A 57,671-nucleotide genomic window follows, 5' to 3' on the forward strand; every position below is an offset into this window, starting at 1 on the left:
AATTTGAGCGGGAGACCAGGTTCGAACTGGCGACATTCAGCTTGGAAGGCTGACGCTCTACCAACTGAGCTACTCCCGCAGTAAAGCGGTTGCAAATATAATACTGCTTTTGTTATTTACAAAGACTTTTTTGTAAAAAAATGAAAAAAAAAGCACACTTTTTATAAGTGTCAGATAATGAGTTAAGTATTTTTTTTAGAAGAACACTTATTTAAAAAAGAAGTTAATTCAATATTAGCACTTGGGCCATAAGCAGCTAAAATAGTGCCTTTTGTTCCGTCGTGCATTGTTAATATATAAAGAATACTTAAATCAGCAGGGTTAGAATAACCTTCATACCTATACTCTTCATCAATAGTAACGTCTTTAACGGTATATTCTTTTTTAGTATCTACGTCAATTAATTTATTATTAATAAGATGATAACTAGCAGTGTATCCTTTGTTTTTATAATATTCAATTTTATTTATTTCATGTTTAGAATTGTTATTCATAGTGTATGAGTATTAAAGTTACATTCAAAAGTATAGAATCAAAAAGAACAAGATTAACTTATATGAGTTAAATATTAATCTATTTAAGTTAATTTATAAAACCATATGAAACTAATTTTGTAATAAATTAATAAACTAAATTAATGACTGTGTTAGCAAAACATAAAAGGCAATTATTATTTATTTACTCCTGTGAATCCAGTTTTAGTAAAGAAATGTTAGCTTATGCTTCTGCCGTAGATAAAAAGCTACAGATTATAAATATTTGTAAAGAAAAAATTTCAGATACAATATGGTTAGAAATAGCTGCTATGTTAAATGTAACATTAGGAGAGTTGTTTTCACCTAAGCACTCAAATGCTGAGAATGTAGGAGATGTAACGAGCTTTGATGAGACAGACTGGTTGAAATTAATAAATAGCAAACCTAGTTTGTTACAGGTTCCTATTGTTGTTAATGCAGATAAAGCTTTGAGAATTAAAGAAAAAACTGATATGATGAATGTGTTAGATAATTAGAAAATAATTTTAGGGAGTAAGCCGAAAACCCTTTAAGAGAGTAGGTATAAATTTAAACTGAATAATTATGAAAATATCAAAATTAATTTTAGCAACATTATTAACAGCAGTTGTAATGGTTTCTTGTGAAAACAAAAAAGAAAAAAAAGAACAGGTAAAAGAAAAAATGGATGAAGTGGAAGCGAGCGTAGAAGAAGGAATGGATGAAATTGAAGAGAGTTTTTCTGACCTAGGTGATTATACTTTTGAAAAGAAAAGTGAGGTGACAAAATCAATTAACAAAGGAATAGATAAATTAGATGCTGAGATTGATAAATTAGAGAAAAATGTAAGTGATAGTTATAATGATGCAAGTGAAAGTGTAAAGAAAGAGCGTCAAGAATTGTTAGCTTCTTTAAAAAATAAAAGAACAAAACTTAAAGCAAGCATGGAAAAATTAAAGAATAGTTCTGAAGATACTTGGGATGATGTGAAAAAAGGGTTTGAGAAAGCTTATGATGATGTAGAGAATGCTTTTGATAAATTAGCTGATGAATTAAATAGTTAATATACATTTTACAAATGATCCATCCTAAAAAAGCAGTTCACAACGAACTGCTTTTTTTATTTGTGATAATTATAAAAACTTTTTAAATGGTTACAGATTTTTTCAAATTTACATCCCAGTAGTATGCACTGTTTATAATAACTTTAAGGATAATAATGGTGTGAAGGTTGTTATTTTTTAAGTCTTGTTGTGAGAGTAACTTATCTATAATTCCTTTTGATTCGTAATGAATGCCCTTACCTCTGATTGATAAATATTGTTTGTCTGTGTTATTAGTAAAAGTTAAGAGTAAGTCATTATCTTTTTCAATGTTTTTATAGTGTTCAGATTCTTTATCTGATAAAAACCACAAAGCTCCATCATTGTCAATTGTTTTAACAGTCATAGGGCAAATCGAAGGGTTTGGTTTACTTAACGAACTAATTAACATGCATGTTGGGGTGTTTATTAGGATAGACTGAATTCTTTCAATAGCATTTTTATCTACTAAATCATTTTTTTTCATCTGTCTAATCTTTATAAAATTATTATGTACAAAGTTGAGGAAAGTATAGTTTTTTTTTAACTCAAAAAGAAAAAAAAAGAGCTTATATAATATTATGTTAAGTGTTTTTTAGTAGATACTTTATTAATTTAAATTGTTTTTTAAGTTCATTTTAACTTTACATTAAAAAATAAAAAGTAAAATAATCATTTAAGAGGCTTTGTAAAAGTTTAAAAAAAACTACTTTTGATTGTTTGGAGGGAAGAGTAGTATTTAATAATGTAAATTGACATGAAAATTTATTTAAAATTTGATGCTAACACAGCTTTAAAATCTTTTTTAACGTATCATTTAAAAGAGTTAAGCTTGCCCTTTTATGTAACAAGCTCTCAAGAAGTAGTTTTTGAAAAGGAACTTTCTTTAAATGAAAAAGAAAAAATAAAAGAATTATTAGCTCCTTTTAAAATAGATATTACTAACGATGAAAAGTTAGATGTTGTTCAGCGAATAAAAATAATTATTGATGAGATGTTGAAAGATGAAGCAGCAGCAAGGATGAATGCTTCTGATTATTTGTCTGATAAGTTAAATTATTCGTATGCTTATTTATCTAACTTGTTTTCTGAATCAAACCACACCTCAATAGAAAACTACATAATTTTAAGAAAAGTAGATGTAGTTAAAGAATTATTGTTAAATAGTAATTTAACATTAACTGAAATAGCCTATAGATTAAACTATAGTAGTGTCGCTCATTTGTCAGGGCAGTTTAAAAAAGTAACTGGACTTACCACTTCTACTTTTAAACGTATAGTGGAAAAACGTAACCAATAATCAGGTATTAGTTAATTATGGCTAAAGATAAATTAAAAATTATTTTAACAGACGATGATATAGATGATCGTATGTTTTTTGAAGATGCTATTGAGGAGATAAATATTGCCTCAGAGCTAAAAACATTTAACCATGGACAAGATTTAATGAGTTATTTGTGTAATGATTGTAAAGAGCTTCCTAATTTAATTTTTTTAGACTTGAATATGCCTATTAAAAATGGTATGGAATGCTTAATAGATATTCGTAAAACTCCAAAATTACAAAGTATAATAGTAGCTATATACTCAACATCTTCTTCAGAAGAAGATATTGAAGAGGCGTTTGTTAATGGAGCTAATATATACATAAACAAACCTACATCTTTTAAAGAATTAAAGAAAGTTATAAAAAAAGTGCTGCAAATTAATTGGCAGTACCAAACTTCAAATTTAAATAAAGATAACTTTTTATTAAGAATTTAGCTATGTTTGAAAATAGTTTTACTCAATCAAATAAAGCTTATGTTGTTACTTCATCTATAGCTATAGGTATGTTACTTGTAGTCTTTATAGTGTCTTATGTTTTTTTTCAAGACTTTCAAAATGCTACAGACTCTTCAAAAATTAATTATGATGAATATATAAAGCTAGAGGAGCTTTCAAAAAAATATAAATTAATGCAAACCGAGCATTTAGAAGCGGCTATTTTAAGAAGAAAATTAGACCCAGATAAATGGTATACTATAAATAACGATATATATATAAGTATTCAAGGTTTGTTATTTGATTTTAGAAATAAGCCTAAACAGTTAGAGCGTATTAATAAAATAGCGGAAGAACAAAATAAACTATTTGGTAATTTAGTAGAGTTAGATACTACCTTTAGTTCTTTAAGAAATAGTATAAAAAAGAAGAAAATTTTAGGAATAAACTCTTCTTTACATAAAATAGACTCTATAAAAAAACATATTTTAGAACAACAGAAAGAAGATATTTCTAAACTAGTAACTTATCGTGAAGAGAAGAATGAATCAGTTATTAGGATGATGGTTATATCGTCTGCTTTTGCATTACTTTTATTATTGTTTTCTTTATATAGATTGTTTGTGAGTCGTAAGTTGTACTTTAAAACAAACTCACTTTTAAAAAGTATTTTAAATGCTTCTACTGATATAGTTAGAGTTTATACTCCTGTTTATGATAATAATAAAGAGGTAATAGACTTTAAAATTGAATATGCAAGTAGTGCGAAAGAAATATATGGTTACAATAGTAAAGAACTGTTGGGTAGGCTGGTTACTGAAGTTTATCCTGAGTTAAAAGTATCAGGAGAATTACAAAAATTAATAGATTCCTTTTCCTTACAGAAATCAATAGAAGAAGTTTCTGAAATTGATGTAGATGAAGAAAAAACAACATATTTAAGACGTTTTTTCCCTTCTCAAGATGATATAAAAGTGATTATATCAGATATATCAAAATCAAGAAAATATGAGAAAGACTTATCTAAATTAAATCATGAATTAAAATTAAGTAATGATTTATTAAAAGAAGCAGAGAAAATAGCTGAGATGGGGAGTTATATATGGTTTATGAAAGTAGACCATACTATTTTGTCAGATAATGTTTATAGGATTTTAGGATATAAACCACAAGAGTTCGCTTCTTCTTCTGTAAAGTTTAGGGAGTTTGTACATCCAGATGATTTAGAGCTTTATGATAAGAATATAAACGAAGCTTATCAAAAAGAGCAGGCGGTTGAATTTATTTTTAGAGTAATAACGAAAGAAAATGTAATAAAACATTTGTATACAAACGGAGCATTTAATGAACATGACAACAAAATAACGATGATTGGGATAATTCAAGATGTAACTAAACAGGTAGAAACAGAATTGCAGTTGCAACAAAAAAATGCTGAATTAGTACATCAAAACGTAGAGTTAGAATCTTTTAATCGTATTGCAAGTCATGATTTACAAGAACCATTAAGAAAAGTACAAATGTACCTGTCAAGGCTCACAAATGATGATGAGTTATCAGAAAAAAACAAACAGTATATTGAAAGGGCTAATAGCGCTAGTTTAAGAATGCGTACATTAATAAATAATTTATTGTCTTTTTCTAGAATAAATAGAAAAGAAGACGATTTGTCATTAGTAAATTTAAATAATGTACTACAAGATGTAATAGATGACTTGTCATTAACTATAGAAGAAGCTAATGCTGTTTTAGAGTATACAGAATTGCCTGCTGTAAAAGGGATAGAATTTCAGTTAAATCAGTTATTTAACAATTTAATATCTAATGCAATTAAGTATCGTAATAAAGAAAAGGATCTAAAAGTAACCATAACTTCTAAAAAAATTGAAGCTATTGATATTGATGAGCCTTTCGTAAAAAATCATCAAACATATTATTTAATTAAAGTAATAGATAATGGTATAGGTTTTGACAATAATATGAGAGATAAAATCTTTGAAATGTTCCAACGTTTACATCTAAAGCATGAATATTCTGGAACAGGTATAGGATTAGCTATTTGTAAAAAAATTGTATTAAAACATCAAGGATACATTCAAGCTACAGGAATAAAAGGTAGTGGTGCTGTATTTACAATATATTTACCAGCATAGTTTAAGTTTTTAATGAATTCTAAAGATTATATAACACAAAGTAAAAATTATATAACACACGGTTTTTAGATACACTGCATCTTTGTAGTATAATTTAAAAACAAGAAAAACATGAAGAATTTAATCAAATTATTAAGCATTTTAGGAGTAGTTTTATTAACGGTTACAGCATGTAGTGAAAGTGATGATCCAAAAGATAATGATTTATTTGTAGGTACATATGAAGGAAGTGTTTCTTATGATAATGGAGAAAACTCAATTTCGGCAGAAAATGGAAGTGTTACAGTAGCTAAAACAGGAGATACATACAATTTTATTTTTTCTGACGACATACCATCAATTAGTGGTTTAGAAATAGAAAAAGGTGAAAATAAGTTTGAGTTAGATTGGGATGAGGCTAGTCTTATTGTAATAGATGAAAGTTCTTTAAATATAAAGATGGCCAAAGATGGGAAGTCGTGGAGTGCAAACTGTAAACGATAATAAATTATAAATAATGATAAAAAAAGATCTCTACATAGAGATCTTTTTTTTGTTAAAAACAATCTTAACATCAATGATTACACGTGTTTTAATTGTTTCTAAAAATTATATAAAACAAAGCAAAAATTATGTAACGAAGAATGCGTGTATTGGTTGCATTTTTGTAATGTAATTAATAACGAAATATAATGAAGACTAGAGTATATGATAAGCAAGGGTTAAATGCTAAAGTAGGTAAGATAGTAGCTAAAACAGAATATTTACAAAACTTAGCTTCACAAGCAAAAACACCAAAAAAGAAAAAATGTTAGAATAAAGAAAAACTAATTTATTAACCTAAAAAGAGTAGACATGAAAACACTTCACATAAATAGCAGTTCAATAGTAAAAACGTTTGGTCAATTGAAAGAGCAATTATCAGCTTCATATAAAAAATGTTTCAAAGAGCATTGCTTAACCTTTGATAATGAAATTGGTTATGGTGAAGTGAGAGGTGTTTTACTAAAAAATAACATTTCATATTTAGAGTTTAATGTTACTTTTAATGAAGATATAGCCCTAAATATAAATACAAATATTAGTAAAGCAGTAAATATAGCTTATTGTAGTAAAGGTAAAATAGCGCATCAGTTTACTAAGAAAAACAAAAAAACAACATTAGAGCCGTTTCAGATAGGTTTTATGTCAAACATAACATCGTCTAAAAATACCATTTACTTTAAAAAAGAAACAAATGTAATTGTTACTCTTATAACAGCTTACGAATTAACAGCTTCAGTTAAAAAAAATACAGTTCATCAAGAGTTGTTTGAAACTTTTGTAAAAAATAAAAAAGAAAATAATGTTTTTATTAGTTCTCATAATTTAAAAATAGCAGAAAAAATAGAGCAAGTAACGAAGATAAAAGAAGATGGGGTAATGCGTAGTTTACTAATTGAAGGTATAGTACATATGGTTTTAGCTCTAGAAATACAACAGTACAAAAGAGATTTGAAGAATTCTAAACAACCTACAGGGAGTTTAACGTTAAGAGAAATGCAAGAGATAAAAGAAATTTCTACGTACATAAAAAATTATCCAGAAAGAGCAACTACTATAGAAGATTTATGTAAAAAAACAGGAGTAACTTCCTCAAAGCTTCAAGAAGGATTTAAATTAATGCATAATACAACTGTGAATGATTTTATAAGGACAGAAAGAGTAAAAAAATCAGAAGAATTAATAAAAAATAGTGATTTAAACATATCACAAATAGTTTATTCTGTAGGATTTTCTAGTAGAAGTTACTTTTGTAAGATATTTAAACAAAAATACAATTGCACTCCTACAGAATACAAATCTAGAATTAAGTTAGCTGCAACAGCATAATATATTTCATTTTTTTTGACAAAAAGAGGCTACATGTAGCCTCTTTTTGTTTTTATACTCAAACTTTTAAGTGAACTATCTTTTATTTTAAAAGATAGTTCATGTTGGGGGTTAATAAATAATAAATAGAATATCGATTATACTGTGTTTAAAATTTATAGATTATTAAGAATAAAGAAACTTGACCCAAATAATAAAGATTAAAATAATAGTACCCCATGAAAGGATATAGAAAAAGAATTGGAAAAAATTAAATAATTTGTCTTTATCAGCTAGAGTTGTTTTATGTTTTTTATGGAAGTTTCTTGATCTATTTATAAGAAAACTTGAACCTTTTCTGATAAAAAAGAAAGAGAATATTAAGAATAATGTATCTATTAAAACTTTATACATGTGAGCAAAATTATTAAAAATAGAGAAAAATAAAATTGTAGTATAAATTATAAAAAAGAACCCACTCAAAATATTGAGTGGGAAAATTGCTATGAAAAAGAACTTAAGACGTCTCTTAAGTATTACAAAGATATTTAGAATTTAATGAATAATAGAATAAAAAGAATAATACTTTTAAAAAATAAGAAATTGTAATTTTTGTGGCTTTAATAAAAGTTTTTATCATCTCGTAAAACTTTTAAAAAATGGAAACCATAAATTTCAAAACCTTCGTTGTAATAAAATTTATGAGACTTCCTATTAGCAGTGTACGTGTTTAATTCAACTGCCTCGCACCCTTTAGATTTAGTGTAATTGTATATCCACTTGAAAAGCTGTTTTCCAACACTTTTACCTCTATAAGTTTCATGTATAACTACATGATCTGGCTCTACACTTTTACCAATATAGTGCCTAGTACTATACCAAAGCCCGCAAATACCTATAAGCTTGTTGTTGTCATAAACACCTATACATTCGTAGTTAGGGTATGCTACCATTTCTATCACTCTGTTTTTTAAAATATCATGTGGTGTTGTGGTGTTAACTTTATGTAAAAGAGGAAGGATAATAAGAATATCTTCTTTACTAATGAGGTTAAATTTTATATTCATTCTGTATTTTTGGATTAAAGAAATTTTAGATGATAAAAATAAAAAATATATCAGCTCAAGAAACTTATAATATTAGATTAACGGTTTTGCGTAATAATATAGATTTACCTTATAAGTTTAAAGAAGATGAGTATGGAAGTACATTTCATTTAGGAGCTTTTTACAAAACTAAGTTGGTAGGTGTAGCTTCTTTTATTCAAAATAAAACAGAAGCTATTAAAGGATTGCAATATCAATTAAGAGGAATGGCTACTTTGCCAGAAGTTAGAGGTATGGGGGCGGGAAAGTTGCTACTAGAAGAGGCAAAAAGCATTTTAAAAACTAAAAGCATAGACGTTCTGTGGTGTAATGCAAGAGAAGAAGCAGTAGGGTTTTATGAAAATTTAGATTTCGTAATTATAGGTGAGAAGTTTAAGGTGCAAAAGGTAGGTGTTCATTTTAAAATGTACAGTAAAGTATAAATAAAAAAAAAACCCAAATCAAAAGATTTGGGTTTTGTAGCGAGGAGCAGATTTGAACTGCCGACCTCAGGGTTATGAATCCTGCGCTCTAACCAACTGAGCTACCTCGCCTGATTGCGGGTGCAAATATAATTACTTTTTGGTTTTAAGCAACAAACATTTAAATTTTTTTTTTAAAAATAATTATCTATATTGGCACTCAAACAAAAAAATAAATGAGCAAAGTTAAATTTGAATTAGAGTTTCCTATTCATGCATCTCCAAGTATGTTATATCAATACTTCGCAACACCAGCAGGATTAGAAGAGTGGTTTGCAGATAGAGTTAATTCACGAGGAAAACTGATTACCTTTATTTGGGATGATTCTGAAGAAGAAGCAAAAATAATAACAAAAAAAGCAGATGAACGTATTAAGTTTAAATGGACTGAAAGTGAGGGTGATGATAGTTATTTTGAATTCAGAATTCAAGTAGACCCATTAACAAAAGATGTTGCTGTAATTGTTACAGATTTTGCAGATGATGAAGATGATGTAGAGGAAGCAAAAATGCTTTGGCAAAACCAAATAGAAGAGTTAAAACATACAATAGGAGCTTAACATATTATAATTAATAAGTATTTAAAAAAACTCGGCAATTTTGTCGAGTTTTTTATGGCTAATATTTACCTAAATTGTAAGTTTGCAATTAAAATTTTAGGAAATGGTAAACTTTAATGGAACTTTGGTTTCTGATAACGAAGTGCAAATTTCAACAAAGAATAGGGCTTTTAAGTATGGCGATGCTATTTTTGAAACAATTAAAGTATTAAATGGTAAAGTTGTTTTTGTAGAAGATCACTACTTTAGATTAATGGCATCAATGAGAATGCTTCGTATGAAGATACCTATGAGGTTTACCCTTGAGTTTTTACAAGAAGAAATCCTTAAAGTAACAAAACAATTACCTGAATTTTCTACTTATAGGGTACGATTAACTGTTTTTAGAAAAGATGGTGGCTTATATGCACCCGTTACAAATGAAATAGATTATATTATTGAAGGAGCTCCAATAGAAAATGTAGAGAAAGAGACTTATAGAATGGATGTTTTTAAAGATTTTTATAACTATTCAGGATTGCTTTCAACAATAAAAACAACAAATAGAATGTTAAATACATTAGCAGCCGTTTTTGCAGAAGAAAACGATTTAGATAACTGTATTTTACTAAATGAGCGTAAGGGAGTCGTTGAAACTATTAATGGAAACATCTTTGTAGTAAAAGGAAACACAATAAAAACTCCTGCCTTAACTGAAGGCTGTATCAAAGGAATTATTAGAAAAAAAGTAATTGAAATTATTGAGAAACACGGAGAATACACAATAGATGAAACAACTATTTCTCCTTTTGAGATTCAAAAAGCAGACGAGGTTTTTATAACCAATGCTATTGTAGGAATTCAGCCAGTTACCAATTATCGTAAAAAAGAGTTTTCAACAGTGATAACTAATAAAATTAAAAGTAGCTTAAAACTAGCCATAGTAACTAGCTAAGGTTAGTTCATTTGAATGTCGCTAGGAGCGTTAGCCCAAATTTTATATTTGCCTCCTCTTTGTAGTAACTTGTTTTTCCAAAAGTCTCTATCGTTCGCAGTTAAAATATTTTCATAGTCATTCTCTGCTATAAACCAAGAGTTCATTAATAGTTCCTCTTCCAATTGGTTTGCTCCCCAACCAGAATAACCTAAAAAGAAACGAATATCAGTAGATTTTAATTGTTTATTATTTAATAACTCTTTTAACAGGTCAAAATTTCCTCCCCAATAAATACCGTTTGCGACCTCAATACTGTTAGGTAGTAAATGTGGAGCTTTGTGGATAAAATATAAATTATCCTGTTCTACAGGTCCACCTTGGTAGACTGTAAAGTCACAGTCTATTTCAGAAACTAAATCGCTAAGTACATAGTCTAAAGGTCTGTTTAAAATAAAACCCACAGAGCTTTTTTCATTATGTTCAGTAAGTAATACAATAGTTCTTTTAAAAGAGCTATCATTTAAAATTGCTGGTTCAGCAATTAATAACCTACCTTTTTTCGGCTTAAATGCAACCATATTTTTATAGTTTATAAACACTAAGGTAAATAAAATTTTAATAAAACTTTAACAAAAGTGTTAAAAAACCATAAAAAAATAAGGGCTACATTCTTTCTAAAACATTAATGACTTCATTTTTTTTACGAACTGAAACAGGAACAGTTGTTTTGTTTTTTAAAACTAAATATCCTCCATCAGATTTTATGAATTCCTTAATGAATTGAATATTAATTAGATGACTTTGGTGAACTCGTAAAAAATCGTATTCCTTCAACATGTCAGCAAAGTGCTTTAAGGTTTTTCCAACTAATATTTTTTGTCCATCATTCATAAAAAACTCTGTGTAATTATTATCGGACTGACAACGAACAATATCGTCTAAATTTACCACCATAATTTTGTCAGAAGTGTTTAATGAGATCTTTTTAGGACGTTGATTTGGTTTTGAAATGGATTGCTGTAGTACTGTTAGCTGTTCTTTATCGGGTTTAATTTGATTTTTTGCTTTATTAATTGCACTTGCTAAATCTTCGTTTGAATATGGTTTTAATACATAATCAATAGCAGCAAATTTAAAAGCTTTAATGGCATACTCGTCGCTTGCAGTAACAAAAATAATTTTTGAGGATAGGTTTGGATGAATTTCTAAAACATCAAAACCAGTACCGTCTCCCAGCATAATATCTAAAAATAAAATATCTGGTTGTTGCTTTCGTAAAACTTTTGAAGCTTCAACCACACTTTTAGCAGTACCAATAATTTCAATTTCTGGATGAAATTGAATGAGATCGTTTTGTAACATTTCTAAAGCTGTTGACATATCGTCTACTAAAATTGCAGAAAGTTTTTTCATGTTTTAAAAATCAGTTTTTAAAGGAATTTCAAATAGTACCTTAGTTCCTGTTACTTTTCCTTCATTATATAATTCAATAATGGAAAAAGCTCCCTTTTTTGACAGGTTTCGAATTCGTTCTTGCGTAACTTTTAAAGCTACGGATTTATGTGAGCTAACTTTTTTAAGTTCTTTTGATTGATGAACACCAATACCGTTATCTATTATTTCACAATGTAAAAGATCATTTTTTATAGAAAAACTGATCGTAATTTTTCCATTTTCTACAAAAGAGATTCCGTGTTTTATACTGTTTTCAACAAAAGGTTGTATTAGCATTGGTGGAATTAGAATTTCTTCAGGTTCAATAGAAAGATTTGTGGTTATTGAATATTCAAAGGTATTTGAGTTTATTTGCTGTTCTAGCTCAATATAATTTTTTAGTGTGGTAATTTCTTCAGCTAAGCTAATTTCTTCTTGTCTAGAATTGTGTAAAACACCACGTAAAAGTGTAGCAAATTTACTAATGGTTGTATTTAATTCAACTGATTTCCCTGAGTTACCCAATGCCTTAATTCCATTTAAAACATTAAAAATAAAATGCGGATTCATTTGAAGTTGTAAGGCTTTTTGCTCTAGAGATATCAAATGATTTTCCAGTTCTAACTTTGCAACTTTAGCTTTATTTTTAGCTTGAATTCTTCTGATATATGACCAAACAATGAGTGTTAAAATTATGCAGGTTACTCCAATGATAGACCAAATAAACCAACTTTTTTTATAGATAGGAGTATCAATATAAAAATTAAACTCAATAGGAGTGCTTTCTATTTTTCCAATTCTTGATTGAGCTGAAAATGTATAGTTTCCTGGAGAAAGATAAGCTAAGTCAATAGCGCTTTTAGTACTCCAAGGACTGGTTTGATTGTTGAGCGTATAGCGATACTCCAATTTATTAGAGTTACTAATATTTATTGTTTTGTAATAAAAAGAGATATGGTTTTTATCTGCAGGGAGTTTTAGAGTTTTAGCGTAGTTATTGATGTTAATGCTATCTATAGGAGTAAAAACTACCTCAATATTTTCAAAAGAAATGGAAGGCTTTTTTTGTATTGGTTTGTCACTTTTAATAAAGTAAACTCCTTTATCTTTTGTAGAAACCCAAGTGTTATTTTCGTTGTCTTGAAAGGTACTGGTAATTTTATTGGTAGTTAAGCTGTTATATTTATTAATATTTTTAACGAAATTAAAATTAGCATCTAGTACTTCAATACCATTATCCTCAGAGATAATCCAAAATTGATTATTAATTTTTTTAATTTCAATAACATTTTGTGCAGTGATGCTTTGTGTTTCTACTTCGTTATTTTTAATGAATTTAAGCCCTTTGTTATAAGTGGTAGCAATTATCGTTTTTTCGTTAATTAAAAGAGAAGTGTAATTATTTACATCAATTCTTTTTAAAACTTTAGGATTGATAAGCTTATCAAGCTTCCACAAAGATTTATTAGTAGCTATCCAGTAAAATTTTCCATCAAATAACATATCGTTAATCTGATTTAAATCAATTTGAAAGTTGGTACGAAGAGGAGAGAGATAGTTTTCACGAACTCTAACAATCCCTTTATTAGTACCTAAAAAAGTACGGTTTTTAACGGTTAAAATGCAGTTAACATTGTTGCCTTCAAAATTAGTAAATCCATGATGTTTTTTTATACTTAAACCTTTGTCAGTACCTATAAAAAGAGTATTTCCTTTTGAAGAAATGATATTAACGTTGTTGGAAATAAGTCCGTTTTTTGTAGTAAAAGTAGTAAACTCATTTCCGTTAAATTGAATTAGTCCGTTGTTAGAAGCTAACCATACATAACCAGTTTTATCTTGAGCGCCACTATTTATATGTAGACTAGGTAACCCATTATTTTTTGTATAGGTTTTTAAAGGTTGGTTTTGGGCAGAAACATTTATCAGACCACAGATAAAACAGCAAAGTAGTAAAAAAACAAAATTTTGTACTGAGTGTTTTTGAGTACTCAATACAAAATTGTTTCTCATAGCTGTTTTTGTAATATGATATTGGGTTTTCATCATAACAAAAGTACTTAAATAAAACGTCATTACGAAGGGAAGGAGGTTGAAGTAATTACTTTTATTATGAGGTTTTCCTAGGTTCGTAATGACGTTTGTTCAACAATTATTAGTTATTTCATAGCGTATAAACGCTTATTATTAGTATCTGGTTTTACATGTTCTAACTCTCCATAAGGTTTCGTTAAAGGTTTTAAAACACATAGAGCAGAAGATTTACCTTTTATAATTAACTGACTGTTTTTTACAGTATAGGTCCATCTAAATTTCTCTACAGGAATATTTGTTTTTTCAACTTCTTTCATTAAAGCTTCTTCGCTTGCAATAAAATCCATAATTTCTTCTTGCATTACAAAGTGAGGAATTTCGTTATCAGAGTTATGGTAATCTAACTCTAGATTTACAGGAATGGTATACTGAATAGTATAAGGCTCTCCCACATAACGCTCTCTTTCATTATTTAAAGCGTCGTACCAAGCAATTTCTTTTTCTTCTGGATATTTTTTAGCGATCTCTTTTGATAAATCTACTTTACCAGGAGAGTTTGCTGTTGGATAAAATACATAGTACGGTTGAGCTAAATAATGGTTAGAAAACTCTCCTCCAAAAACATTGTAGTATGGTGATGCAACTACTTGAGGAATTTTGTTTTCAGTTATAAAAGCACTTTTTAAAGTGTTTATTAAATCAGTGTTTTCTGCCAATTGATTGGTATGAAAAATAATTCTAGTGTCATCAGTAATAGCTTCACTTTTTACAGAAGGTAATGCACCTTTAGTAATTGTTTTTTGTAACGTTTCAGCAGTTACTTTATCTCCATTAACTACAGTTTCTAAGTTCATTGCTCTAAAAGGGTTGTTGTTATTTACGATATGAACTTCTCCGTAAGGATTTTCAGTAGTGTTGTTGTTCATCCAAGAAATAATTTCTTCTACTGAATATTTGCCATTAATTATTTCGTAGTTTTTTTCTTTGAAATATACTCTGGCACTATCGTAAAAATGGCTGTTTCCTTTGTCATTTCCTGTAATAAATACTATGGGTTTTCTGTATTCCACAGCTAGTTTTTCAATAGTTTCCTCTGTGGTAGCAATGTTTCCCTGTTCTTGATTTTTGTTGTCATTTTTTGTGTTATCACAACTAGAAAATACTCCGATTAGTAGTAGTAATCCCATTACTGTACCTACTTTTAAAATGTTTTGTTTCATAGTTTTTTGTTTTAAGGTTAATATAGTTACTGTTATTGTTGTAGAATGATGGTTACATCCTTTCCTAAATTTATACTAGTTGATAGTTTGTTTAAGATGTTAGGAAGGTTTCGGTCGTTAATCCACTGACCGTTTTCTTGTTTTTCAACGGAAGCGATTAATCCGCTTGTGTTTATTTGTAATTTTAAACTTGTGTATTTTTCTAAATACATTTTTAATACTGATGAATAATTGTTGTTTGACCACATAATTGTTGTTTTTATATGATCAAAATTACCACAGAAGTACAGGTAGATTTGGAGTAAATTAGAATTCGTAGTAGATAAATTAGAATTCGTTGATTTTTATAGGAAAGGCAATTAAATGTAGAAAAAATATACCCAATTATCCAGTAGTAACCTGATAATTGGGTAATTTAAATATCTTGGTTGTATTCCAACAGAGAAGCTGTTTTTTATCTATTAATAACAATCTGTTTTAATTTGATTCTTCTTTTTAAAGTAGTCTAAAGATGTGTTTAGTTTAGTTGAAGTTATTTGTTCTAATACCTTCTCAACGCCTTTTAGCATTTTGATAGAACCACAAATCATGATAGTTCCTCCGTTTTTTAAAACAGTAGTAATTGTAGTTTCTTTTTTTAGTAATAAATCTTGCACATATTCTTTTTCTTTTTCCTGAGAATAAGCAATATGAATGTTATTTTTCTCTATGTTTTTTAACAAAGGAGCGTACATTCTTAGCGACTCTTTAGTTCTACCACCCCAGAATAGATGCGCTTTTGTGCCGTTTTTATGTTGCAGCATTCCTAAAAAAGGGGCGATACCTGTTCCGTTAGCAATTAAGACTACTTCTTTCTTCTTTTTAGGAAAATAGAAGTCTTTATTTTGTTGAATGCTTGCTTGAATTATTTCGTTTCCCTCTAGTTGATAAAGTAAGTTAGAGCACACTCCAAGGTCATGTTTTTTAATACTTAATACAATATCATTATCTATTTTTCCAACAGAATATAAACGTTCAATATTGTCTTCTTTAGGAGTTATAGCTAACAAGTCACCAGAGTTAAAACGAAGTTTTTTTGTTGGCTGTAAACGGATTAAAAAAGAATCGTCGTTGTTTAGATCAGTTTTAGAAACTGTGGTGAAAGTTTGTTGTTTTTTATGCTTTTTTACCTCTTGTGTTAGTTCAAACTGTATGTTAGTTTTTTTACTCCATAAATGTCCCCAAGTTTTAAAATCTTGAAAAGACTGGTTGTTAATTTTATAAACAGGTAACAGAGGTGTAAACTCTGGGAGTTGTTGTAGTTTACTATTTATATCAATAGCAAATTGGCAAAAATGAGGATATGCTCTTGAACCAAAACCAATGACAGAATAGTTTATTGGGTTTTGTGTAACTATTTGCTGAACTAGTTGTAAAAATTTAGAAGCGTTAGAAGGAGCTTCACCTTCTCCGTAAGTTGAAGTTAATATAATTAGGTGTTTCGCTTTTTTATACGAAGCATAATTGTTTAAAATATCGATGAAAACGGTTTTACCGTTTTTAATTAAAGCATTGTATAAAGATGAGGCAAAAGAGTAAGTATTGTTTGTTTCTGAGCCTACTAATATGATAATTTCAGCATTGTCTTTCTTAGTTTTATTTTTAGGTAACGATCTTTTTTGTGTTCTGCTGAAAGTCATTGCAAAGCCTGAATAGATAAAAAACAGGATAGATATTGAAGAAAGTAACAATATAATTGACCATACAATAGTTCCGTTTCCTGTATGTAATAACAAACTCCAATTTAAAAGTATGCTGGTTAACGAAAGATTTTCTTTACTAATGATGGTTCCTGTATATTGATGAATGATTAGTTCACTATCGGTTAGTTTCACAAAAAAGTAATCCTCCTCATCTTCAGAAAAAGGGAACTCAACACTTTTTACTTCATTCAAAGTAGTGTTTTTAAATACTGGAAATTCAAGAAGTGTTATTTTTTCTTTTGAAGAAGCTAAAGAAAAATCATAAGAGTGATTAATTTTTTCCACAGGTAAAACAGAAAACCTATCTAACGATAAATATACACCTGTTAATGTGATGATAATGATAGGGATAAGCGTGTAGCGACCAATAATAATATGGTAATACTGTTCAAAATTTTCCTTTACAATTTTAGAAAAAAGCTTTTTAAAGCCTCCTTGTCGTTTAGTAATTAGAATGAGTCCTGTGATAGCAATTAAGCAAAGTAAAAAAGAAATAAAGCCAACAATAAATCTTCCTGTAGACTTCAAAAATAAAGATCTGTGTAAGCTCGTGGCAAACTGAAAAATTGGTTTCTTTTTTTCGATATCACCTAATTTTTCACCTGTGTTTGGGTTTACATAAAATGTGTCACTTTTTCCTTCTTTGGTAACTACCGAAGCTGATACAAAATCATTCTCATCAATAGTGATAGAAATTACTTCGTCATATTGTTTTTGCAGTACAGAAATTGTTTGAGCAAGTGTAATTTCTTTTGTGTTAGAAATACTATAGTCTGAAAGCTGTTTTGAAATAGGTTCAAAAGCTAAAATAATACCTGTTAATGAAGCAACAAGTAAAAAAAGAAAAGAAGATATAGCCAATGTTAAGTGGCTATATCTCCATATAGAAGTGGTCATTTTTGTTAGCTATTTCTATTGATAAAATTACTGAGGCATTAAACGGATGTAACGAATAAATCCATTTCCTTCAAATTTACCTTTAAGGTTGTTGGTAGTTAATTCAAACTCTACATCGTCTTTGTAGTATTCTTGATCTTCTACAGCCGATTCAAATCTGATTTTATATCCTTTATCAATTTTATCGTTGTCAATTTTTAATACGGTAATCGCTCTGTTACCTCCACTAATTGTTGCTCCTGTGATAGCGTCAATATCTGTACGAACCTTACCTTGGAATTTCCACCACTCGGTAATGTCAGAGTACCACTCTTCATCATCACCTTGAACGTATAATGTTTGTTCGTATTTTCCATTAGGGTTTAATAATGAAATAGCAATATATGCACCTTCACCAGTATAATTTTTCATCTGAATCATACATTTATATGTGGCACTATCATTTATGTTAAAAGCCATTATTGTGAATACAGTAATAAAAAGAGCTATGATTTTTTTCATTTTTTATTGATTTATTTTAATACCAAATCGTGTGTAATTGTATTTACACACGACTTGGTACATAAGTTTATTTTAAAAAGTTAATATCTATATTTTTCCTGTTTAAAATTTCATTTTCCTTAGCTAAATCGTGTACCGTTTCATCAAAATCAGTAGTAATTGATTTTTTAGCTCCAATGCTTAATAAATATTTAATTACATCAGTATTATTAGCTTGCATAACAGCTAAATGTAGTGGGGTTAAACCTTCATTGTTTTTTGCATTCACATCAATTTTTAAAGTGTTGATTTTTTTAAGTAAATCGATGTTGTTTTTTTCTACAGCAATATGAAACAATGTATTTTTATTGGCTTGAAGTTGTGTTAAGTTTAATCCGTTATTGGCTAAAAGACTCATTTTTTCATTAAAATCGTTCACTTTTTTAGGATGATAACTTTTAACTAAATAATAAGCTAAAGAGTTTCCTTTATCATCTTTTATTTGAATATCAGCCTCGTTTTTTACTAAATAATCTACCACAGCTTCTGAGTTGTATTCAACAGCATACGTAAGTGCTGAATGTCCTTTTTTATTAGTGTGATTAATATTCTTTGTTTTTTCTGATAATAACTGAACAATTTCTAAAGAGTTTCTACTAGCTGCGATAATTAAAGGAGTGTTACCGTTATCGTCAATTTGATTAGCATTTACACCTTTATCAAGGAAGTAGTTAAAGGTATTTAAATCTTTGTTACCACGAGCTAAATTATGAAGCGGTGTTTTTCCATCATTATTAGTTATGTTTGGTTTGATACCTAAACTTTCTAAATATTTAAAAAACTCCAAAGAATTATAACCGCTACGAGAACCTTGAGTAGCTAATAACATAGCATTACCTCCTTTTTTATTTAGGTTTTTATAAGGCAATCCTTTTTTTATTAAAAGAGTTAAAATTTCTTTATTACCTTTTTTAGCAGCGTAGTTAAAAGCACCATTACCATCTTTGTCAACATTATGTACGCTCAACCCTTTTGAAGTAAGGTAGTCCACAAACGATAAATCTTTTAAGCTTGGTAGTACTAATAATAAAGCATTAGCCCCGTGCTCGTCAACATCTGTTTTTATATCAATTCCGTTTTGAATACAAAGTTCATAAATTTCTTTATTTGTTTGCCCTGCATTCGCCGCAAAAGTTAACGGAGATAATTGATGAGAGTCTTTTAAATCCATACGAGCATTATTGGCTATCAAATGCTTCATAATTTCAACATTGTTTTTATAGGCAGCCCAAAAAACATAAGTTCTTTTATCGTGTGTTATCTTGTTAACATCATTTCCTTTTTTAGTAAGTAAATGTTTGATTACTTTATTTGGAGCACTGGCTAAGATAGCGTAGGTAACAGCATCAAACCCATTTGGGTTTAATGCTGTTGCGCTATTTCCTTCTTTTATTTTTTCTTCAACGAGTTGAATAGTAGGTTTTTCTTGCCAAAAAGATCTTTCAAAAAATATATTTTTTGTTTGCGCTTGAATTGTACTCATAAAAAGTACAAAGGCAAATATTATATGTTGTTTTTTCATAATAAATTAAAATTTATAACGTAATGTTGAACCAAAACTAGCAGGCTCTATTCTGTTAATATAACTTGTACGGTAGGCGTTGTAGCCTATTTCGTCAAAGATATTATTTCCAAATACATCAATACTTAATTTCTCATTAAATTTGTAAGAAGCCTGTACATTAACTGTAGTGTACGATTTTAAATCGAATGGTTTTGTATCAGGAGTAACCCCTGTATGCGTATAGTTTCTAGACCACACATTGTGCGGACGTTCTCCTAAGTAATAAGCCCCGGCACCGATAGATAAACCATTTAAAGATTTTTTAAATGCATAACGTGCCCAAAAATTTGCCGTATGTTTTGGAGTGTTAATAGGTCTTGAGTTATAGTAATATGATGCATGATCCTTGTATTTAGCATCTAAATAAGAATATCCTCCTATAACTTCTAAATTAGGAAGGATACGACCTATTAATTCTACTTCTACACCATTTCTCACATCATCACCTCCTTGTGTATAATAACCTAAACTATTACCAGCATTGTCATAAACAGGTAAGTTTAAATTTTTACTTGAGGTATAAAATGTAGTAACATTAAAACGTAAAGCATTATTAAACCAAGTAGATTTTATCCCTGTTTCTATTTGATCCCAACGTTCTGTACCTAATTCGTTACCGTCAACATCCGTATAAAAAGAAGTTCTAGGATCTGAGCTGCTAGCATATGAACCAAAAATGATAATATTTTCATTAGGCTTTAAATTAAACCCTAATAACGGATTAAAGGCATCATCACTTTTAGATTCATCTAAAGGTCTACCTATAAAGCTACCTCTAGTTCTTTTCATAGAAGTATAACGTAACCCTAAGAAAACATCAGCCCAATTAGTAAGGCTTATTTTATCTTGTACCGTAATTCCATATGACTCTGTTCTAGATCCTGAATCTCTTGCAGGGTTTCGTGTAATGTTAACTCCGTTAGGAAGTGTATTATCTATAGGCTGTAACACATCTATAATATCTGCGTATTTATTGTTAGAAGCATATTGTGTAGCATAGGCTATATTATCAAATTCAGAAGTTCTAAAGTCTGCACCAATTTGAAAAGTATGTTTTAAGAAGCCTGTTTCTATATCTTTTCCTACCAAATCTAATTGTAATACACTATTATTATCTTTTCTTCCAGAAGCATAATACTCTCTATAACGTTGGTTGTCTGGTAAAACAGGTAAACCATTTCTAAGGTCTCCTTGAAAAGCGTAAGAAGTTTCAGTATCTATATCTAAATCAGAAACAAAATATCCTGCTTTTATGCTTATTTTGTCAGTTAGTTTTCTATCTGCTCTAATGGCATAGGTTAGGTTTTTGGTAGTAACATTATCAGAATCATATCCCATAAAGTTATTGTTAGGTAATTTATAAATGTTGTTTACATCATAAGTTCCTAAGTTAAGAGTTCCTTGATCTGGAGTTCTACTATCATGCATGTAATCCATTTCTAATGTAATGGTAGTTTTCTCATCTGGCCTCCAAGCGTATGATGGGTTCACATAAAAACGTTCAGAACCAACATGGTCTCTAAAACTGTCTGCTTTGTCATAAGAACCAGCAATTCTAAAGGCATGTTTTTTATTGGCATCAATAGGTCCATAAACGTCAAAAGTAGGACGTAATTTCCCGAAACTACCTGCTCTAAAAGTAACTTCTCCACCTGTGTAAAATTTAGGAGTTTTAGTCACTACATTAATAACACCACCAGCAGAACCTAAATCACCACCTAAACCTTGGCTAATAGCAGATATTCCTTTCAATACTTGAATGTTGTCAACACCAGCCATATCGGTAATAATTCCAGTTCCTCTAAAATCTGAGTTTATACGAACTCCATTTTTTAATAAAGGAATTCCTCTAAAACCTCTTAAAGACATACTTTCTTTGGTGTTTCCGTAGGTGGCAAAGGTATATACACCAGCTACGTTTTTGGTAACATCGCTTAGAGTTAAAGCGTTTTGTTGATCGATAAGTTTATGTGATAAGACTGAAATACTTTGTAATTGCTCATTAGGAGCTAAAGGTAGTCTAGTAAGTGTTTCTAGTTTTTCAGCTCTTTTATCTCTTGCTCCAAAAAGTTCAACTTCATCAAGTTGAGTGTCTGATTTTAAAATAAAAACTAAATTTTTAATGTCTCCTTTTACCACTATTTTTTGTGATGATTGATTGAATCCTACAGCGCTTACAATAAGCTTATGATTAGAGTTTGGAACATTTGTTATAGTAAAACGACCATTTTCATTGGTTTCAGTTCCTAATTTAGTTCCTTTGATAAATACATTCGCATAAGGAATAGTTTCATTGTTTTCTGATTTTACAACTCCTTGTAGGGTTGCTTGACTATACATTGTTTGAATACAACTACATAAAAGTAGTACGGTTGCAATAATTCTCATTTTTTTTTCCTCTTTGAGAGATTTGTTTTAAAATATTTAATTTTTCGTTTAGGTATAACTATAAAATGCTTTGAAACGTTTTTATTTTTTTACAAAAGATTCTATTGTTTCATTTATTTGTTGTTTTTCAGATACTTTTTCGGAGAATAAATGCTTGTATAAAGGTTTATTGTTTACTTTAGTTTCTAAAGAGAGGTTAGTGTTTCTTCCATAAACTTCATCCCATTTAGATCTAATTTTTTGCCATTTCGCACTGTTTTTTTTCCACCAGTCTTGAGCAGCTTTACATTTATTATCATCTACTTTTACGTAGGTGTTGTACCCTTTTTCATGAGCTATAACAATATCTTTTTTACCTTCTTCTCTTATGATTTTCCTGTTATCTTGATCATGTAACCAACCATAGTTTGTGATTTCATGACGGTTACCTCTTTCAGTTACATTATAATCGCTTCTTTTGGTATATTCTCTTCTTGGTAAAGGAGCATCTGTAGTATTTTCCCAGTAACTTTTTCCGTCTACATGTACCCAAGTACCAGAGCCTTCGTATCGTGGACTATCGTCTACTTGATATACTTTTTGTGTCCACTGTTTTTTTACTTCTGATTTTGGTTTGTTTTTATAAAGCCAATTGTTATTTCCATTGAACATATAAAAATCAGTGTTTTCGTACAACCAATCTTGTCTCCAATGTTTTACAATATGAGGATTTGCAGGATTTCCTACCTGTAGTAAGTGTTGAATTGAAATTTTATCATTTTCGTCAACAATTAAACCTGCCCACTCTAAAGCTTTATCTGTTTTTGTTTTGGAAGGTTTGTATAGAGAGTCTTTACTAAAGTTAAATGTTTCAGCAAAGTTGAAAGTAACTTCATAACAACCACACATTTTTTTTATAGCTGCTCTATCTTTTTTCTTCTTGTTTTGAGCGTTAATTGTAAGTGCAGATAGTATTAATAAACCACCTAAAAATATTTTTTTCATCGTGAGTTTTGTTTGAATTTATTTTTTGACAAAAATATAACTTTTATTTAGATTGGTTAAAAATAAAGAATATATTTGCAGAAAATTATTAAGAATGTTTCTAAATAACAAAGTGGTTTTTTTATTGATGCTTTTAGCATGTCAAGTCTTTTCTCAAGAAAAAGAAGAGGTAAGACGTGATAGTACTCATTATAATAAATTGGAAGAGGTTGTTGTAACAGGGCAGTATAATCCTAAATCGATAAAAAAATCGGTATATAATGTAACTATCATAGATAAAAAACAAATAGAAAGTCAAGCAGCTAATAATTTAGCGGATGTATTAAACTTTAAACTAAACTTAACAGTTATACCAAATTCTCAGTCAGGTAAATCAACTATTTCAATGTTTGGTTTAGATTCTCAATACTTTAATATTTTGATAGATAACGTTCCGTTAGTTAGTGATAACGGAATTGGAAATAACATTGATTTAACTCAAATAAATTTAGATGATGTTGAGCGTATAGAATTGGTTGAAGGAGCCATGGGAGTAGAGTACGGAGCTAATTCGGTATCGGGAGTAATTAATATTATAACAAAAAAATCATCTCAAAATAAATGGAACATTCAAGCGGCAATACAAGAAGAAACTGTAAGTAATGAGTATGCTTTATTTAATGAGGGTAAACATATACAGAGTGTTAATGTGGCTCATAATTTTTCTGAAAACTGGTTTGGTAGAGTGAGTTTTAATAGAACAGATTTTACAGGTTTTTTAGATGATAGAAAAGGGAGGGATTATTATAAGAATGATTTACTAAGAGGTTATAGTTGGTTGCCGAAAGAGCAGATAAATGCCACTGGTTTTTTGAATTATAAAAAAGATCAACTTAATTTGAGTTATAAATTCAATTACTACAATGATAATGTAAATTTTTATAATCCAAAAGTTGATGACAATATTGATGTAGACTCACAAACTAGTAATCCGTTTGCGTTAGATCGTGTTTTCAAAACAGAGAGATTTGTAAATAATATTAATTTAAATGGGGTTTTAGCATCGGGGAGCCCTTATTCCTTCTCAGCTTCTTATCAAACACAAAAACGACGTTTAAATAAGTTTACTTATTTTATTTTATCTGGAAATAAAACAAATGAGGAAGATAAAGTATATCAATCAAGCAATGTTTTCTTTTCAAAAGGTACTATTTCAAACTTTATAAAAAGTAATCGTCATAATTTTCAGTTAGGTTATGAAGCTCGTTATATAGAAGGATTCGATACGCAGGCCTCTGGTGAGGTTACTCAACAAGATAAAACACGTACTCAGGGTAACTATGCTTTATTTGGTTCTTCTGAAGTAAAATTTTCAGATGCCTTAATGGTTCGTCCTGGCTTAAGGTATGAATACAATTCTTTATTTCATTCTAAATTACAAAGCTCCTTAAGTGCTCGTTATTTATTTAAAAATGGATTTGAACTTAGAGGTAATATAGGTACTTCGTATAGAACTCCAAGTTTTCAAGAGCTATATTATTATTTTGTTGACTCTAATCATGACGTAAGAGGAAATGAAAATTTAAATCCAGAAAGTGGATATTCTGCTTCAATTAATTTAAAGAAAAGAAGTTGGTTTGACGATTCTAATATAGCATTGTTAAATAGTTTAAAAATAGACTATTTAAATCTGGAAGATAAAATAGATTTAGCAATTGTTAATTCGTCACCTCTACAATATCAATACATAAACGTTGATGCTTATAAACTATGGGGAGTCTCTTCAAGAAATACAATAAAAGCAAATAACTGGTCTTTTAATTTAGGAGCTAATTTACAAGGAATAGCTCAGGTAGCTAACAATGAAATAAATGCACAAAATGACTTTTTGTATTCCTTTCAATTAACTACGAGTGCTAGCTATAAAATAAAAAAATGGGATACAATAATAACTTTATTATTAAAGCATAACGGAGAACAACAAAATTATATAGCTTCAGGTACAGATGAAAATAAAAACTCAACTTTCACAAAAACAACTACGCAAGCTTATAATTGGTTGGATGCTTCTGTGCAAAAATCATTTTTAAACAAAAAACTACAAGCTACAATAGGAGCCAGAAATTTATTTGATGTTACCAGTGTTAATGTAAGTAACGCAGCTACAACAGGCGCACATTCAACAAACAATAATTCTCTATTGTTAGGCTATGGTCGTTCATACTATTTAAAACTATTATATAATATTAAATTTTAAAATTAATAACAATGAAAAACAAATTTTTCACACTCATATTATTAACAACTATGTACTCTTTCATTAGTTGTGGAAGTGATAATGATTTACCATCTGAACCAATAAAAGTGGTAATAGAAGGAGCAGAAGTAAGTCCAGGAGTAGGTGGGCCTAATCAACCAAATCAAGTATATATTGACTTAAGTACGAATACAACAACAGAGATAAAGAGAGACTCTTGGGATTTAGGATTTTATTCTGGAAGTGAGTTTAGAGTTGTTATTAATGGTTCAATATCTATGGCGGCTGCTAAATTATCTACAACAGATATAGATGCTGTTAGCTCTTCAACCCAAGAAGTAAAAGATTTACAGCCTTTAGTAAGAACGAATACATATACTGATGAAAGTGCTCCTTTTGTTGATCATCCTAGTGGAGATATAACAAAAACGGCAATTGCTGAAATTGAAGTAACAGAGGCTAATAATAAAGTATATTTAGTAAACCTTGGTTATGAAGTAGCAACAGATAAACCAGCTATAGGTAGCTACTCTGCAAATGGAGATGAAAGAGGTTGGAAAAAAATTAGAGTTTTAAAAGAAGGAGATGCTTATGTTTTACAGTATGCAGATTTAGATGCTACTACGCATAAAGAAATTGTAATAACAAAAACAGAAGGGTATCACTTTACATTCTTTAGCTTTAATACAGGAGCTAAAGTAAATGTTGAGCCAATGAAAGAAAACTGGGACTTAAACTTTACAATTTTTACAAACTTATTACCTGGTTATGGTCCGTATGTATTTCCAGATTTTGTAGTAAATAATATAAAATCAAATGTTAAAGGATATATGATAGATACAGAAGAAGAAAGTTATACATATAATGATTTTACCTTAACAGATGTAAAAGTAGAAAATTTTGGTAATACTCAAACAGCTATCGGTAGTAGTTGGAGAGCAGGAGGAGGTCCTAGTTCTTTACCTTCTCGTAAAGACAATGTTTTTTATGTAATAGAAGATACTGATGGAAATTTATATAAGTTAAAGCTTTTAGCACTAACAAATGATGCAGGAGAAAGAGGTTATCCTGAGTTTGTATATAGCTTATTAAAGTAAAGATTTATTTATTAAATTTTGTTAATTTTTGTTGTGAAAGGCTATCTAACCGAAAGGTTGGGTGGCTTTTCTAGTTAAAAAAGGTTTAGTTAATGAGTTTTTCAGCTAAATACTTAGAGGTGTATGATTTTTTATTTTTAGCTAATTCTTCAGGGGTGCCTGCAAAGATTAAGTTTCCTCCTTTTTTTCCACCTTCTAAACCAAGATCAATAATATAATCAGCGCATTTAATCAATTCAATATTGTGTTCAATAACAATAATTGAGTGTCCTCGCTCAATTAGCGCATTAAAAGAAGCTAATAATTTTTTAATATCATGAAAATGCAATCCAGTAGTAGGTTCATCAAAAATAAATAAAGCTTTGTCTTTGGTATTTCCTTTTACTAAAAAAGAAGCTAGCTTTATACGCTGTGCTTCACCACCAGAAAGGGTAGAAGATGACTGGCCTAATTGTACATAACCTAATCCAACATCTTGTAAAGGTTTTAATTTTTTAGCTATTTTGGTTTGTTTGTGTTCTGTAAAAAAAGCAACGGCATCATCAATAGTCATGTTTAAAATATCATCAATCGATTTTCCTTCAAAAGTTACTTCTAGTACTTCTTTTTTAAAGCGCTTACCACCACAAGTTTCACATTCTAAATGTACATCAGCCATAAACTGCATTTCAATAGTAACTTCTCCTTCACCTTTACAAACTTCACATCGACCACCATCTACATTAAAAGAAAAATGTTTAGGTTGGTAGTTTCTTATTTTAGATAGTTTTTGAGATGAAAGTAACTTACGAATATCATCGTACGCTTTTATATACGTCACAGGGTTTGAACGTGAAGAACGGCCAATAGGATTTTGATCGATAAACTCTACATGTTTTAACAAATCAAAACTCCCAGTAACATCCGTGTGTTGTCCTAATTTTTCACCATATCCAACTAGTTTCTTCTGCATAGCAGGATATAGAATTTTTTTAACTAAGGTACTTTTACCACTACCAGAAACTCCTGTAATAACGGTTAAATTGTTAAGTGGAAAAGAAACATCAATGTTCTTTAAGTTATTTTCACGAGCCCCAATAATATCAACAGAATTTTTTGATGTTCTTCTATTTGTAGGGATTTCAATTTTTAACTCTTCTGATAAATATTTAGCTGTAAGCGATTCGGATTGTAGAATATCTTTAAAAGTTCCTTCGGCAACAACATTTCCACCATAAGTTCCTGCTTCTGGGCCAATATCAATAATATAATCGGCCTCTTTCATAATGTCTTCATCATGCTCAACTACAATTACGGTGTTACCTAAATCACGTAGATTTTTTAACACGCCAATGAGTCTTTCTGTATCTTTTGGGTGTAATCCAATACTTGGTTCATCTAAAATATACATAGAGCCTACTAATGAACTCCCTAGCGAAGTAGCTAAATTAATTCGTTGACTTTCTCCACCAGATAACGTATTAGATGTTCTGTTTAATGTTAGATAGCTTAAACCAACATTTGTTAAAAACTGGAGACGGTTGTTAATTTCGGTAAGTAAACGTTTACCAATTTTTTCTTCGTATTTGTTTAATTCAATATTATTGAAGAACACCGCTAATTCATCTAGAGGTAGGGTTACTAATTCATCAATAGTTTTACCGTATACCTGAACGTAGTTGGCTTCTTTGCGTAAACGTTTTCCATTACATTCGGTACATTTTGTCTTTCCGCGGTAACGAGAAAGCATTACACGGTTTTGAATTTTGTAACTTTTCTCTTCTAATTTTTTGAATAAATGATTAATCCCTTTAAATTTTTTTGTTCCATTCCAAACCAAGTCTTTTTGTTCATCAGTAAGTTCAAACCATGGTTTATGAATAGAAATCCCGAATGCTGAAGCATTTAGAATTAAATCATTTTTATATTTTTTGTAACTATCTGTTTTAAAAGGGAAAATAGCATCTTCGTAGATAGATAATCCTGTGTTAGGAATTACTAAATCTTCATCAATACCAATTACATCTCCGTAACCTTCACAGGTTGGACAAGCTCCGTATGGGTTATTAAAACTAAATAAATGAGTGTTAGGCTCTAAGAATGAAATTCCGTCTAATTCAAATTTATTACTGAATTCAACAGTACTATTATCTGATAGGTTTTCGATATAGCAAATACCTTTTCCCTCAAAAAAAGCCGTTTGTACAGCATCCCCCAAACGGTTGTAAAAATCTTCTTCGTCTTTTACAACAATTCTATCAACAACTAATTGTAATTCATTTCCCTTAAAATCTTTTACAGGAAACGCATCAATTCTGTATACGGTATCTTGATATTTTAAACGAGCATATCCTTGCTGTGTTAGTACTTGTAAAACAGTTTTTATATCTCTGTCTTTATTAATATGTATAGGAGCAAGTAATAATAACTTTGAACGTTCCTCAAAATTTTTTACATGATTGATAACATCAGAAACTGTATGTTTTTTTACTTCATTACCTGAAATAGGAGAGAAGGTTTTACCAATACGAGCAAATAATAATTTAATATAATCGTATATCTCTGTAGATGTACCAACTGTTGAACGTGGATTAGTAGCGTTAACTTTTTGCTCAATAGCAATGGCAGGAGCAATTCCTTTAATGTAATCAACTTTTGGTTTGTGTAGTTTTCCTAAAAACTGACGAGCATACGAACTTAAACTTTCTACATAACGGCGTTGTCCTTCAGCATACAAAGTATCAAAAGCTAGAGAAGATTTACCTGAACCAGAAAGTCCAGTAATAACTACTAATTTATTACGAGGAATAACTACATCAATGTTTTTCAAATTGTGCAGTTTAGCCCCTTTAATTATAATATTTTCTTTTGGATTAACAGTTGAAATATCAGTCTTCATATACTCGAAAAAATAAGCTATAAAAGTACGGTTTTCTATTAACTCTACATTATAACCTCAATGTAAATATCAAGGACTTTTCTTTTACAAAACTTAGATTAAATATATAATGTTTAGAAAATAAGGTATCTATTTGTTGTTTTTTCGAAAATAGAAAAAAAATCCCCTTCATTAAGAAGGGGAGAAGTAGATTTATATTATTGTTTTTCTTGTTCTGAAGTGATTATAAGGATCTTTCGAGTATTGTTCTTTAATCCTAATAAGTTCATTGTAGTTTTGGGCAAAATATGTTTTAGTAGGGATAGAACTATCCTTAAAGCTTATAAATGCGCCAGAGGTATTTGGGATATCAAAATCTCTACATACTTCAATCCAATCTAGCGCTCTATTGGTGTAATCATATAAAGTATTGTCTTGGAAGTTTTTTATTTTTTCTTCAATATACTTTTTAATTGCTGGATCCATATTTGCATCTAAAGCTTCCCACCAACATTGGTATTGTATGGTATATTGTTTGTCATTGTAAGGAAAAGCACTATTGGTCTCAGGGTGTTTTTTGTAAAATTCACCTGTAATAGCTCCTAAGGTAATATAAGATGTAATAGTATTTTTTCTGTTATGCTCATTTAATAGAGGAGAGCACAAGCTTTCAATTAGTTTTTGATGCCCTTCTTCTCCTAAACCTTTTTTATCAACAAGTCTTGAAGTTATTTTATGTGGTGCAGGTAGATCTAAATCTGGTTGTAGCGGTGTCCCCATTAATAACTCAGGAGGGAGCATGGATAATTTAATTTCATTAAAAGACTCCCTGTCCCATGAACTCATTAGGTGTTCACCGTAGTTGCTTTTATGTTCAAAATCTGCACCTGTGGCAGGTTCAATAGTTAACATATTATCTGTAACAGCAAGTACACTTTTAAAGTTATCTTTTATAAACTCCCTTAAGCTTATTTCATCTCCTTCCCAATACCCATTAAATTGGCAATTAAGATAGATAGTTTTATAAGGAATAGGTGTGTTTTCATCCCACGACCTTGCACTCACTTTTAAGTTGGTTCCAATAAGTTGAGGTGAGTTGTTAGGTTGAATAATTTCCTCCCATTTTTTTAGCACTTCAATAGTAGGAATATTTTCTTCAACTTTATCTGGATTTAAATCGGAATACGGATTCCAAACGACGTTGAAGCGATGTAATATTTTAGGTAGTTCAAAAGTTTTAATTCTAAGTTCGGTTACAATTCCGTAACTCATGCCTCCACCACCTCTTAATGCCCAAAGTAAATCAGGAATCTCACCATTTTTTTCATTGAGTTCTGCAAACTCTCCGTTTCCTAACAAAATGGTAGCGCCGACTAAACGTTCACAGCACATGCCATATTTACGAGTCCATGGTCCCCAGCCACACCCATGGTGAAGCCAGCAATACCCACAGTAGCACAAGTACCGTGGGGAATCATAACGTCTTGGTCAGCGAGTCTTGAAGTTAGGTCTTTAAAACGAATACCTGGACGAATATGTGCGATTTTTTCTCCGTCAATATTTTTGATATAAACTTTTTCATTATCATGTTCGGGATAGTTCATTTTAGAAACATCTATTAACACAATATTAGTTCCAGTACATTCGCCTTCGTGATCATGACCTCCAGCTCTGACTTTGAAAGGGAGCTTGTTGTTATTTGCAGCTTTGAATGTATTTTGTACGTCTTCAGGGCTTTCGCAATAAACAATTACAAAGGGATTGAATTGCAATCTTCTATTGAAAATATGGCTATTTTTATAATGTTCGTAAACATTATCTAGACTCCCCCAATTTGTAGATATTGTTACATTTGAAGGTAACGACTTTTGGATTTCTTTTAAAAAGTTGTCAATGTTTTCTCTAAGTAGCGTATTAATTTCTTCTTGAATGTCAGTTTTCATAGATATTGTAGTTTAAGGATTAAAACTCAAAAATAATTAGCACCTATGTGTATTTAAGAAAGAGTTCTTTAAATGATTAAATATTTGATTTAAGTAATTGAAAAAGGGTATAAGCAGAAAGTGAGTTTGTTTGAATAAGGAAGAGCTTCTACCAAAAATAAATTCAATTAAATGTTTTTACTGTTACAAAAACAGTTGTAAAAATTACAACTGTTTAATATAAAGTTTTAAAAGAGTTTATTTATCCGCTAGTACAGCTGTCATAGCAAATGGATCAACAGTTTTTGTGAAATTTTCGTTTTGATATCCGTATAGTTCATGGTTTATAAATTCATGTTCATCGTTTTCAGAAACCACAATAAGTTTAGAAACAGCACTAGGGAAATCATTCATCTTATTCAAATCCATATAAATTTCTCCCATGGTTCTAGCATTACAAAAATAGTAGGTAAGGTTGTTGTGAGAAGCAACGCTTGTCCATAAAGTTTGTGCGATGTTTGGATATTTTTCTAAAGTTGATTTGAAATTAACAGGTACAGAAGCATTCATAACAACTGATTTTGATTGAGTTAAAGAATCAGAATTACTAGTAGTGTCATATAAATGATTTAGATAATACGAAGCTCTGGAAAATCTATCAGAAGGAAAGGGACCGCCTGGTAAAGTATTACTAGGAAAGTTATTTTTATCATTCCACTGCCAACGCCAAAATTGATTTAGTTCAATTTGTTTGGCATAAGAAGGTTCGTTAGTCATTACTCTAAATTCAGGATCTTCGTAAATGATGTAATTTCCATTATGAACTTCAATAATGGCAGATTTACCATGAAGGTCAGAAACAGCAAGATGTAAGGAAGCTTTTTTATTAGAACCAGGAACTTTTCCTCCAATTAACTGAATTTGAGTTTCAGCTTCTTTACTAAATTTAGCAACCACTTCAGAAACTGAGCAACAAGTATCCAATACAAATTGTACCCATCTTAAAACATCTAAATTTTTACAAGAGCTACCATCTTCTCTATTGTAAGAAGCACCACTGTCGTATAATAGATTAGCGACGAGTCCTTGAGAGTTGATACCATCAGATGCGCCAAAAGGAGCTTTGGTACCCACCATAGTTACAATACTGCTATATTGTGCTTCCCATATTAACGAATGTTCATTTTCAATTTCTGTTCCGCATTTAAGCATTGGGTTTTGAGGAGTAACTCTAAAAGCAAAAATAGTGGTAGGCATTTGGGTAGCCCAATCCATATTTCTTGCTGTAGTTAGATAATTGTTTTCTGCACTAAAATTGTTAAATATTCTTGTACACATAGTTTTAAATTTTTCGGGGGTTAATATTGATTTTATAATTACAAAACTATAGGGAGAAAAGCTATGTATTTAAATGAAGGGCTTGACCATACTAATATTTGGTTATAAACGTAAGGTATTTGAGTATGTATAATTTGTTTTTTAAATGGGGACTCTATAGATTTTAAGACGGTATAAAATGACTTTTAATTCTATTCTTTTAAAGGATATAACAGATGAGGATGGAAAATATAATGAATGTTTCCTTTTGGGTTAACAGTTGAAATATCAGTCTTTATATACTTAATATAATCGAAAAAGATAAGTAATAAGAAATACCAATTTCAAGTGGTTTTATTGAAAAAACGATAGTGTTTTTCTCTTTTTTTATAGTTTTTTTTTGTATTTATTAATAAAAAATTTAATATTTGTAACTCATTATTAATCAATAAATAATAGCTTATAGTAAAATAATTACTTTTATAACTTAATATCCCCTAACAAAAAGAGTACTAGTTAGTTGCTCTTTAAAAAAAGTAATTATTATGCAGCACATTGTAGATGATAGTGTATTAGTAAAGAACTATATAAATGGTAATGAATACGCCATAGAATTATTGATTAAACGCCACCAGCAACGTCTTTATAGCTTTATTTATAGTAAAGTACAAAATAGAGATACTACAGAAGATATTTTTCAAGACACCTTTATAAAGGTTATAAGAACGCTAAAAAAAGGAAATTATAACGAAGAAGGTAAATTTTTACCATGGGTAATGCGTATTGCTCATAATTTAATTATTGATTTTTTTAGAAAAAACAATCGCATGCCTACGTTTAATAATACAGAAGAGTTTGATATTTTTTCGGTATTAAGTGATGGAACTTTGAATGCAGAAGGAAAAATAATAAAAGAACAAATATTAAATGATGTTAAAGAATTAGTTGAAGAGTTGCCCGAAGAACAAAAAGAGGTTTTAAAAATGCGTATTTATAACGATATGAGTTTCAATGAAATATCAGAGAATACTGGCGTTAGTATAAATACAGCACTTGGAAGGATGCGTTATGCTTTAATTAATTTGAGAAAAATAATTGAAAAAAATAAAATTATCTTAGTTAGTTAAACAATATTTAAAAAAAAGCATCGTTAAATCATTGATAATAAGTATTAATAAGGGAATATATGATGCAAGTTTACTCTAAGAAGTCTCCTGACTTTAAAATGGAACCTAAACAAGAAACAGTTCAATATTTGATTAATTTTTCCAAATCGCTAACAGTAGTTAAAACAAAATCAAACTATCTCATTGAATTGAATTTGAATTAAGAGTGGGAAAAGCTTCAACAAGGTTGGGGCTTTTTTTATGCTTTCTTTTTATTATAATCGTCTATTACCGATTTTCTTCCAACTGTCTTAGTGATAATATCATTTTCTAGCTTCCAACCTCGAGCAGGAGAATATTCACGTCCATAATAAATAATTTGTAAGTGTAATTTATTCCATAATTCTTTAGGGAATAAACGTTTTGCATCTTTTTCAGTTTGTGCAACACTTTTTCTGTTAGATAAATTCCAACGATACATTAATCTATGAATATGGGTATCTACAGGAAAAGCAGGAATATCAAAAGCTTGCGACATTACCACACTAGCAGTTTTGTGTCCTACTGCAGGTAATTCTTCTAAAGCATCCATATCAACAGGAACTTCACCATTATGTTTTTCGATTAAAATTTTTGATAAACCGTGGATTCCTTTTGATTTCATAGGTGATAAACCAACTGGTTTGATAATTTCTTTAATTTCATCAACAGTAAGCTTTACCATGTCGTACGGATTATCAGCTCTTTCAAATAATAAAGGAGTAATGGTGTTTACACGTGCATCGGTACTTTGAGCAGACATCAATACAGCAATCAACAAGGTGTATGGGTCTTTATGGTCTAAAGGGATGGGAGTTTCAGGATATAATTCTTCTAAAGTATCTATAACAAACTGGACTTTTTCTGCTTTCGTCATTGCTTTATAAAATTTGAAAAAATCAAAGGTACAAAGAAGCTTCGTATGTTTTATGGATAATCAAAATCAACTTTGTAACTTTGACATAATAACTTTGAAAGAATATAATATGACAACACTAAAAATAGGAGATAAGGCACCAAATTTTGAATCAGTAGACGAAAAAGGAAATACTGTAAAGCTTTCTGATTATACAGGGAAAAAACTAGTATTGTTCTTTTATCCGAAAGCAAGCACACCTGGTTGTACAGCTGAAGCTTGTGACTTACGTGATAATTACAAAACGTTTTTAGCAAAAGGCTATGATGTTTTAGGGGTGAGTGCAGACTCAGCAAGACGTCAGCAAAACTTTATCAATAAAAATGAATTACCTTTTCCTTTATTAGCAGACGAAAGTAAAGATGTAATCAACGCTTTTGGTGTTTGGGGACCTAAAAAGTTTATGGGAAGAGAATATGATGGAATTCACCGTACTACTTTTGTAATTGATGAGAAAGGAGTAATTGAAGATGTAATTACGAAAGTAAAAACAAAGGAACACGCAAATCAGATATTAAAATAATAGTATATCTATTTAATAAAAAATAAAAGTCGAGTATTTACTCGACTTTTATTTTTTGTGGACTTACCCTAAATTCTTCTGTAGGTTTTATTACTTCTGTAGCGGAGGCAAGTTCTTTTTGTAATTCTCTGCTTGTTTTAGTGCTACCATCATGACTCCATCCTGGAGGCATAAACACGTATTTTAGTCGTGTTGTAAAAGGTAAATTCTTTTTTCGTTTAAAGAAGTCGTTAAAAATTTCTTTCCATTCATGGAAGATAATGTTAATAGGTCCCTTGTCTTCTAATGGTTTGGTTAAACCATAACGTAATTTTTCATATTCAGTTTCATCCTCTTCAGCTTGAAAAGTTCCAAAAATACGATCCCAAATAATTAAGACCATTCCCATATTTTTATCAAGGTATTTGGTATTTGAAGCATGATGCACTCTGTGATGAGAAGGAGTTACAAAAATATATCCCCACCAACCTAATTTACTTTTAATAAAATTAGTATGACATAAGGTTCCGTAGTTTTGGTTCATGGCATATGCAAACATAATATGCAACGGCATAACACCTAGAAAAGCTAACGGTAAAAAGAACATATACCTAAACAAAGGCTGTAAAACTGGAGATCTAAAACCAGTTGAAATGTTGTAAAATTCAGAGTTGTGATGTGTTACGTGTACAGCCCAGAAAAATCGTGAATGATGATCTACATAATGGTGTATGTAGTACAAAAAGTCTTGACCAATAAAAGCTAATAACCAATATGCCCATGACATGTTACCTTCCCAGTCGATAATTCTGTATTGGTAACAAAACCCCATAATGGCAAAAGAAACAACCTTCATTAGTAAATCTAAGCTAAAGTTAACTAAAGCAAAGTAAACATTAGTAGCTGTGTCTTTAAAATCGTAGTTTTTAGCTTTAGCTCTATAACTAAAGTACATTTCAATTAAAATTACTGAAATGAAGAAAGGAGCACTCCAGTAGTATAATATATCTTGATTGAATATGTTGCTCATGCTATTTTTTTAGATTGCAAAAATATTTAATTTTAATCAATTTAACTGTTAAAATTTATAGTCTTTCCACGATCCAGTTTTTAAAACTATAGAAGTTTTGAGGAGCTACTCCGTGACCTACGGGGTATTCTGAATATTCATTTTTTAACTTTAAGTCTTTCAGTATAATAGGAGCTTTACGTGCCCAATCTATAGGAAGAACTTGATCTACAGTTCCGTGAGAAATATAATAATCTGTTGTAATAGAGTTGTCTATTTCAGTAGGTAATAACTCTTCGTTAATATAACCGCTTAAAGCAACTACATGTTGTACTTTGTTAGGGTATTTAAAACTTAGCGCATAACTTAAAATAGCTCCTTGGCTAAATCCTAATAAAAATGTTTTATCAGGGTTGGTATTGTATTTCTGTTTGATTTCGTCTATAAAAGAAGCAATCTTATCAACTGATTCAGCTGCTTGTTTTAAATCAGAAAATTTACCGTTAACTGAATCAAAATTTATAGCGTACCATGCATAACCACCATAACCCATATCGTGAGGAGCTCTAGCACTTACAATTAATAAATCGTCTGGTAATTCTTCTGCAAATGAAAATAAATCTTGTTCGTTGCTACCATATCCGTGTAATAAAATTAATAAAGGAGGGTTAGCGTTAGAGGTTTTAGGCTCTCTTACAATATGTTGTAAACTCATGTATTAAATTCCTTTAAATAGGTTTTGAAATTGATCTCCAACAACTGGTACAAGCTTTTTTTCTCCTTTTAAAACTGCTAAAAGGCTAATTAACCAAAGTACAAATAATAGTACTCCTACAGCCCAACCTATTGTATTTCCTAAATATTTATAAACAATCCACATATTCACCATATACAATATATTTAGCCCTAGCATTTGCCTAATGTAAAAACTAGCAAAAGCATTTTTTTTGTTCATGTTTAAAACGAAAGCTATGATAAGTCCTATAATTGTGAAGTGGCTAATAATTGCTTCAGTTTTTCCTTCGTTTACTGTTAGATTTTCCATGATTCTATGAGTTTAAAATTAGTTGACTATTATTGTAAATACCATAAACTTTTCCTTCTAGTTTTTTCCCTAGAAAGATACTGTTTTTTGAGGTAGAAACAATGTTTTGCTCTGAGAAAGTATATGCTCCATCAGGGGTAAAAACAGACAAACTAGCTTTTTCATCTTCTTTTATGGAAGCTAATTCAACATTAAAACGTTTTCTAGGATTGTTAGATAAACAGTTGATGATAGTTTCTAAATCTAATACAGTATTTAGCGCTCCAAAAGCACTTTCTAAACCAATAGTACCGTCTTTTGCAGTAGAAAACTCTACTTTTTTATGTTCAATGTCTATAGGATTATGGTCTGATGTAATTATATCAATAATTCCTTCTTTTAAACCTTGTATTAGAGCTTTTTTATCTTCTTCTGTACGTAGGGGAGGATTTACTTTTTTATTAGCTTCAAAGCCATGTAGTTCATCATCTGTCAAAACTAAATTATGTACAGCAACACTACACGTTACATCTAAGCCTTTTTCTTTTGCTTCTTTTATAAGTTGAACAGACTTAGCAGTTGAGATAGTAGGAATGTGTAATTTACCTCCTGTATATTCTAACAAAAATAAATCGCGAGAAATTTGAATTTCTTCTGCAAGTGCAGGAATTCCTTTCAATCCTAAAAGCGTACTATTTTTACCTTCGTTAGCAACACCTTCACCAGCAATTAAATTGTTTTTAGGAAAGCTTAGTACCAATCCGTCAAAATTTTGAGCATATAACAATGCTATCTTTAACAAATTATCATTGCTAACGGGTTTGTTATAATCACCAAAAGCAATAGCACCTGATTGTTGCATGTCGTACATTTCAGACATTTCAACACCTTTACTTTGCTGTGTTAAGGCTCCAATAGGATGAATGCTAGTTGCAGCTCCGTTTACTTTATTAATCAAAAACTCAACAGCCGATTTATTATCAACTGTAGGGTGTGTGTTTGGATTGATCGCTACATGAGTAAACCCACTTTTAGCCGCTACTTGAACACCATGTTGCAAGGTTTCTCGCTCTTCATAACCCGGCTCTCCAAAAGAAACACTCGTATCAAACCAACCCGGAGATACATGAAGATTTTCAAGCTCTACAACTTGATAAGTTTCTTCATCAGCAATGTTGTTGTCTATTTTGGTAATAATACCGTCGGTAATTAAAATATCTTTAGTTTGTTGGTGGTAAGGACTAGAAGCATCTATTATTGTTGCCGATTTAAGCAGCGTTGTCATGGTTTAAAGAATTTTAAAATCAAAATTTCTAAAAGCAAAGATACAATAGCTAAGCCCAAAAACCATTTCCAAAGCCATTGAATTTTGTTTTCATCATTAATATTTTCCAAGGTGTTTTTAACTGAAGTAGATATAGTCATATCATTAGCTTCAGAAAATGTTAAAAAATCTAAGGCACTTTCACTTTTGTTATAATTAAAAGCAACATTTCTAAGCACATTATTTCCTTGTTGTATTTGATAAAAGCCGGCAACTAAAGGTTGATCTTTAGTTGTAATACGTGTTTTATTTTGAAAAGTTTGTTGCAAAGGAATAAAAGGACCTTTGCTACAAACAATACTTAAAACTTCATCTTTACCTAGCTGTTTATCAATATCAATAGTATTTTGTTTGTCTATGGTATAATACAATTCAGAAAGTTGTAAACTTTGTTTTCCGATGTTATAAAAAACAGGCACAATTAAAGGTGAGTTCGTAAAGTTACTATTGTCTTTATTTAGAGAACCTGCTAGCCAATACATAGAAGCATTTGGTAGATTAATCTGTTTAATAAAGCCTTGTTTGTTTTCAAAAGAAATAATGTTACTAGCATTCTTAAATTCTGAATTAAAAGAAGTTTTCACAAACGGATATTGGAAATTAGCTACCTTCTTTTCGAAAACATTTTTTAAAAGAGGATGATTATAATTAATCGAAGTAACCTTTAAACTATCATTCTTTTTAGAAAGTAATCTTCCTGTATTTAGCTTCCCGAAAAAGTTGTTATAAGAAGAAAGTACTGACTCTTTATTGGGAATTATAACAAGATTTCCACCTTTTTTAGTATAATTTTCTAAACTATTCAGAAGTGTTTCAGGAATACTTTCCAACTCATTTAATACAATAAGATGTTGCTTATCTATCAAATTATAGTTGGCATTTTGTAGCGTAGAAGAAGTAAAGTTAAATTCTTCTTTGGTATAAATCCGTTGTAAGAAGTTATTTGATTCTCCAATTGCTAATACATTAATTTTTTCGTTAGCATTAATGGTAAAATAAAACGAATTATCAAACCCATAAGTGTCGTTAAAATTAATAGCAACTCTACCTAAAAACATTGGAGTTTTTACAACAGAAAAAGTAACTTCCGTAGTCTTGTTTTCCTCAATACTAAAGGTTTGTTTATTCAATAACTTGTCATTATTGTAAATGGCAATAGGAATGTCATTTTTAGCATTTCCTTGATTTCTAACAACAATATGTACGTTGAAATTAGAACCTCCATTATCATCTACAAAAACACTATCAATAGAAATGTTGCTTTTTTGTTCAGGTACTAACTTTACAAAAGAAGTATTTTTAGGAGCGTTGTCAATTTCCTCTTTTTTAATGTTTTGAAAATCAGAAATCACAATGTTTTTGGAAGAAGAAGCTATAGACTTATGCTCACTAGTCATTTTTAAAAAAACATCAGCAAGGTTTCTGTTTTTAGCAGTATTAGTTGTTTTTAACAGCTCTTCTTTTAGTTCAGAAACTGTTTTATTTGCGTAAAAATGGTTGTTTGTAAGTAAAGAATACTTAGTTTTTTCTGTTGAGTTTTCAATAATTTCTTGAGTAGCAATTTGCAGTAAATTACCTTTTTCTCCAACAGCGCTAGTACTTAAAGAATTATCAAGATACATAAAGAAATGTTGTTCTTCATTTGCTTTGTGGTTACTAAAATATGGCTGAGCAAAAGCAAAAATAAGGGCAGTGAGTAGCAGTAAACGAGTAGCTAAAATCAGCCATTTTTTTATACGAGAACTTTTACGTGTTTGTAACACTAACTTTTGTAAAAAAGCTACATTGGTAAACGGAACTTTTACAAATCGCTGTAGTTGGAACAAGTGTACCAAAATAGGAATGAGTAAAAAAGCTAAGAAATATAAAATCTCAGGATGTTTAAACTGCATAATTGTAATTTACTAACTGTAAAAATACCTAAATAGATGGTTTAAAAAAGAATGTAGTTAAAAATCTGTTAGAAGTGTGGTAAGTTTTCGACAAAGGATTAAATTTTCCTATTTTTGAACTATGACTACAAAAGAGAGTGAGTGTAACATTCCGGGAGAAATTAACTATAAAGAACACTGGAATGCAGCCTATGTAAAAAATCCAACTGAAAAACTAGGGTGGTTCGAAGAAAGTTCGAAAGAAACTATTGAATTATTAAAGGAATCTAACGTACCAAAAGACGCTAAAATCTTAAACGTTGGTGTTGGTTCGTCTATGTTAATTGATGAATTAGTGGCCGATGGATATTCAGGCTTAATAGCAAATGATTTATCTGAAAAAGCACTAACCGATGTAAAAAATCGATTAGGAGAAAGTGCATCAAAAGTTAACTTTATAGCTGATAATTTAGTGGCTTCAACCCAACTACAAGATCTTGAAGAAGTTGATGTTTGGAACGATAGAGCAGTACTACATTTTTTTTTAAAAGAAGAAGAACAAAACGCCTATTTCAACCTGTTAAAGAAGCTTGTAAAAGTAAATGGATTCGTAATTATTGCTGTTTTTGCTTTAGACGGAGCAGAAAAATGTTGTGGACTACAATTACAACGTTACAATACGGAAATGTTACAAGAAAAATTAGGAAACGATTTTGTTTTAGTCAATAGTTTTAATCACACATTTGTAAATCCGTACGGAGGAGAACGTCCGTATGTTTACACATTATTTCAAAGAGCCAATAAGTAATGAACATAACCAATATCCCTTATAAAAACACAGGATTCTTTTCTAAAACAATGGAGGACTATTTAAAGGCTGATGAAAAGATTCAACCTTTTTATAACCGTTACCCGAGTTTACGCAACTTTGAAAAACAACTAGAAGAAAAGAAAGAAAACCCTATTTCAAATACTCAAAGAAAAAGATTAGTTGAAGTATTAAGAAAACAATACAAAGACGTTGATTTATCTTTTGAAACACAAAAAAATATAGAAAGTTTACTAAAAGAGAATACGTTTACCATAACAACAGGGCATCAGCTGAATTTGTTTACGGGACCGTTATATTTTCTGTATAAAATTATATCAACCATAAACATGTGCGAGCATTTGTCAATGCAATTTCCTAATGAGAATTTTGTGCCTGTATATTGGATGGCAACAGAAGATCACGATTTTGAAGAAATTAACTTCTTTAACTTTAAAGGGAAAAAAGTACAGTGGAACTCTGACCAAAAAGGACCTGTAGGACGTTTTACAACCGAGGGGTTACAAGATGTATTTGAAGTATTTGCTGAACATTTAGGAGGTTCAAAAAATGCTATTCAAATAAAAGAACTTTTTGAAAAAGGATATTTACAGCACAAAACATTAGCAGGTGCAACCAGATATGTAGCCGATAAACTTTTTGGAAAATATGGTTTGGTAATTTTAGATGCTGACGAAAGAGAATTAAAAAGAGCGTTAATACCTTATGTAGAGTACGATTTGTTACACGAAACTTCTTATAATGAAGTATCGAAAACAATTACAGAACTAGAACAATCATATAAAATACAAGTAAATCCACGTGAGATAAACTTATTTTATATTACTGATAGGATTCGTGAACGTATTGTTCTTGAAAACGGAATTTACAAAGTAAATAATACAGATATTTCTTGGACAAAGGATGAAATTTTAGATCATTTACATAGTCAGCCAGAATGTTTTTCGCCAAACGTAATTATGCGCCCACTATATCAAGAGGTAATTTTACCCAACTTATGCTATATTGGTGGAGGTGGAGAGTTAGCGTATTGGTTAGAGCTAAAGGCATATTTTGATAAAGTAAATGTTCCGTTTCCTATTTTGTTATTAAGAAACTCAGCTCAAATACTTTCAGAAAAGCAGTCAGGAAAGTTAGAAAAACTAAACGTTTCAGAAGAAGAACTATTTTTAAAACAAGACGACTTACTAGCAAGAAAAGTGTTGGCTAACGGCGATACTAAGGTAGATTTTACCAAGCAAAAACAGTTTTTACAACAACAATTTGATGATTTACGTGAGCTAGCTAAAAAAACCGATGTGTCTTTCTTAGGGGCTGTAAATGCACAAGAAAGAAAGCAGGTGAAAGGATTAGAAAACCTTGAAAAAAGATGGTTGCGAGCAGAAAAACGACGTCAAAAAGAAATGGTTGAAAGAATTGTAGCTTTGCAAAACGAATTATTACCTAATCAAAGTTTAGAAGAGCGACAACGTAATTTTTCAGAGTTCTATTTAGAGTATGGAGCAGATTTTATTACAATTCTCAAAGAAAATTTACATCCGTTACAACTAGAGTTTACCCTTATTACACTTTAATGAGCACAAAAAAAGGATTACATCCTAAAAATATACACAACCAAGGGTACGACTTCACGCTATTAGTAGAAAAGTATCCGAAACTTTCTGAATTTATCATTGAGAAATTTGAGAAAGAGACTATTGATTTTTATGACCCAATAGCCGTAAAAGAGTTTAATAAAGCATTATTAGCAGCTCATTATAATATTAAACATTGGAATTTTTCTGATAAGAATTTATGTCCACCAATACCTGGAAGAGTAGATTATATTCATCATTTAGCTGATTTAGTTGCAGGTGAAGAAAACGTAACGGTGTTAGATATTGGTACAGGGGCAAGTTGTATTTATCCTTTGTTGGGAACTGTAGTATACGATTGGAATTTTGTAGCTACTGATATCGATTTAGATTCACTAGATTATGCTCAAGATATTATAGATGATAATGGTTTTACGGATAAGGTTGAGTTAAGACAACAGTTTAAAGAAGAACATATCTTAGAAGGAATTATAGAAGAGGGTGATGCATTTACGGTAACGATGTGTAATCCGCCATTTTATAAATCGGCTGAAGAGGCGAGAGGAGCTAACCGAAGAAAATCGAGAAACTTAGGGAACAATGCGGTACGTAACTTTGCAGGAAACTCTAATGAATTATGGTATATAGGTGGAGAGAAAGCTTTTTTACATACCTATTTATATGAGAGTTCTAAATTTCCAAAAGTAAGTAAATGGTTTACAAGTTTAGTGTCTAAAAAAGAAAACGTAGAAAGTTTACAAAACTCAGGTAAAAAATTAGGAGTTAAAGAATTCAAAGTAATTCCTATGCACCAAGGAAACAAGGTAACACGTATTGTGTGTTGGAGGTTTATATAGTGAGTAATTGTTTAATAAAATAGGAAACCGTTATTAGAAGTGATGAAAAAAGGAGGAATTAACGAAGTTGAGTCTCACGAGGAGAGTTCTTCTTACTTTTCAATAATCAACTTATCCCAAGTATCTTTCCATCCTTTGTTTGTAACCCTATTACGATACGTTATCAAATCAAAATTAGGAGTAGGTCGTACAACAAGGTTGAATACATCATTTAAACCATACGGAGCAATATATTCAATTTGATTATCAGAGTTTAACTGAATAGCAATCGAAGTAGCTGTTTCAGGCCAGTAAGAAATGGCTTCGAGACAATTTTTATAAGGTGAATGACCGTTTCGAATGTGCATTCTAGCTTGATTTTTTACCGACCAATTTATAGTGGGACTAATAGCCTTAAGCTGTTCTTCAAAAGCTAATTCACGAGCTTTAGAAGTATCGCTTTTATCAAAATAAATAACATCAACATCGTTTAAAGAAGTTCTTTTATTATCGTGCTTGTAATCCCAAATTTTGTTCCTGACAAAACCGGCACCAATCCAACAGTCGGGAAGATGTAGGTTACGAACGGTTTCGAGAATACGTAGCATCCAAACGTCATTTTCAATAATGGTTATGAATTCAGCGGTAAAATCTGTTTTCATAAAACTTATTGGTATTGAGGTATATCTCTTAAAAATACATAAGTTTCGTTCTCTTTATCGAGCATACAAAAAAAGTGTTGCAGTCCGTTGGTTACGATGAGGTAATCGGCATCGAGCTTTAAGTTATAACGTGCAATTTGATCAAATGTATCTTGGGTAATTTTTATGTGTGGCGCTTTACATTCCACAATAATATTCGGATGACCGTCTGAAGCAAAAACCACAATATCGGTACGTTTTTTAAGGTTGTTGATAACCAATTGTTTTTCAATAGCGATTAATGAAACTGGGTAGTTTCTCTCTTGAATCAACCATTGCACAAAATGCTGACGCACCCATTCCTCGGGAGTTAATACCATGTATTTTTTTCTCAAATTATCAAAAATAAGCGTCTTATTTTCGTTACTTTTGAGCTTGAATGTATAGCTAGGAAGGTTGAGCTTTTGCATAGACCAAAAGTAAGAAAATTATAAGTTATTTCTTAGTTGTTTGCTGTGACAAAACATTATTGTCATCTCGAACTGAAGCAACGCGGAATGTGAGAGATCTTAAACGCAGGAGTAACTCTTATTGTTAAGATTTCTCGTCGCTCATAAAATCGCTCCATCGAAATGACCAAGAGTGTTATTAAGGAATGAATACTTAGCTACAACATTTTAAACAACAACATCAAAAGAAGGCAGAAGAAAGACACATGAACGAAATTAAATCTATCATATCCGATATCAAAGGAGGTAACATCAAACCCATTTATTTTTTAATGGGAGAAGAACCGTATTACATTGATAAAATTTCAGATTACATTGAAGACAATGTGTTAGATGAATCTGAAAAAGGATTCAATCAAGTAGTTATGTACGGTCGTGATGTATCGATAGAGGAAATTGTGTCGTCGGCAAAGCGATTTCCGATGATGGCAGAAAAGCAGGTGATTATTGTTAAAGAAGCGCAAGATTTAAGCCGTACGATTGATAAAATAGAGTCGTATGCTACCAATCCGCAACCAACTACCGTGTTGGTGTTTAATTACAAATACAAAAAGCTTGATAAACGTAAAAAAGCGTACAAAGCTATTGCTAAAAACGGACTCATTTACGAGAGTAAAAAACTGTATGAAAATCAAGTAGCCGATTGGATTCGTCAGGTGTTGGGCGGAAAAAAGTTTAATATTGAACCAAAAGCTTCGCAAATGTTGGTGGAGTTTTTAGGAACAGGCCTAAGCAAGATTAGCAACGAATTAGATAAACTAACCTCTGTGTTGCCTGCGGAAACCATTATTACCGATAAGCATATTGAAGAAAACATCGGGATTTCTAAAGACTTTAACAATTTTGAGTTGCGTAAAGCAGTAGGACAGCGAGATGTGGTGAAAGCAAACAGAATTATCAATTATTTTGCGCAGAACCCAAAAAACAATCCGTTGGTAATGACTATTTCCTTACTAAATAGCTTCTTTACACAGTTATTAATGTACCACGGATTAAAAGACAAATCGAAGGCTTCGGTTGCTAAAAACTTGGGAGTAAACCCATATTTTGTGGATGACTATGTAAACGCTGCCCGTAACTACCCGATGCGAAAAGTATCACAAATTATTGCCTTATTACGTGATGCCGATGTAAAAAGTAAAGGAGTAGGAGCCAACCAAACCCATGCTGATATTTTAAAAGAATTACTGTTTAAGATTTTGCATTAACCATTAACGTTTTTTCTTATTACTATAATAGTTTGTTTATTTAGAAGAAAACCTTGCGTGAGTAGAGTATAGTTATAAACCCTTATTGTATATAAAGTGGTCAAGTTAGACTTTTATATAAGATTAAGACTAACTACTTTTTAGCACGTTCCACTAATTCTAATTGTTCTATTTTAGCTTCTGTAGTAAATAACCCGTAATTAATAAAAGCTTTTTTCTTTTCTATTTTGTCAATAGTTCCTACAGCATTCCCGTCAATTAAACGAACTCTGTCATTTACTTTAAAAACATAGGCAGCTCTTTCTTTTGCAATTTTTTCGGCTTCTTTTTTCTTTTCTTCTCGAACTTTTACAACTTTTTGAAGTACTTCTTTTTCTACTTTTTTAATAGCTTCTTGTTGTTTTTGTGTAGCAACTTTTTCTTCTTTCTTTTCTGTTTTGGTTTTCTTCTTAGGTGGATTTTTCTTTATGTACTTGGTCTTTTCTGCCATTGCCCATTTAAAAAAACTAGCAGAAAGTTCTTTTTTATTATTTGTTTGGAAGTATTTATTAAGCATTTCATTAATATTCCTTCCCAAAGATAACATACGTTGGTTGTTATCGTATAACTCTTGAAAACCTTCTAACTTTTCACGTATTTTAAGTTCTTTCTCTTGTAGGTTTTCAATATGCTCTTGTCCTTTAGATTTTTGTTTGTTTAAACTTTCAGAAGTTTTTTGTAAACGATTTCGTTCCTTTTGAAGTTTTGAGATTGTTTTATCTAAACGAACTTTTTCGGTTTCAACACGCTTTTTTGCACGGTTGATTAAGCTGTACGGAATTCCGTTTTTCTGTGCTACTTCAAACGTAAAAGAACTCCCTGCTTGTCCTATATACAATTTGTATAAAGGCTCTAAAGTACGCTCATCAAACTGCATATTGGCATTGGTAACATTATCTAATTCATCTGCTAATACTTTTAGGTTAGCATAATGTGTGGTAATAATTCCGAAGGCTTTCTTTTCATAAAACTCTTCTAAGAAAATTTCAGCCAAAGCACCTCCTAATTCAGGATCAGAACCTGTACCAAATTCATCAATTAAAAACAAGGTATTGTCATTACATTTTCTTAAAAAGTAACGCATGTTTTTTAATCGATAACTATAAGTACTCAATTGATTTTCGATAGATTGGTTGTCACCAATATCAGTCAAGATAGTATTGAAAAGTGTAGTTTCACTACGTTCATGTACAGGAATTAATAACCCGCTTTGGAGCATGACTTGTAACAAGCCAATTGTTTTTAACGTAATACTTTTACCACCAGCATTCGGACCTGAAATAACAATAATTTGTTGTTCTTCACCTAACTGAATAGTTTGCGGAATCGTTTCAATATTCTTAGCCTTGTTTTTTTGCCATAAAATAGGGTGAAACGCATTTTTTAAAAATACTTTTTTCTCTTTGGTAATTTTTGGTAGTAACCCGTTGATGCTTTTAGCATATTTTGCTTTGGCACCCACCATATCTAAATGTGTTAAAAAAGTAATATATTCAGTTAGTAATGGAGTAAAAGGTCTTATTTCAGTAGCTAAAGCTCGTAATATACGTACAACTTCTTGTTTTTCCTCATACAGCAAGTTTTGCAACTCTCTACTATAAGCCAATGTAGCTTGCGGAGCGATATATACAATATTTCCTGATTTTGATGATCCTAATAAACTTCCTTTAACCTTACGTCTGTGCATCGCTAAAACTGCTAAGACACGCTGATTATCAATTACCGTTTCTTTAATATCATCTAAATATCCACTCGACATGTTTTTACTTAACGCACGAGAAAAACTTTCAGAAATTTCACCTCGTACAGAGCCAATTTCTTTTCGTATCTGTTTTAAGGGTGCGGATGCATTGTCAGCAACCTCACCGTATGGAGTAATTATTTTCTTTATACTATCTACAATTATTGTTGTAAACTCAACTTCATCACTTAAGGAAAATAATGTAGGGTAGTAGGTTTGAAACTTTTTTAAAAATTTCTTTTGCTCATTCACAGTTTCTGAAACAGCTGAAACTTTTAAGAAAGCGTCTGTTTCTAAAAAGCTGTTTTCTATAGCAAGTCGCTTAATTTCTTCAGAAATATCTTCAAAATAATGATTCGGAATTCGGTTTTCATTTTCAAAAGAAGACAGATATTCATTCACCATATTCAACTCAAAAAATAACTTTTTTTTGTTTGAAATAGGTTGAATTAGCATTGTTCTCTCTTTTCCTAAATTAGAGATGCAATGTGTTGCAACTTGTTCTAAAACTGTTGTAAATTCTAAATCGTGAAGTGTTTTTTCTGTAATGTTTTTAGTCAAAATAGTATATTTGAAACCACGACAAAAATAACAAACAATGCAAGTAAAAATTAATGATAGCTGGAAAAATATTTTACAATCTGAATTTGAAAAACCGTATTTTGAAAATCTTACCAGTTTTGTTAAAAATGAATACTCAAAACATAGATGTTATCCAAAAGGGTCAGATATTTTCGCAGCGTTTGATTTTTGTTCGTTAGATGATTTAAAAGTAGTGATTTTGGGGCAAGATCCATACCACGGGGTAGGGCAGGCTAACGGATTGTGTTTTTCGGTACATGACGGTGTTACACATCCTCCATCATTGATTAATATTTTTAAAGAAATAGAAAAAGATGTAAACATTCCATACCCTAAAAGTGGCGATTTGTCTCGTTGGGCAAAACAGGGAGTGTTGTTGTTAAATGCTACTTTAACGGTTAGATCGGGAGAAGCGGGAAGCCATCAAAAACAAGGTTGGGAACAATTTACTGATGCTGTAATTGAGAAAATATCTGAAGAAAAAGAGGATGTCGTGTTTTTACTTTGGGGTGGTTTTGCTAAGAAAAAAGCAAAGCTTATTGATAAAAAGAAGCATCATATTTTAACCTCAGGTCATCCATCACCGTTAAGTGCCAATCGTGGGTATTGGTTTGGCAACAAACATTTTTCTAAAACCAACGATTTTTTACAAAGCATTGGTTCACCAACTATTCAATGGTAATTTCTGGTAAAATGGTTTTGTTGTAATAGGGTAAAATAATTGCATCTAACATATCTTCGGTAACATCAGGGTAGTGGACTTCAACAATTTTATTTGAGTTAATCCACTTTTCAATTTTTGGTAATTGTTTTTTGCTTAGTTTTTTTACGACTGTAACTCCCATTTCTTTTAACGTAACAGCGTTGCATTGTTGTTCGTACTGATTTTTCATTGGAATAACCAATAGTTTTTTACGTAAGTATAAAGCCTCTGTAGGTGTTGCAAAACCTGCACCACAAATTATTCCTTTAGCAGAAGCCATGCTACGAATAAAAGCATCGTCGTTTATTGGTAGGATGGTAATATTATGAAAGAATTGATGTTCTTTTGTTTTTTTAGAAAACACCTGCCATTTTATGTCTTTTATGCTTGAAAGTACTTTGATTATTTTTTCATCACTATAAGAAGGTAAATACACTGTGTAATGTCCTTTGTTTGTAATATTTCTATAGCGAATTTCCTTACGGATAATAGGTAAGAAGGTTGAAGAGGAGTGAGTTTTAAAGTGAAATCCGAATTTATTTTTTGCAGGTGCATAGTATTTAATAATTAAACGTTCTAGCCTAAACCTTTTAAAAGCAGAGTTTTTTTCGTTTAACAAAGCATTTTGATTGCTCAAAGAAATAATGGAGACATTTCTAAATAAACATGCCCAGGCTGAGATAGGTTCAAAATCGTTAATAACTAAATCATATTCTTTTACAGGTAATGTTTTAACTTCTTTGTAAACTTTCTTTAGGTTTAAGTCTTTTAAGGTGTTTATTAGATCAATTCCACCTTTTTTACCAAAAATAAAACCTAAGCCATGTAATTTATATTTTATGTTGAAAGGAAGCTCTATTTCATATTGTGAGCCACTAACCAATATGTCAACATCACCACGTCTTTGTAAATGTGGGATTATCTCTAAGGCTCTACTTGCATGTCCGTTTCCTGTTCCTTGAAAAGCGTATAATATTTTCATCTTTTTAAATTTTTATAATTGATTGTTTTTAGAAAATTACCTATTTAGTAGGTACTGACCATTTCCTAATTTAATGCCATTATGGGCTTCATGGTTATTGGGTTTTAATGTTAAACTCTTTGAGGAGCTCTGTAAAAAGTTCGCTATTATTGTGTTCAGAACTAATGAGCTCTAGATCTTTTACAGAGTAGTTTAAATGAATATTTTTAGCGATCTCATCTTTTTCATATTCATATAAAGACCACGTTTTGTTTTTGTATTCCAGAGCAGTTAAGTTTTCTATCCAGTCACCAGAATTTAAGTATACAGTACTTCCTTTTTCAGTTTTTATGGATCTTATCTCTGGTTGATGAATATGACCGCATACTACATAGTCATATCCCTCATCAATTGCAATGTCTGCAGCAGTTGTTTCAAAATTATTAATGAATTTAATGGCGCTTTTTACACTGTTTTTAATTTTTTTTGAAAAAGATAATCGACCATAACCTAATTTATGACTACACCAGTTAACAGCGGTATTTATTAGGATTAAAAAATCGTACCCTTTACCTCCTAATTTAGCAAGCCATTTTGAATGTTGCATGGTAACATCAAAAACATCTCCGTGAAAGAACCATCCCTTTTTACCATCAATATCAAGTACTACTTTGTTCACGATTTCAAAGCTTCCTAAGCGAAAACCTTTAAACCTACGCAGCATTTCATCGTGATTTCCTGTGATGTAATACACTTTTGTTCCAGAAGTGATGAAATTCATCAGTTGCTTAATGACTTTCATGTGTGGTTTAGGAAAGTAACGTTTGTTAAATTGCCAAATATCAATAATATCACCATTCAAAATTAATATTTTAGGGTTGATGGTTTTTAGATAATTATTGAGTTCAGTAGCTCTACAACCAAAAGTTCCTAAATGTACATCTGATATTACAGCAATATCTAATTTACGTTTTTTGTATTTTTTCATTCTAAGTATACTTCGATGTTTACCAAAGTTACTTTTCGAATGTTTTTAAAAAGTGAAGTAATTATAAATTATTGGTAATAAAATCTTTACTAAAAAGTGTAGTGAATGTTATGTAAAAGTAAAAAGCTCGGTAAAAACCGAGCTTTTTATATAGTTTGTTTGAAGATTACTTATTGTACAATACCCATTCTCCTTTTTCTAATAAAGGAATAGCTTGTTTGTACTTAACTTCTTTTTCTTCACCAGACATTACGTTTTTGATGGTAACTTTTTCGTTACGACCAATTTTTGGTTGTTCACGAACAACTGTTTCTACAGCTTGTTGTTCCTGCGTTTGTTGGTTACGTGCATTGCTAATAGCTTGCTGTGTTGAGTTTTGAACTTCATCTTTACGTAAATCTAATTGCTCACGTTGTTGTTCACGAGCTTCAGATACTTGTGAAGCTTCTTGACTAGGTAGTTTTCCTTTAAATAAGAACGATAAAACTTCTTTATTTACTTTGTCAATCGTTTCTTGGAATAACTCAAAAGCTTCAAACTTATAAACCAATAATGGATCTTTTTGCTCGTACGTAGCATTTTGAACGGTTTGTTTCAGCTCATCCATTTTACGTAAGTGATCCTTCCAGTTTTCATCAATAATTGCTAAAGTGATGTTTTTCTCAAAATCGTTAACTAATGATTTTCCTTCACTTTCGTAAGCTTCTTTTAAATTGGTAACTACCTGTAATGTTTTAGAACCATCTGTAAAAGGAACAACAATACGCTCGTAACGGTCACCTTCGTTTTCAAAAACATTTTTAATTACTGGGAATGCATTTTCAGCATTTCTTTCCGCATCGTTTTTGTAGTGTTCTGTTACTATTTTGTATAGCTTGTCAATTAAATCTTGCTCTGATGTTTTATTGAATTCTTCTTCAGAAAAAGGAGAAGTCATTGCAGAGAAACGAATTAATTCGAATTCAAAGTTTTGGAAGTCTTTAGCACCCTTATTTTGTCTTACAATTGAATCACAGGTATCGTAAATCATGTTTGCAATATCAATCTGTAAACGCTTTCCGTCTAAAGCATGACGACGACGTTTGTATACAAACTCACGCTGTGCGTTCATAATATCATCATATTCTAATAAACGCTTACGAATTCCAAAGTTGTTTTCTTCTACTTTTTTCTGAGCTCTTTCAATAGATTTAGAAATCATAGAATGCTGAATTACTTCACCTTCTTTTAATCCCATTCTATCCATCATTTTCGCAATTCTTTCAGAACCAAATAAACGCATTAAGTTATCGTCTAAAGCTACATAGAATTGAGAAGAACCTACATCTCCTTGACGTCCTGCACGACCACGTAACTGACGGTCTACACGACGAGAATCATGGCGTTCTGTACCAATAATAGCTAAACCACCTGCTGCTTTAACTTCGTCAGATAATTTAATATCGGTACCACGACCAGCCATGTTTGTTGCAATGGTAACTACTCCAGGTTTACCAGCTTCAGCAACTACATCAGCTTCTCTTTTGTGTAATTTTGCATTTAATATATTGTGAGGAATTTTACGAATTTGTAACATTCTTCCTAATAATTCAGAGATTTCAACCGAAGTAGTACCTACTAATACAGGTCTTCCTTCTCCAACTAATTTTACAATGTCTTCAATAACTGCGTTGTATTTTTCACGCGTAGTTTTATAAACTAAATCTTGTTTATCGTCTCTTTGAATTGGTTTGTTTGTAGGAATTTCAACAACATCTAGTTTATAAATTTCCCAGAATTCACCTGCTTCTGTAATCGCCGTACCTGTCATACCAGATAACTTACGGTACATTCTAAAGTAGTTTTGTAAAGTAACGGTAGCAAACGTTTGAGTAGCGTCTTCAATTTTTACATTCTCTTTAGCTTCAATGGCTTGGTGTAACCCATCAGAGTAACGACGACCGTCCATAATACGACCTGTTTGCTCATCTACAATCATTACCTTATTGTCCATAACCACATACTCCACGTCTTTTTCAAAAACCGTGTAGGCTTTTAAAAGTTGGTTCATGGTATGAATGCGCTCACTCTTCACACTAAATTCGCGATATAATTCTTCTTTTTGATCAGCTTTCTCTTCTGGAGTAGCATCGCTTTTATCTATTTGACCAACTTTTACACTAATATCTGGTAAAACGAAGAACGTTTCATTTTTTGTGATATCAGAAAGGTGTGCAATACCTTTATCAGTTAAATCAATTTGATTGTTCTTTTCTTCAATAGTAAACCATAATTCTGCATCAACTTCAGGCATTAGCTTGTTGTTGTCTTGCATGTAAAAGTTTTCAGTTTTTTGAAGAATTTGTTTAACTCCTTCTTGAGATAAAAACTTAATTAAGGCTTTGTTTTTAGGAAGACCTCTGTAAACTCTTAATAATAAGAAACCACCTTCTTTAGTGTCTCCTTCTTTAATTAAACGTTTAGCTTCAGCTAAAACACCTACTAAGTATTTATTTTGAATAGAAACTAAATCGGCAACTAGAGGCTTTAATTCATTAAATTCATGATTGTCTCCTTGTGGTACAGGACCAGAAATAATTAATGGAGTACGAGCATCATCAATTAAAACAGAATCCACCTCATCAATAATAGCATAGTTTGGTGCACGTTGTACTAAGTCTTTTTTAGAGTTAGCCATGTTATCACGCAAGTAGTCGAAACCAAACTCATTGTTAGTTCCGTAAGTAATATCAGCATTATAAGCTTCTCTACGTGCTTCAGAATTTGGTTGGTGGAAATCAATACAGTCAGTACTTAAGCCGTGGAACTCAAAAATAGGAGCCATCCACGCACGGTCACGTTTTGCTAAGTAGTCGTTTACAGTAACAACATGAACTCCGTTACCAGTTAAAGCATTTAAGTATACTGGAAGCGTAGAAACTAAGGTTTTACCTTCCCCTGTCATCATTTCGGCAATTTTACCTTGGTGTAATACAGATCCACCAATTAATTGTACATCGTAGTGAATCATGTCCCAAATTACTTCTTTACCAGCAGCATCCCATGAGTTAGCCCAAAAAGCTTTGTCATCTTCTAAAGTAATGTGTTCTCTAGTAGCTGATAATTCTCTATCAAAAGGAGTGGCAGTTACTTCTAATTCAGTATTGTTAGCAAAACGTTTTGCTGTTTCTTTCACAACAGCAAAGGCCTCTGGCATAATATCTAATAAAACAGCTTCAGATGCTTCGTAAGCTTCGTCTTTTAATTTATCAATTTCAGTATAAATTTCTTCTTGACGATCGATGTCTGCTTTTTTAGCTTCTTCCTCAAGCTCAGCTATTTTATCGTTAAAAAATTTGGTAGCATCTTTAATTTTCGATTTAAATTCGATCGTTTTTGCCCGTAATTCATCATTTGATAAATTGTTTAATGAATTTTCAAAAGATCGTACTTTTTCAACGATCGGTTGTAGTGATTTTAGGTCCTTTTGTTGTTTGTCTCCAACAAATAGTTTTATAATCGAATTTAAAACGCTCATTTGTAAAATATTGTTTTATAGCTAATTAAGTTGTTTTTAATTAGCGTTTTTTGTGTTTTTATTGAGTGCTTAAAAGTAAGCAAAAAAAAAGCCTCTGTAAAAGAGACTTTTTATTATTTATTTTTTCTAGTATTCATCTTCATTCCAAAGATAATCTTCTTCTGTAGGGTAATCTGGCCAAATTTCAATAATAGAATCGTACGCCTCACCTTCATCTTCGATATCTTGTAAGTTTTCTACCACTTCTAACGGTGCTCCAGTACGAATAGCGTAATCAATTAATTCGTCTTTAGTTGCAGGCCAGGGTGCATCTGCTAAATAAGATGCTAATTCAAGTGTCCAATACATTTCTTTATCTGTTTAATAAGATTTTCCGCAAAAATAATTTTTTTTTGTAAAAAGTCAAGTTTTTTTTAAAAAATGTGAAATTAATAATTAAAGAACTTAGTTATAGCTTTTCAGGAATCCATTTAATTTCCTCAGCTTGTAAGTCTTGGGTCAACTTCCGTGCCAACACAAAAAGGTAGTCAGAAAGTCGGTTTAAATACTTTAAAACAGTATCGCTAATTGCCTCTTCTTCGTTTAAAGCCACAGCCAATCGTTCCGATCTACGGCATACGCAGCGTGCTATGTGACAAAATGACACGGTTTGATGACCGCCTGGTAATACAAAGTGTGTCATTTGAGGTAGGTCTTTATTCATAAGGTCAATTTCGTCTTCTAAGAACTGAATTGACTCTTCGTTAATCTTGGGAATATTTAAGCGTTCTTTACCACTTTTTAAGGTTTCCTTTTCTGGAGGAGTAGCTAACATGGCACCTAATGTAAATAAATCGCTTTGAATTTTTGTTAATTTCTTTTTTAGAGTTTCGTCAACGTTTTGGTCTCTAATTAACCCAATGTAAGAGTTAAGTTCATCAACGGTTCCATAACTTTCTATTCTTAAATGATGTTTAGGTACTCGAGTACCACCAAATAGGGCAGTGGTACCCTTATCACCTGTTTTAGTATATATTTTCATATGTTTTTTATTGGTTTGATTAATTATTTTAAGATAGCCAATTTATCTAAAATATAATCAGGACAGCGCATAGGTCTTTTTGTTTTATTGTTAATAAATGCTAACACAGTATTTCCAGTTGAAATTAGGTCGTTATTTTGATTGGTAATTTCATAGTCGAATTCAATTTTTACTGAAGGTGTTTTTTTTAAAATGGTTGTAATGGTTAATTCATCGTCGTATAATGCTGATTTTTTAAAGTTACAAGATAAAGATATAACAGGTAACATGATTCCTGTTTTTTCCATATATTTGTAGGTAACGCCCAGAGAACGTAACCATTCGGTGCGACCAATCTCAAAAAACTGTGCGTAGTTCCCATGGTAAACTACTCCCATTTGATCAGTTTCAGCATACCGAACACGTATAGATGTATAATGTTTTTGCAAAAGATTATTTTATTTTTAATTGCACTAACGTTACGTAAAAAAAAAATAAAAGTCAATAGTGATTTGATTTTTTTATACTGAAATTTATTCACACTTTTGTTCGCCCAGACATTGGTGTTTGGTGTCCCCTAAATCTGAATAAAAATTAACAACTAAAAAATTGATTTTTACCGCATATGACTAAAACAGCCGATTCAGTTTGGATGGAATGTTTGTCTTTTATAAAAGACAACATTAAGCCGCAGGCATATAAAACTTGGTTTGAGCCTATAAAGCCAATTAAATTGGCAGGGGAAGCATTGACGGTTCAGGTTCCTAGTAAGTTTTTTTATGAGTGGCTAGAAGAGCATTACATCAAACTGTTAAGAGTAGCTTTGGTTCGTCAGTTAGGTAATGATGCTAAGCTAATTTATGATGTACGTATGGAAAATACGTATAGTAGTAATAGTCCGCAAACAGTAAAAATACCTAGTTCAAATCGTAATCCGTTAAAACCACAAAAAGTAACCGTTCCGTTAGAATCAAAACGAGAACTAAAAAATCCATTTGTAATTCCTGGCTTGCAAAAAGTAAAGATAGAATCTCAACTAAACCCAAATTATAACTTTGTAAATTTTGTTGAAGGAGATTCAAATAGATTAGCACGTTCTGCAGGTATGGCTGTGGCCAATAAACCAGGAGGAACTTCATTTAACCCATTACTAATATATGGTGGAGTTGGATTAGGAAAAACACACTTAGCTCACGCTATTGGTGTTGAGATTAAAGATAAATATCCAGATAAAACGGTATTGTATATTTCTTCTGAAAAATTTACACAACAGTTTATTGATTCTGTAAAATCAAATACCAGAAATGATTTTATTCATTTCTACCAAATGATTGATGTGTTGATTATTGATGATGTGCAGTTTTTATCAGGAAAAGCTGGTACGCAAGATGTGTTCTTCCATATTTTCAATCATCTACATCAAAATGGAAAACAGGTTATTTTAACTTCGGATAAAGCACCTGTTGATATGCAAGATATCGAACAACGGTTATTATCTCGTTTTAAATGGGGGTTATCAGCTGAGTTACAAGCACCTGATTACGAAACAAGAATTTCAATCTTACAAAACAAATTGTATAGAGATGGTGTTGAAATGCCTGAAGAAATTGTTGAGTATATAGCAAAGAATATAAAGTCGAATGTTCGTGAGTTAGAAGGAGTGATAATTTCAATGATAGCTCAAGCTTCTTTTAATAGAAAAGAGTTTACAATTGAATTAGCAAAGCAGATTGTAGATAAATTTGTTAAGAACACGAAAAAAGAACTGTCTATTGATTACATTCAAAAAGTAGTATCGAAATACTTTGATATGGATGTGGCAACCTTACAGTCAAAAACACGTAAGCGTCATATTGTACAGGCTCGTCAGTTAGCGATGTACTTTGCTAAACGTATGACAAAATCATCGTTAGCAAGCATTGGAAGTCAAATAGGTAAAAGAGATCACGCTACTGTATTACATGCGTGCAAAACTGTAGATAATTTGACTGAAACTGATAAGCAGTTTAAAAAGTATGTAGAAGACTTAACAAAAAAGTTAACTTTATAAACAACGAACCTCACCTAGTGAGGTTTTTTTATGAGTATGAAAAAAATATTAATGGTTTGTTTAGGTAATATTTGCCGATCTCCTCTTGCTGAGGGAATTTTAA

The 57,671-nt window shown here is 30.7% G+C and carries 54 protein-coding genes and 2 tRNA genes (1 of these 56 cut by a window edge); 22 read left to right on the forward strand and 34 right to left on the reverse strand.

Annotated elements, in window-relative coordinates:
• Positions 1-6: 6 nt before the first annotated feature.
• A tRNA-Gly gene (locus tag ABHQ57_RS07640) sits at positions 7-79 on the reverse strand.
• A 103-nt stretch (positions 80-182) separates the two neighbouring features.
• On the reverse strand, positions 183-494 hold the full coding sequence (locus tag ABHQ57_RS07645) for a hypothetical protein (protein WP_047789242.1): 312 nt from the start codon (positions 492-494) through the stop codon (positions 183-185).
• 143 nt (positions 495-637) lie between these two features.
• Here ABHQ57_RS07645 and ABHQ57_RS07650 point away from each other — a divergent pair, with 143 nt between their 5' ends.
• Complete coding sequence (locus ABHQ57_RS07650; protein ID WP_047789241.1) at positions 638-1,012, forward strand: arsenate reductase family protein; 375 nt, start codon at positions 638-640, stop codon at positions 1,010-1,012.
• 67 nt (positions 1,013-1,079) lie between these two features.
• On the forward strand, positions 1,080-1,559 hold the full coding sequence (locus ABHQ57_RS07655) for a hypothetical protein (RefSeq protein WP_053056682.1): 480 nt from the start codon (positions 1,080-1,082) through the stop codon (positions 1,557-1,559).
• Positions 1,560-1,641: 82 nt separating this feature from the next.
• Here ABHQ57_RS07655 and ABHQ57_RS07660 read toward each other — a convergent pair whose 3' ends face one another.
• Positions 1,642-2,064, reverse strand: a complete 423-nt coding sequence (locus ABHQ57_RS07660) for a pyridoxamine 5'-phosphate oxidase family protein (RefSeq protein ID WP_073181214.1) — start codon at positions 2,062-2,064, stop codon at positions 1,642-1,644.
• A gap of 270 nt (positions 2,065-2,334) precedes the next feature.
• Between ABHQ57_RS07660 and ABHQ57_RS07665 the strand changes: the two genes are divergently transcribed.
• The 6 genes from ABHQ57_RS07665 (at position 2,335) to ABHQ57_RS07690 (ending at position 7,345) form a co-directional block, all read left to right on the forward strand.
• On the forward strand, positions 2,335-2,877 hold the full coding sequence (locus ABHQ57_RS07665) for an AraC family transcriptional regulator (RefSeq protein ID WP_047789239.1): 543 nt from the start codon (positions 2,335-2,337) through the stop codon (positions 2,875-2,877).
• A gap of 17 nt (positions 2,878-2,894) precedes the next feature.
• Positions 2,895-3,341: a response regulator gene (locus tag ABHQ57_RS07670; RefSeq protein WP_047789238.1), complete on the forward strand. Its 447-nt coding sequence runs from the start codon at positions 2,895-2,897 to the stop codon at positions 3,339-3,341.
• Positions 3,342-3,343: 2 nt separating this feature from the next.
• Entirely contained in the window at positions 3,344-5,494 is a 2,151-nt protein-coding gene (locus tag ABHQ57_RS07675; RefSeq protein ID WP_073181212.1) for an ATP-binding protein, read from the forward strand.
• A gap of 111 nt (positions 5,495-5,605) precedes the next feature.
• Positions 5,606-5,977 (forward strand): hypothetical protein, encoded by a 372-nt coding sequence (locus tag ABHQ57_RS07680; RefSeq protein ID WP_047789237.1) that lies wholly within the window; start codon positions 5,606-5,608, stop codon positions 5,975-5,977.
• A gap of 188 nt (positions 5,978-6,165) precedes the next feature.
• Positions 6,166-6,288, forward strand: a complete 123-nt coding sequence (locus ABHQ57_RS07685; protein WP_255724871.1) for a hypothetical protein — start codon at positions 6,166-6,168, stop codon at positions 6,286-6,288.
• Positions 6,289-6,328: 40 nt separating this feature from the next.
• Positions 6,329-7,345 (forward strand): AraC family transcriptional regulator, encoded by a 1,017-nt coding sequence (locus ABHQ57_RS07690; protein ID WP_047789236.1) that lies wholly within the window; start codon positions 6,329-6,331, stop codon positions 7,343-7,345.
• A 599-nt stretch (positions 7,346-7,944) separates the two neighbouring features.
• On the opposite strand, the gene ABHQ57_RS07695 is transcribed toward ABHQ57_RS07690, so the two are convergent.
• Complete coding sequence (locus ABHQ57_RS07695) at positions 7,945-8,391, reverse strand: GNAT family N-acetyltransferase (RefSeq protein WP_047789235.1); 447 nt, start codon at positions 8,389-8,391, stop codon at positions 7,945-7,947.
• Between the two features lie 29 nt (positions 8,392-8,420).
• On the opposite strand from ABHQ57_RS07695, the gene ABHQ57_RS07700 reads away from it, so the two are divergent.
• On the forward strand, positions 8,421-8,852 hold the full coding sequence (locus ABHQ57_RS07700; RefSeq protein WP_047789234.1) for a GNAT family N-acetyltransferase: 432 nt from the start codon (positions 8,421-8,423) through the stop codon (positions 8,850-8,852).
• Positions 8,853-8,889: 37 nt separating this feature from the next.
• Here the strand turns inward: ABHQ57_RS07700 and ABHQ57_RS07705 are convergent.
• Positions 8,890-8,963 (reverse strand) — tRNA-Met (locus ABHQ57_RS07705).
• 104 nt (positions 8,964-9,067) lie between these two features.
• Between ABHQ57_RS07705 and ABHQ57_RS07710 the strand changes: the two genes are divergently transcribed.
• Both ABHQ57_RS07710 and ABHQ57_RS07715 read left to right on the forward strand, forming a co-directional pair.
• The gene (locus ABHQ57_RS07710; protein ID WP_047789233.1) at positions 9,068-9,451 is read left to right on the forward strand and encodes an START-like domain-containing protein; all 384 of its coding nucleotides are present in this window, start codon (positions 9,068-9,070) and stop codon (positions 9,449-9,451) included.
• Between the two features lie 103 nt (positions 9,452-9,554).
• On the forward strand, positions 9,555-10,385 hold the full coding sequence (locus tag ABHQ57_RS07715; RefSeq protein WP_047789232.1) for an aminotransferase class IV: 831 nt from the start codon (positions 9,555-9,557) through the stop codon (positions 10,383-10,385).
• A gap of 2 nt (positions 10,386-10,387) precedes the next feature.
• Here ABHQ57_RS07715 and ABHQ57_RS07720 read toward each other — a convergent pair whose 3' ends face one another.
• The 10 genes from ABHQ57_RS07720 to ABHQ57_RS07765 form a co-directional block, all read right to left on the reverse strand.
• Positions 10,388-10,945 (reverse strand): YqgE/AlgH family protein, encoded by a 558-nt coding sequence (locus tag ABHQ57_RS07720; protein ID WP_073181203.1) that lies wholly within the window; start codon positions 10,943-10,945, stop codon positions 10,388-10,390.
• A gap of 85 nt (positions 10,946-11,030) precedes the next feature.
• The gene (locus ABHQ57_RS07725; RefSeq protein WP_159492430.1) at positions 11,031-11,780 is read right to left on the reverse strand and encodes a LytTR family DNA-binding domain-containing protein; all 750 of its coding nucleotides are present in this window, start codon (positions 11,778-11,780) and stop codon (positions 11,031-11,033) included.
• 3 nt (positions 11,781-11,783) lie between these two features.
• The gene (locus ABHQ57_RS07730; protein ID WP_389863098.1) at positions 11,784-13,850 is read right to left on the reverse strand and encodes a histidine kinase; all 2,067 of its coding nucleotides are present in this window, start codon (positions 13,848-13,850) and stop codon (positions 11,784-11,786) included.
• A gap of 110 nt (positions 13,851-13,960) precedes the next feature.
• Positions 13,961-15,055 carry a hypothetical protein gene (locus ABHQ57_RS07735; protein ID WP_167713535.1) on the reverse strand — a complete coding sequence of 365 codons (1,095 nt, stop codon included), beginning with the start codon at positions 15,053-15,055 and terminating at the stop codon, positions 13,961-13,963.
• Positions 15,056-15,087: 32 nt separating this feature from the next.
• On the reverse strand, positions 15,088-15,303 hold the full coding sequence (locus ABHQ57_RS07740; protein ID WP_047789227.1) for a hypothetical protein: 216 nt from the start codon (positions 15,301-15,303) through the stop codon (positions 15,088-15,090).
• A 213-nt stretch (positions 15,304-15,516) separates the two neighbouring features.
• Positions 15,517-17,694, reverse strand: a complete 2,178-nt coding sequence (locus ABHQ57_RS07745) for a PepSY domain-containing protein (protein WP_196781610.1) — start codon at positions 17,692-17,694, stop codon at positions 15,517-15,519.
• Positions 17,695-17,721: 27 nt separating this feature from the next.
• Positions 17,722-18,153: a DUF2271 domain-containing protein gene (locus tag ABHQ57_RS07750; RefSeq protein WP_371875267.1), complete on the reverse strand. Its 432-nt coding sequence runs from the start codon at positions 18,151-18,153 to the stop codon at positions 17,722-17,724.
• Between the two features lie 109 nt (positions 18,154-18,262).
• Positions 18,263-19,756, reverse strand: a complete 1,494-nt coding sequence (locus tag ABHQ57_RS07755; protein WP_159492422.1) for an ankyrin repeat domain-containing protein — start codon at positions 19,754-19,756, stop codon at positions 18,263-18,265.
• A 6-nt stretch (positions 19,757-19,762) separates the two neighbouring features.
• Positions 19,763-22,186, reverse strand: a complete 2,424-nt coding sequence (locus ABHQ57_RS07760) for a TonB-dependent receptor (protein ID WP_159492420.1) — start codon at positions 22,184-22,186, stop codon at positions 19,763-19,765.
• Positions 22,187-22,267: 81 nt separating this feature from the next.
• Positions 22,268-23,170: a DUF6607 family protein gene (locus ABHQ57_RS07765; RefSeq protein ID WP_389863105.1), complete on the reverse strand. Its 903-nt coding sequence runs from the start codon at positions 23,168-23,170 to the stop codon at positions 22,268-22,270.
• Between the two features lie 94 nt (positions 23,171-23,264).
• Here ABHQ57_RS07765 and ABHQ57_RS07770 point away from each other — a divergent pair, with 94 nt between their 5' ends.
• Both ABHQ57_RS07770 and ABHQ57_RS07775 read left to right on the forward strand, forming a co-directional pair.
• The gene (locus tag ABHQ57_RS07770) at positions 23,265-25,406 is read left to right on the forward strand and encodes a TonB-dependent siderophore receptor (protein ID WP_073181189.1); all 2,142 of its coding nucleotides are present in this window, start codon (positions 23,265-23,267) and stop codon (positions 25,404-25,406) included.
• An 11-nt stretch (positions 25,407-25,417) separates the two neighbouring features.
• The gene (locus tag ABHQ57_RS07775; RefSeq protein ID WP_167713536.1) at positions 25,418-26,503 is read left to right on the forward strand and encodes an HmuY family protein; all 1,086 of its coding nucleotides are present in this window, start codon (positions 25,418-25,420) and stop codon (positions 26,501-26,503) included.
• An 85-nt stretch (positions 26,504-26,588) separates the two neighbouring features.
• Here ABHQ57_RS07775 and uvrA read toward each other — a convergent pair whose 3' ends face one another.
• From uvrA to ABHQ57_RS07795, 4 genes are all read right to left on the reverse strand, one after another.
• Positions 26,589-29,381, reverse strand: a complete 2,793-nt coding sequence (gene uvrA / locus ABHQ57_RS07780) for an excinuclease ABC subunit UvrA (RefSeq protein WP_167713537.1) — start codon at positions 29,379-29,381, stop codon at positions 26,589-26,591.
• A 192-nt stretch (positions 29,382-29,573) separates the two neighbouring features.
• Positions 29,574-30,752, reverse strand: coding sequence for a BBE domain-containing protein (locus ABHQ57_RS07785; protein WP_389863108.1), 1,179 nt, complete (start codon positions 30,750-30,752; stop codon positions 29,574-29,576).
• Positions 30,734-31,303, reverse strand: a complete 570-nt coding sequence (locus ABHQ57_RS07790; protein ID WP_389863111.1) for an FAD-dependent oxidoreductase — start codon at positions 31,301-31,303, stop codon at positions 30,734-30,736. Before ABHQ57_RS07790 ends, ABHQ57_RS07785 begins: the two co-directional genes overlap by 19 nt.
• A 237-nt stretch (positions 31,304-31,540) precedes the next feature.
• Complete coding sequence (locus ABHQ57_RS07795) at positions 31,541-32,620, reverse strand: linear amide C-N hydrolase (RefSeq protein ID WP_159492410.1); 1,080 nt, start codon at positions 32,618-32,620, stop codon at positions 31,541-31,543.
• 524 nt (positions 32,621-33,144) lie between these two features.
• On the opposite strand from ABHQ57_RS07795, the gene ABHQ57_RS07800 reads away from it, so the two are divergent.
• Positions 33,145-33,726, forward strand: coding sequence for an RNA polymerase sigma factor (locus ABHQ57_RS07800; protein ID WP_173360714.1), 582 nt, complete (start codon positions 33,145-33,147; stop codon positions 33,724-33,726).
• Between the two features lie 238 nt (positions 33,727-33,964).
• On the opposite strand, the gene nth is transcribed toward ABHQ57_RS07800, so the two are convergent.
• Positions 33,965-34,621 carry an endonuclease III gene (nth, locus tag ABHQ57_RS07805; RefSeq protein ID WP_159492408.1) on the reverse strand — a complete coding sequence of 219 codons (657 nt, stop codon included), beginning with the start codon at positions 34,619-34,621 and terminating at the stop codon, positions 33,965-33,967.
• Between the two features lie 109 nt (positions 34,622-34,730).
• Here nth and bcp point away from each other — a divergent pair, with 109 nt between their 5' ends.
• Positions 34,731-35,183, forward strand: a complete 453-nt coding sequence (gene bcp / locus ABHQ57_RS07810; RefSeq protein ID WP_047789216.1) for a thioredoxin-dependent thiol peroxidase — start codon at positions 34,731-34,733, stop codon at positions 35,181-35,183.
• Between the two features lie 37 nt (positions 35,184-35,220).
• On the opposite strand, the gene ABHQ57_RS07815 is transcribed toward bcp, so the two are convergent.
• The 5 genes from ABHQ57_RS07815 to ABHQ57_RS07835 are packed head-to-tail and all read right to left on the reverse strand — an operon-like array spanning position 35,221 to position 40,411.
• On the reverse strand, positions 35,221-36,192 hold the full coding sequence (locus tag ABHQ57_RS07815) for a sterol desaturase family protein (protein ID WP_047789215.1): 972 nt from the start codon (positions 36,190-36,192) through the stop codon (positions 35,221-35,223).
• A gap of 55 nt (positions 36,193-36,247) precedes the next feature.
• Positions 36,248-36,886 carry an alpha/beta hydrolase gene (locus ABHQ57_RS07820; protein ID WP_167713538.1) on the reverse strand — a complete coding sequence of 213 codons (639 nt, stop codon included), beginning with the start codon at positions 36,884-36,886 and terminating at the stop codon, positions 36,248-36,250.
• A 3-nt stretch (positions 36,887-36,889) separates the two neighbouring features.
• Positions 36,890-37,216 (reverse strand): hypothetical protein, encoded by a 327-nt coding sequence (locus tag ABHQ57_RS07825; RefSeq protein WP_167713539.1) that lies wholly within the window; start codon positions 37,214-37,216, stop codon positions 36,890-36,892.
• Positions 37,217-37,220: 4 nt separating this feature from the next.
• Positions 37,221-38,480, reverse strand: coding sequence for a dihydroorotase family protein (locus ABHQ57_RS07830; RefSeq protein WP_167713540.1), 1,260 nt, complete (start codon positions 38,478-38,480; stop codon positions 37,221-37,223).
• Positions 38,477-40,411 (reverse strand): BatA domain-containing protein, encoded by a 1,935-nt coding sequence (locus ABHQ57_RS07835; protein ID WP_253056934.1) that lies wholly within the window; start codon positions 40,409-40,411, stop codon positions 38,477-38,479. The genes ABHQ57_RS07830 and ABHQ57_RS07835 overlap by 4 nt, the downstream gene beginning before the upstream one ends.
• A 121-nt stretch (positions 40,412-40,532) precedes the next feature.
• On the opposite strand from ABHQ57_RS07835, the gene ABHQ57_RS07840 reads away from it, so the two are divergent.
• The 3 genes from ABHQ57_RS07840 to rlmF are packed head-to-tail and all read left to right on the forward strand — an operon-like array spanning position 40,533 to position 43,650.
• Entirely contained in the window at positions 40,533-41,198 is a 666-nt protein-coding gene (locus tag ABHQ57_RS07840) for a methyltransferase domain-containing protein (protein WP_253056932.1), read from the forward strand.
• Complete coding sequence (gene bshC, locus ABHQ57_RS07845) at positions 41,198-42,793, forward strand: bacillithiol biosynthesis cysteine-adding enzyme BshC (protein ID WP_389863120.1); 1,596 nt, start codon at positions 41,198-41,200, stop codon at positions 42,791-42,793. The genes ABHQ57_RS07840 and bshC overlap by 1 nt, the downstream gene beginning before the upstream one ends.
• On the forward strand, positions 42,793-43,650 hold the full coding sequence (rlmF, locus tag ABHQ57_RS07850; RefSeq protein ID WP_389863123.1) for a 23S rRNA (adenine(1618)-N(6))-methyltransferase RlmF: 858 nt from the start codon (positions 42,793-42,795) through the stop codon (positions 43,648-43,650). Before bshC ends, rlmF begins: the two co-directional genes overlap by 1 nt.
• Positions 43,651-43,742: 92 nt before the next feature.
• Here the strand turns inward: rlmF and ABHQ57_RS07855 are convergent, their stop codons facing one another.
• Positions 43,743-44,291: a nucleotidyltransferase family protein gene (locus ABHQ57_RS07855; protein WP_389863126.1), complete on the reverse strand. Its 549-nt coding sequence runs from the start codon at positions 44,289-44,291 to the stop codon at positions 43,743-43,745.
• Between the two features lie 5 nt (positions 44,292-44,296).
• Positions 44,297-44,740: a type I restriction enzyme HsdR N-terminal domain-containing protein gene (locus tag ABHQ57_RS07860; RefSeq protein WP_073181171.1), complete on the reverse strand. Its 444-nt coding sequence runs from the start codon at positions 44,738-44,740 to the stop codon at positions 44,297-44,299.
• A gap of 245 nt (positions 44,741-44,985) precedes the next feature.
• Between ABHQ57_RS07860 and holA the strand changes: the two genes are divergently transcribed.
• Complete coding sequence (holA, locus tag ABHQ57_RS07865) at positions 44,986-45,987, forward strand: DNA polymerase III subunit delta (RefSeq protein WP_389863129.1); 1,002 nt, start codon at positions 44,986-44,988, stop codon at positions 45,985-45,987.
• A 133-nt stretch (positions 45,988-46,120) separates the two neighbouring features.
• Here the strand turns inward: holA and ABHQ57_RS07870 are convergent, their stop codons facing one another.
• The gene (locus tag ABHQ57_RS07870) at positions 46,121-48,328 is read right to left on the reverse strand and encodes a DNA mismatch repair protein MutS (RefSeq protein ID WP_167713544.1); all 2,208 of its coding nucleotides are present in this window, start codon (positions 48,326-48,328) and stop codon (positions 46,121-46,123) included.
• A 37-nt stretch (positions 48,329-48,365) separates the two neighbouring features.
• On the opposite strand from ABHQ57_RS07870, the gene ABHQ57_RS07875 reads away from it, so the two are divergent.
• Positions 48,366-49,031, forward strand: coding sequence for a uracil-DNA glycosylase (locus tag ABHQ57_RS07875; protein WP_167713545.1), 666 nt, complete (start codon positions 48,366-48,368; stop codon positions 49,029-49,031).
• Here the strand turns inward: ABHQ57_RS07875 and ABHQ57_RS07880 are convergent.
• The 6 genes from ABHQ57_RS07880 to ABHQ57_RS07905 all read right to left on the reverse strand — a co-directional run bounded on the left by ABHQ57_RS07880 (position 49,018) and on the right by ABHQ57_RS07905 (position 55,967).
• Complete coding sequence (locus ABHQ57_RS07880; RefSeq protein WP_167713546.1) at positions 49,018-50,034, reverse strand: glycosyltransferase family protein; 1,017 nt, start codon at positions 50,032-50,034, stop codon at positions 49,018-49,020. The genes ABHQ57_RS07875 and ABHQ57_RS07880 overlap by 14 nt on opposite strands.
• 94 nt (positions 50,035-50,128) lie before the next feature.
• The gene (locus ABHQ57_RS07885; protein ID WP_253055865.1) at positions 50,129-51,001 is read right to left on the reverse strand and encodes a UDP-2,3-diacylglucosamine diphosphatase; all 873 of its coding nucleotides are present in this window, start codon (positions 50,999-51,001) and stop codon (positions 50,129-50,131) included.
• A 166-nt stretch (positions 51,002-51,167) separates the two neighbouring features.
• A complete protein-coding gene (secA, locus tag ABHQ57_RS07890) occupies positions 51,168-54,518 on the reverse strand; it encodes a preprotein translocase subunit SecA (protein ID WP_167713547.1) in 3,351 nt (1,116 codons plus the stop codon).
• Positions 54,519-54,644: 126 nt separating this feature from the next.
• Positions 54,645-54,866 (reverse strand): DUF2795 domain-containing protein, encoded by a 222-nt coding sequence (locus tag ABHQ57_RS07895; RefSeq protein WP_047789198.1) that lies wholly within the window; start codon positions 54,864-54,866, stop codon positions 54,645-54,647.
• A gap of 100 nt (positions 54,867-54,966) precedes the next feature.
• The gene (locus tag ABHQ57_RS07900) at positions 54,967-55,539 is read right to left on the reverse strand and encodes a cob(I)yrinic acid a,c-diamide adenosyltransferase (RefSeq protein ID WP_047789197.1); all 573 of its coding nucleotides are present in this window, start codon (positions 55,537-55,539) and stop codon (positions 54,967-54,969) included.
• A 23-nt stretch (positions 55,540-55,562) separates the two neighbouring features.
• Entirely contained in the window at positions 55,563-55,967 is a 405-nt protein-coding gene (locus ABHQ57_RS07905; protein ID WP_047789196.1) for a thioesterase family protein, read from the reverse strand.
• 176 nt (positions 55,968-56,143) lie between these two features.
• On the opposite strand from ABHQ57_RS07905, the gene dnaA reads away from it, so the two are divergent.
• On the forward strand, positions 56,144-57,568 hold the full coding sequence (gene dnaA / locus ABHQ57_RS07910) for a chromosomal replication initiator protein DnaA (RefSeq protein ID WP_047789195.1): 1,425 nt from the start codon (positions 56,144-56,146) through the stop codon (positions 57,566-57,568).
• A 36-nt stretch (positions 57,569-57,604) separates the two neighbouring features.
• Positions 57,605-57,671, forward strand: partial view of a low molecular weight protein-tyrosine-phosphatase gene (locus ABHQ57_RS07915; RefSeq protein WP_167713548.1) — the beginning only. Its footprint extends 392 nt past the window's final position; the window shows 67 of its 459 coding nt (coding positions 1-67); it begins with the start codon at positions 57,605-57,607; its stop codon lies off the right edge, out of view.

Source organism: Tenacibaculum sp. ZH5_bin.1 (genome assembly GCF_042865525.1).
Lineage (GTDB): Bacteria > Bacteroidota > Bacteroidia > Flavobacteriales > Flavobacteriaceae > Polaribacter > Polaribacter mesophilus.

What these genes read in the sequence shown, in the direction of transcription:
- ABHQ57_RS07645 (WP_047789242.1), bottom strand. Translation starts at nt 494, where the DNA reads ATGAATAACAATTCTAAACATGAAATAAATAAAATTGAATATTATAAA.
- ABHQ57_RS07650 (WP_047789241.1), top strand. Translation starts at nt 638, where the DNA reads ATGACTGTGTTAGCAAAACATAAAAGGCAATTATTATTTATTTACTCC.
- ABHQ57_RS07655 (WP_053056682.1), top strand. Translation starts at nt 1,080, where the DNA reads ATGAAAATATCAAAATTAATTTTAGCAACATTATTAACAGCAGTTGTA.
- ABHQ57_RS07660 (WP_073181214.1), bottom strand. Translation starts at nt 2,064, where the DNA reads ATGAAAAAAAATGATTTAGTAGATAAAAATGCTATTGAAAGAATTCAG.
- ABHQ57_RS07665 (WP_047789239.1), top strand. Translation starts at nt 2,335, where the DNA reads ATGAAAATTTATTTAAAATTTGATGCTAACACAGCTTTAAAATCTTTT.
- ABHQ57_RS07670 (WP_047789238.1), top strand. Translation starts at nt 2,895, where the DNA reads ATGGCTAAAGATAAATTAAAAATTATTTTAACAGACGATGATATAGAT.
- ABHQ57_RS07675 (WP_073181212.1), top strand. Translation starts at nt 3,344, where the DNA reads ATGTTTGAAAATAGTTTTACTCAATCAAATAAAGCTTATGTTGTTACT.
- ABHQ57_RS07680 (WP_047789237.1), top strand. Translation starts at nt 5,606, where the DNA reads ATGAAGAATTTAATCAAATTATTAAGCATTTTAGGAGTAGTTTTATTA.
- ABHQ57_RS07685 (WP_255724871.1), top strand. Translation starts at nt 6,166, where the DNA reads ATGAAGACTAGAGTATATGATAAGCAAGGGTTAAATGCTAAAGTAGGT.
- ABHQ57_RS07690 (WP_047789236.1), top strand. Translation starts at nt 6,329, where the DNA reads ATGAAAACACTTCACATAAATAGCAGTTCAATAGTAAAAACGTTTGGT.
- ABHQ57_RS07695 (WP_047789235.1), bottom strand. Translation starts at nt 8,391, where the DNA reads ATGAATATAAAATTTAACCTCATTAGTAAAGAAGATATTCTTATTATC.
- ABHQ57_RS07700 (WP_047789234.1), top strand. Translation starts at nt 8,421, where the DNA reads ATGATAAAAATAAAAAATATATCAGCTCAAGAAACTTATAATATTAGA.
- ABHQ57_RS07710 (WP_047789233.1), top strand. Translation starts at nt 9,068, where the DNA reads ATGAGCAAAGTTAAATTTGAATTAGAGTTTCCTATTCATGCATCTCCA.
- ABHQ57_RS07715 (WP_047789232.1), top strand. Translation starts at nt 9,555, where the DNA reads ATGGTAAACTTTAATGGAACTTTGGTTTCTGATAACGAAGTGCAAATT.
- ABHQ57_RS07720 (WP_073181203.1), bottom strand. Translation starts at nt 10,945, where the DNA reads ATGGTTGCATTTAAGCCGAAAAAAGGTAGGTTATTAATTGCTGAACCA.
- ABHQ57_RS07725 (WP_159492430.1), bottom strand. Translation starts at nt 11,780, where the DNA reads ATGAAAAAACTTTCTGCAATTTTAGTAGACGATATGTCAACAGCTTTA.
- ABHQ57_RS07730 (WP_389863098.1), bottom strand. Translation starts at nt 13,850, where the DNA reads ATGATGAAAACCCAATATCATATTACAAAAACAGCTATGAGAAACAAT.
- ABHQ57_RS07735 (WP_167713535.1), bottom strand. Translation starts at nt 15,055, where the DNA reads ATGAAACAAAACATTTTAAAAGTAGGTACAGTAATGGGATTACTACTA.
- ABHQ57_RS07740 (WP_047789227.1), bottom strand. Translation starts at nt 15,303, where the DNA reads ATGTGGTCAAACAACAATTATTCATCAGTATTAAAAATGTATTTAGAA.
- ABHQ57_RS07745 (WP_196781610.1), bottom strand. Translation starts at nt 17,694, where the DNA reads ATGACCACTTCTATATGGAGATATAGCCACTTAACATTGGCTATATCT.
- ABHQ57_RS07750 (WP_371875267.1), bottom strand. Translation starts at nt 18,153, where the DNA reads ATGGCTTTTAACATAAATGATAGTGCCACATATAAATGTATGATTCAG.
- ABHQ57_RS07755 (WP_159492422.1), bottom strand. Translation starts at nt 19,756, where the DNA reads ATGAAAAAACAACATATAATATTTGCCTTTGTACTTTTTATGAGTACA.
- ABHQ57_RS07760 (WP_159492420.1), bottom strand. Translation starts at nt 22,186, where the DNA reads ATGAGAATTATTGCAACCGTACTACTTTTATGTAGTTGTATTCAAACA.
- ABHQ57_RS07765 (WP_389863105.1), bottom strand. Translation starts at nt 23,170, where the DNA reads ATGAAAAAAATATTTTTAGGTGGTTTATTAATACTATCTGCACTTACA.
- ABHQ57_RS07770 (WP_073181189.1), top strand. Translation starts at nt 23,265, where the DNA reads ATGTTTCTAAATAACAAAGTGGTTTTTTTATTGATGCTTTTAGCATGT.
- ABHQ57_RS07775 (WP_167713536.1), top strand. Translation starts at nt 25,418, where the DNA reads ATGAAAAACAAATTTTTCACACTCATATTATTAACAACTATGTACTCT.
- uvrA (WP_167713537.1), bottom strand. Translation starts at nt 29,381, where the DNA reads ATGAAGACTGATATTTCAACTGTTAATCCAAAAGAAAATATTATAATT.
- ABHQ57_RS07785 (WP_389863108.1), bottom strand. Translation starts at nt 30,752, where the DNA reads ATGTGCTGTGAACGTTTAGTCGGCGCTACCATTTTGTTAGGAAACGGA.
- ABHQ57_RS07790 (WP_389863111.1), bottom strand. Translation starts at nt 31,303, where the DNA reads ATGAAAACTGACATTCAAGAAGAAATTAATACGCTACTTAGAGAAAAC.
- ABHQ57_RS07795 (WP_159492410.1), bottom strand. Translation starts at nt 32,620, where the DNA reads ATGTGTACAAGAATATTTAACAATTTTAGTGCAGAAAACAATTATCTA.
- ABHQ57_RS07800 (WP_173360714.1), top strand. Translation starts at nt 33,145, where the DNA reads ATGCAGCACATTGTAGATGATAGTGTATTAGTAAAGAACTATATAAAT.
- nth (WP_159492408.1), bottom strand. Translation starts at nt 34,621, where the DNA reads ATGACGAAAGCAGAAAAAGTCCAGTTTGTTATAGATACTTTAGAAGAA.
- bcp (WP_047789216.1), top strand. Translation starts at nt 34,731, where the DNA reads ATGACAACACTAAAAATAGGAGATAAGGCACCAAATTTTGAATCAGTA.
- ABHQ57_RS07815 (WP_047789215.1), bottom strand. Translation starts at nt 36,192, where the DNA reads ATGAGCAACATATTCAATCAAGATATATTATACTACTGGAGTGCTCCT.
- ABHQ57_RS07820 (WP_167713538.1), bottom strand. Translation starts at nt 36,886, where the DNA reads ATGAGTTTACAACATATTGTAAGAGAGCCTAAAACCTCTAACGCTAAC.
- ABHQ57_RS07825 (WP_167713539.1), bottom strand. Translation starts at nt 37,216, where the DNA reads ATGGAAAATCTAACAGTAAACGAAGGAAAAACTGAAGCAATTATTAGC.
- ABHQ57_RS07830 (WP_167713540.1), bottom strand. Translation starts at nt 38,480, where the DNA reads ATGACAACGCTGCTTAAATCGGCAACAATAATAGATGCTTCTAGTCCT.
- ABHQ57_RS07835 (WP_253056934.1), bottom strand. Translation starts at nt 40,411, where the DNA reads ATGCAGTTTAAACATCCTGAGATTTTATATTTCTTAGCTTTTTTACTC.
- ABHQ57_RS07840 (WP_253056932.1), top strand. Translation starts at nt 40,533, where the DNA reads ATGACTACAAAAGAGAGTGAGTGTAACATTCCGGGAGAAATTAACTAT.
- bshC (WP_389863120.1), top strand. Translation starts at nt 41,198, where the DNA reads ATGAACATAACCAATATCCCTTATAAAAACACAGGATTCTTTTCTAAA.
- rlmF (WP_389863123.1), top strand. Translation starts at nt 42,793, where the DNA reads ATGAGCACAAAAAAAGGATTACATCCTAAAAATATACACAACCAAGGG.
- ABHQ57_RS07855 (WP_389863126.1), bottom strand. Translation starts at nt 44,291, where the DNA reads ATGAAAACAGATTTTACCGCTGAATTCATAACCATTATTGAAAATGAC.
- ABHQ57_RS07860 (WP_073181171.1), bottom strand. Translation starts at nt 44,740, where the DNA reads ATGCAAAAGCTCAACCTTCCTAGCTATACATTCAAGCTCAAAAGTAAC.
- holA (WP_389863129.1), top strand. Translation starts at nt 44,986, where the DNA reads ATGAACGAAATTAAATCTATCATATCCGATATCAAAGGAGGTAACATC.
- ABHQ57_RS07875 (WP_167713545.1), top strand. Translation starts at nt 48,366, where the DNA reads ATGCAAGTAAAAATTAATGATAGCTGGAAAAATATTTTACAATCTGAA.
- ABHQ57_RS07880 (WP_167713546.1), bottom strand. Translation starts at nt 50,034, where the DNA reads ATGAAAATATTATACGCTTTTCAAGGAACAGGAAACGGACATGCAAGT.
- ABHQ57_RS07885 (WP_253055865.1), bottom strand. Translation starts at nt 51,001, where the DNA reads ATGAAAAAATACAAAAAACGTAAATTAGATATTGCTGTAATATCAGAT.
- secA (WP_167713547.1), bottom strand. Translation starts at nt 54,518, where the DNA reads ATGAGCGTTTTAAATTCGATTATAAAACTATTTGTTGGAGACAAACAA.
- ABHQ57_RS07895 (WP_047789198.1), bottom strand. Translation starts at nt 54,866, where the DNA reads ATGTATTGGACACTTGAATTAGCATCTTATTTAGCAGATGCACCCTGG.
- ABHQ57_RS07900 (WP_047789197.1), bottom strand. Translation starts at nt 55,539, where the DNA reads ATGAAAATATATACTAAAACAGGTGATAAGGGTACCACTGCCCTATTT.
- dnaA (WP_047789195.1), top strand. Translation starts at nt 56,144, where the DNA reads ATGACTAAAACAGCCGATTCAGTTTGGATGGAATGTTTGTCTTTTATA.